The organism is Halopiger djelfimassiliensis, from assembly GCF_000455365.1.
In the GTDB taxonomy this organism is placed as follows: domain Archaea; phylum Halobacteriota; class Halobacteria; order Halobacteriales; family Natrialbaceae; genus Halopiger_B; species Halopiger_B djelfimassiliensis.
The window spans coordinates 854,684-905,406 of the sequence record NZ_HG315684.1 but is presented as its reverse complement, the minus strand read 5'-3'; the positions used below and the strand labels follow the sequence as shown (position 1 = coordinate 905,406).

Below are 50,723 nucleotides of genomic sequence, written 5' to 3'. Positions count from 1 at the left end.
CACACGATCGCCAGGTGAGAATGGGTTCTCCGGTTTCTGGTTGAGATGAGCTGTGTTCGGACCCAAGTCGTGCAACTCGTTCATCGGACGAGCGGCTAAATGTGCCAGTTTCTCGGGTTCCTCACCGGAGTATGACTCCTGAGTCTTTACCTTCGATTTGAGCGTTTCAGTCCGTTCCCAGCCGAGGAGGATGAGTGCGTCTTCGTTGTCTCGATGCCAGACCATCACGATGATGTCGTCGTCCGGGTCATTCTCGAGGATGTTCGCGGGCCGGAAAGCAGAGACATCACGAGAGGTCTTCACGTCGATTTCGTATCCGAACACCTCGAAGTCGTGACCGGAGAAACTCTCGGGATTACACCGACGGATGGCCGCTTCGTTTTGCCAGTCCCACATCTCCACGGGGAGATATTCGCGGCAAAACTGCTCGAACGCGAGTTCACCGAGATTTCCGATGCGTTTGACATCAAGATCGTCCGATCCTTGAATAACTGCCTGATGATGTGCCCGCTTTCGATCGATTTCGTCCGGCGTGTAGAGATACATTACACTTTAGTTATTTGTTGATCTAATGTATCTTACGCACTGGCCGATCTAGAAGGATCTTGGTCGAATTTTCGGTCAAACGGAGAGTTGCACATGTAAACCGAAGGCCTCGGCACTCATAGGGCTCGTCACCGCCGGGTGCCGAGTCCGGCTCGGAGCGGGTGCGTCGTCATCGGCCACGCGGGACTATGGGACTCGAGTCCAAGACGGTTTGGATCGCGACGACGAGGGAGGAACCGCCGAACGAGGGCGGCGTTGCACTCGTCGATGAGGTTATTGTGGTGGACTGTATGCCGGCGGGAGAATATCGCCGGCGCGCGGTCGGTGCCGGGCGTCCGATCCGCCGTCGAATCGTTCGCGGCGCTCGAGTCGGTTGTCTCGAGGACGGCGGAGTCGATCGCTCGGTAGCGGGTGCGGGCGTCGATTCGGTGTCGGCTCGAGTCCGTGGACGGGTTACCAGTTCGTGTGTTCGGTCCGTCAAGAGGTTGCCATCGTCGTTACGACTGGTCCCGGGTCGAGTCGGACCGGGCGGATCTTCGAGACGACCTCGGGACGGCAGAGCGGGACGACATCTGCAACGGGTCGAATCGCGGGTGTCACTCGGGTTTTGGCTGATACGTCCTCGATTTAGTGTCGGGGATGACCTGCGGAACCGATCGGGCGGTCGCGGCGTCGGTGATCGGCCTGCCGAACGCCCGACTACTTGCTCTCGTTCCCGTGGTTCCGGCGGCCGCCGGTTGTTCCGTTGAAGAAGAGCTTCACCGTTTCGTCCTCGTGGGCGGGGACGTGCACGAAAACGGCGTCCTCCTCTTCGCTGTAGGCGAACGTCTCGGGGGTGTCTTCCACCGTCTCCGCGTCGTCGACGGCCTCGTATTTCGTCGAAGCTGCCTGCACTTTCCGCGGGGATTCCGCTCGATTCAGTTTCAAGACGTACGACGAAAGCTGCGACCCGTCGTAGTTCCGGGCGACCGACTCGTGTTCGAACGTGACTACGCCGCCGGGAGTAGTCGAGACGGAGAAGTCGGTCACGTTGTACTCGCCGTCCTCGTAGGCGCGACTCTCGCCGTCGTCTTCGTAGAAGGAGTACGTCGCTTCCCCATCCACGTACGCGTCAAGGACGAGCGTCGTCAACGGCTGTTCGTCGGTGTACTGTTGGACTTCCCGCATCGGGATGATGGAGTCGGTCCGAACGAAAATCGGCAGGTGGTCGAGCGGCGCATCGACCGTGAGGGTTCGTCCGCCGTCGTACTCCTCGCCGGTCCAATAGTCGATCCACTGCTCGCCTTCGGGCAGGTAGACCTCGCGGGCGGTCGCGCCTTCCTCGAGGACCGGCGCGATCAGCAGGTCGTCGCCGAACATGAACTGATCGTCGACGTCGCGGGCACGCTCGTCGTTCTGGAAGTGGAACACTAGCGGCTGCTGAACGGGCTTGCCGGTTTCGCTGGCCTCGCGGAACTCGTTGTAGAGGTAGGGGAGTAGCCGGTAACGCAGCCGGAGGTACGTCTTGCTGATCGTTTCGACCTCGTCGCCGAACGTCCAGGGGTGTTGGTTGCGCGGCTCCCCGTCGTCGACCTTGGTGTGGCTGTCCGCGTGGTTTCGACAGTAGGGGACGAACGCGCCCAGTTCGATCCACCGGGCGAACAGTTCCGGACTGGGCCGACCGACGAAGCCGCCGATGTCGTGGCCGACGAAGGCAAGTCCCGACAGTCCCAGATTCAGCTGCATCGGGATCGACTTGCGCAGGTGCGCCCACGAGCTCACGTTGTCGCCGGTCCAGAGCGCCGCGTAGCGCTGTCCGCCCGCGTACAGGTTCCGGTTCAACAGGAACGGCCGCTCGTCGGGTTTGTAGACATCGTAGGCTTCGTGAGCAGCTCTAGCCATGTCGAAGCCGTACATGTTGTGGTACTCCGCGTGGGACATCGCATCCTCGCCGGTCCCGTGGACGTTGTCGACCGGCATCGTCCAGTCGTACTTCTCATTCTCCTGGAACACTGCCGGTTCGGCCATGTCGTTTTTGATTCCGTCGATCCCAGCCTCGAACAGCGCGTCGTGTTGCTCGGCCCACCATGAACGGACCTCCGGCCGAGCGAAGTCGGGCCAGACCGTTTCGTCCGGCCAGACCCTCCCGACGAAGGTCTCGCCGTCGGCGTTTTTCACCCAGTAGTCGTTTTTCGTCCCCTCGATGTAGACGTCGTACGGGGTGTGGTCGTCGGGGATATCGCTAGTGGTGACGGAGACGCCGTCCTCCCGCGGGCTGGCGTCTGGCGTACCGTCGTAGGGCGTGTCACCGGACGGGTCGTCGCCGGACCGGTCGCCGTCAGACGCGTCACCGTCGAACTCTCCGTCGTACGGGTTCTCGTCCTTGGACGGGTCGTCGGGCGTGTTGTCGTACGATTCCACGGCGGCGACACCGGGATCGTTAACGGCAACCGTTCTGATCCCCGGAACCGACTCGACGCGCCGGAGCGCCTCGCGGTACTCGTCGGTCCAGGTGAAGACGCGATACTCGTTCATGTAGTCGATGTCGAAGTGCATCGCGTCCAGCGGAATCCCCTTTTCGCGGTAGGTCTCGGCGGTTTCGACGATCTCCTTCGGGGTGTACTCCCACTTGCTCTGGTGGAGGCCGAGTCCCCACTTCGGCGGGAGCTCCATTGTCCCGGTCAGCTCCGTGTACCGCTCGAGCACCCCCTCGATGTCGGGGCCGTAGGTGAAGTAGTAGGTCAACTGGCCGCCATCGGAAAAGAAGGAGTAGTAGTCGTCTGACTCGGTCGCCATCTCGAACACGGAGTGACAGGGATCGTCGAAGAGGATCCCGTAAGCGCCGACGTCCTTCAGGCCGACGAAGAACGGAATCGACGTGTAGACGTAGTCGTTGTCCGCGCTGTACGCGTACTGGTCCGTGTTCCAGTGCTCGAGTTTCTCGCCCCGTTTGTTGAGTTCGTTTCCTGGCTGTTCGCCGAATCCGTAAAACGCCTCGTCCTCGTCAGTTTTCTTGTATGCGTACGGTTTGCCGTCCTCGTAGCCCGGCGTCCCCTTCTCCAGATAGTCTTCGTTAATGACGTTTCCGTCGTCGTCACGGAACCTGACGCCGAAGAGACCGTTGTTGATCTCGATCGTGATCGTCGCCGTCTCGAGCGCGATCCGCTCGTCGGTTGTATCGACAGTAAACTCGGGCGCGTCCCACTCGGTTCGCCCCTTCGCGATCCCCCGGGACTCGTACTCTTCCTCGCCGCGTTCGACGATCGAAACGCGGGCCATATCGTCGGCGAACAGCCGAACGTACCCCTCGTACTCGCCGAGATCGACTTTCACCCCGTCTTCGAGGATCTCGTAGCCCCGAACGGACAGCGTCTGGAGATTATCCTCGTCGAGTTCCGGCTCGTAGTGTATCTTCGAGTCGTAGTGATCCGCCCGCGCCGATGTCGATGCGAGCGTCCCGCCCGCCAGCAGCGCAGCCGATGCTTGTAGGACAGTTCGTCGCGTCGCAAACGGGGATAACCGACCTCCCATCGCTTGGAGAATTAACTATAGTTGTATTAAAATTTTCTATCGAATCAATACTAATAGGAGTTGTGGGTAATCGTGCAAATTAGCTTCGGACTGCTCTTCGTTCAGGTGGTACTCACAAACGGCATCGACGGGAGAACTCACCTCGTTCGGAGTAGTCGCAGTACGAACTTCTGCGCCGAAATCGATGAGCGCATGGAGAGAATCGCTGCGCCGCCCCCGGAGGAAGTATTCCTTCGAGCGTTCGCTTCCGGTTCGTTTACTGGTTGGGTTTCCGAACGAACACGGCCGTCAACTGACGCTTACGAACGGCGGCCGCTTCCGTGGTTCGCAAACGCCGCGTTCCACTCGTCGATCAGGTTCTCGAGCCGGGTTCGATCCCGACGGGCAAACGTTTGCGGGGCGCGATCGGTAGCTGACTGCGGATCTCGTGGGGACTGAACCGGGAGTGTGGTCTTCGAAGGCGTTCGGCCGCGAGTTTCGGGTCGATTCGGTGTCGGTTCGGCGTCGGCGTGGGGTGGTGTTCGTGTGCTCATGTCGGTCGGGTGATGGGATCGTCGAAAAGCGGTACTCGTCGGTGGAAACGGGCTCAGGCTACTACGCGTACGACCGACATCTGTACCCCCTCCTACTGACTCCACCCTCATAAAAGTTAATGATCGATAATGCGACAAAGCCCACAGCATCGAACACGGATCGCGTCCGTCTCTGGTGTGTTCGGGGAATCGAGTCCGACACCTTGAGAACCCGCGCCCGCGACCGCTCGAGTAGGACGATGACGGGCGACGATAGGAAGAGTGGTGCAGACGTCAGTTTCGTCGTGCCCGCGAGAAACGAGGCCGAGTACCTTCGGGGGGCGCTCGCGAGTATTGCCGCGCTGGATACGGCCTACGAGTACGAGGTTCTCGTCGTCGACGGGGACTCGAGCGACGACACGCCCGCCATCGCCCGCGAGTACGGCGCGACCGTCGTCTCGGGACCGGGAACGAGCATCGCGAGAGCACGGAACCTCGGTGCCGAGCGCGCGACCGGCGAGTGGCTCGCGTTCGTCGACGCCGATACGGAAGTTCGTGCGAGCTACCTGACCGACATGCTCGGGTTCGTCGAGGCAAACGGGCTCGCAGCCGCGAGTTCGTCCTGTCGGATCACCGGTCCGCGACGGGCCAAACTGATGGAAGCGACGATCAACTACGTCTTCCCGCGGCTCGAGAGACCGGTTTTGCCGGGTTTCAACTGTTTTGTCCATCGGCGAGCGTTCGCCGCAGTCGGCGGGTTTCCGGACGTCCCAAACGAGGACACGGCGTTCAGCCGGCGGCTCGCGGGTCGGTATCCGACGGCGTACTGTCCGTCGGTGCTGGTCGAGAGTTCGGGTCGGCGGATCGCCGACCACGGACTGACGGGGACGCTGTGGCACTATCTGCGGCTGGACGTCGATCGCCTCCGATCGAAGGGGTGACGTGCCATCGGCCCGGCTCGAGCGGGACGGGACGTCACGTTCGGTGGGCGGGTGGGGCCGTCCGTTCGCGGCTGTCGACGCCTCCACTGCCGAAGGTCACGCGAAGACTGGCACCGATACCGAGCATTGCGACGAGGACGCCAAGGGCCGTCCCGAGGTACGGGATCGGAACGAACAGCGCGCTCAGGAGCGCACCAATGAAGATGCCGAGCCACGCGTTGTCCGTCCCGAAACGCGCTCCGAGAACGGTGCCGACGGCAACGTAGCCGACGGTCCCCCACACGATTTCGAAGACGATAGCGAACACCGCGAGCGGGATACCGATAAGCATCCCGATGACGGTTGCGATCAGGACGAGCGACAACAACCACAGGGTCACGAAGACGAATAGCCCCGGTAGTCCGACAGCCATCGAGAGCAGCGTGCTGTGTCTGGCGGTTCGAACTGCTTGCTGGCCCCAGTCCGGAAAGAGACCGAGAAGCGAGATACCGACAAACGCCGTCACGGCGAACTCGGCACCCATCCGATAGTGGATCGGATACCCCTCACTGAGCCAGTTGAACGCGGATTGTGCCGCGACGGTGGAGGGAAGCAACAGCAAAAGCAATGCGGAGACGGGAACGATGATCCGATATCTCATACATCGTGTTAGAACATATATAATAAAACCCCTCCGATACTAAGGTGTTCGATCCGGCCGCCGTATCGAATGGGGTGTTTCCGGCCGGCGCGGACGGCACCCTCATGGCGGCCGTTTTTTACCGATCGGAACGGGGGACACACCGTGTCGAACGTCCCAGCGGAAGCGGAACGGTTGCTCGAGAGCGAGCCGTTGATGGCCCACCTCGGTACCTGTACCGAGGGACGACCGCACGTCGCCCCGGTCTGGTATCGGTACGAGGACGGCATCGTCGAGATCGTGACGACGGGCCGAAAGCTGGCTAACATCCGCTCGAATCCTCGCGTTGCCCTCTCGGTTCAGGCCGATGACGGAGGCAAGACCGAGTGGATGGTAACGCTGCTCGGGACGGCGACGATCGTCGAGGACGAGTCGGAGACGACCGCAGCTCGCCGACGGATCAACGAGAAGTACGGCGCGGAGCCGGGGGCGTACGCCGAGAACACGCTGGTCCGAATCGAGGTCGGATCGACGACCTCCCGAACCTACTGACGTCGAGGGTGACGGGCCGCTCTCGATCGGGCGGGTCGTTTCGGCCCGCGCTGCTCAGCGTTCGCCGATCGCTTCGGGAAGTTCCCCGAACCCGCCCCCGTCGTACCGGTACGCGGCCCAGCCTGCGTTTCTCGCCCCCTCGATGTCGGCGTCGCTGTCGCCGATCATCGCGTACCGGTCGGCCGGCAGCCGTTCCTCGAGCTCCCGATACGGCGCGAGAGCGGGCTTGTGTGCCGATACGTCGTAGGAGGCGACGATCGCGTCGACGTACGGCTCGAGATCGTGCGCTCGCAACTTCTCGAGTTGCCAGTCGCGAACGCCGTCGGTGAGGACGCCGAGTTCGAACGACTCGGCCAGCCGCTCGAGATCGGCGTGGACGTTCGCTGGCGGGGCGAGCGACTCGAGTTCCCGCTCGAGGAGGGCTGCCGCGTACGGTTCGGGATCGGAACAGCCGTCGATTCGGTCGAACGCCCGCCGGACGGGAGCGGGTTCGAACGCGTCAAAACCCGCGAAGAACGCGTCGTCGTACGCCGCGAGCCAGCCGTCCGGGGCGTCGCCTCGAACGTCCGCGATCGCGTCGGCCAGGACATCGCGGTACGCCCGCTCGAGTCGAAGCAACGTCCCATCCAGATCGAAGACGAGCGCGTCCATTGACGGCGATTCGTATTCGGGATGCAAAAGAATACGGGACGGCCGGTCACTCACGACCGGGCGACGGCTCGCGAAGTCCCGGATGCGTCCGCCGGGCGCGAACGCGTCGCATTCGCGCCCGCAGATCCGGCTTGCTTCCGGGGGCCTCGAGATCGGGGTCGACCTCCTCGTCCTCGAGTTCCGCGAGCGCTTTCGGGAACCGACGCAGGTCCTTGTGGATCGCGAGTCCGGCGGCGGCCCCATCGCCGATCGCGATCGTGGTCTGGTTCTGGCCGTGAGTCACGTCGCCGGCGGCGTAGACGCCGTCGACGCTCGTATTCCCGTCGTCGTCGACGGCGATCGCGCCGTCGTCGGTGCGTTCACAGCCGAGTGCCGCAGCGAGGTCGGCGTTGTACGCCGTCCCGTACATGGCGAAGCCGCCGATGTAGTCCCGTTCGGTCCCGTCCCCGAACGAGAGGCCGCCGAGCCACGGCTGTTCGTCCGCGTCGGTCCGTTCGCCTTCGTACGCGGAGACGACCGCCGTCTCGATCCGATCGACCGGGTGGGCTCGTAACTGGGCGTCGGTTTCGTCGTCCCACTCGGGCTCGCGGGCGTCCAGCAGGAGGTCGACGTCGTCGGTGAAGTTGAGCATCGTCATCGCGACGTGGGCTGCGCTTTCGGTGTGGCCGAGCACGAAGACGGGAGCGTCCCCGAGCGTGTACGCATCACAGTGCAGACAGTAGTGGAGGCCGCGACCCGTAAACCGCTCGAGCTCCGGCACGTCCGGGCTCCGATCGCGGAATCCGGTCGCGAAGACGACCCGTTCGGCTTCGACGGCCCCGTGGGCGGCCTCGAGTCGGAATCGGGGGTCGTCGGTCCCGTCGCGGTCGTCGACCCGTCCGACGGACTCGACCGCGTCGGGGAAGAAGTCGCCGCCGTAGTGTTCGAACTGATCGACGGCGTGAGCCGCCAGCTGCTGGCCGGAGACGGTCTCCGAGACCCCGAGCAGGTTGTGGACGTGGGTGACCGCCGCGTGCCGACCGCCTTCCTTCTCGAAGACCGCCGTTCGGTGGCCGAGTCTGGTCGTGTACAGCGCCGTCGTCATGCCGGCGGGGCCGCCGCCGACGACCGCGACCTCGTACGCGAGTGGATCGGGCATAGTCGTGGGAGGACGCCAAGCGGGTTGAGGTTGGGCCGTGCATATGCGGCCGTCCCGGCCCACTGCCGGAGCCGTTTGAACTCCCCACCAACACCGTGTCCCGCGTCATCTGGCGTGATCGTCCCGCCGCTTCCGGACGAGGGCACTCGAGGTGGCGGCGGACCGCTTCCCGGCGAGACGCCCAACGTTCAATGCGGGGCCATTCGAACGTCGACCGTGGCTCGAGAATACGTTGACATCCTCCTCCGGCTGAAGGCGGAGGAATCCCGAGTCAAGCGAATCGAAGATTCGCTCAGCGTTGGGATATTAGGGTTTGCAGTCTCCCCGTTCTCTCGGTGTGAACCGTCCGCTCTCGCGGTCGAACAGCAAGACTCCAGGCTGTGCCACCCAGCCGTTACTCATATCCCCGGTCGGGGGACTCTGAGTTATCTTTCTGCGAATGTTCACCGCACCGTTCACGTCCGCGTTCATCGACGTCTCACACGACGAACAGACGTATAGACCACGCTCCACGCGGTTCCCATCTCGAATCTGCCCGCAACACGAACACGTCTTCGAGGTGTTCTCTTCGTCCACGCGGTCAACGAGAATTCCGTGTTCCTCGGCCTTGTATTCGAGCAGACGGGCGAATCGGTCGAACTCCCATCCGTGGAGTTTCTTGTTCCCCGACACACCCCAGTTACGCGAGTCGCCGTTCTCGTCTTCGCGAATGTCGCTGAGATCGCCAACTGCGATCTCTCCTATGCCTTCTTCGACACACCGCTCGACGATGTGTTTCGAGAGCGTATGGAGAAAGTGGTCTTTGCGCCGGGAGAGTTTTCGGCGAGCCTTGAGCGCACGCTTCGACGGGCCGTTCTCGCCTTCGGTCTGGTACTCCTCGCGAGTGAAGTAGTGCTTGTCCTCTTTCAGCACGTTCCCCGGATACAGCTCCGAGGGGCCGTCCTCGTAGTCGATGGCAAGGTAGTTGCTGATACCGAGGTCGATACCAGCAGTGTTGTCGCCGGGTGCATCCTCGACAGGAATCTCTTTCTTGCAGACGAGGTGGAGTTCCCAGCGGTCGTCGTTCCAGACGGCACGCACTTGCTGGATGTTCTCGACTTCTACGTCAGGGCGGGTTTCGTACTCCGCGAGGATGAAGTCCGATCGTCCATCTTTCAGGTTCCAACCTTTCGAGAGCCGAACACGGTTGTGCTTAGCATCATGCTTGATGCCTTTCTGTTTCCACGTCACGGTGGAGCGTGGGTGTCGATCGCTACGTTTCCGATAGCCCGGTGGGTTATTGCCGTCGTCGGAGTTGTACCAGCCGGTGAACGCCTCAGCAAGCTCTTCGAGAACTCGCTGTGCTCAATGAGCAAAGCTCATTGGCATCACGAGACGGCTTCGCCGTCTCGAACGAACTTGACTGAGAATGCAGGTCACTGTAGCGTTCGTGGTCTTTCAGCTCCGATTTCAGCTCGGATTCGTCGGGTATCTCGCCGTCTTCATCCCACCGTTGTTGGATGTAGTAGCGGCCGACGTTCCACAGTTTGGATGCGGAGAACCCGCACTGGTCAAGGTCGTCACGAACCTGTGAGTGGTTCGTGATGCGTGCGACGTAGGTGCGGGTCGTCTTCAACATCCGTACTGCCTTCATAACCAATTACGAGTGCTACTTTATTAAAGACGATGGGTGTCGTAGAATATCCATCCGATCGTTCGAGCATGGTGAGTCCCCCAGTTGTCGGCTTCATCCCACGACTAAAGCCGTGGGCTTTCGCGCTGTTCCCGCTGTAATCTCTATAACGGCGACGTACCGGTCGTTCGAACCGCAAACGACGACGGCGAGTACGAGGCGTACCTCGTCGAGAAACTCCGGGAGGAAGTCGAGGAGTACGCCACGGATCGAACCCCCGAGGAGTTGGCCGATATCCTCGAGGTCGTTCACGCGATACGGGCGTTCGAGGGCCTCTCCGAGGCGGAACTCGAGGACCGTCGATCACGGAAGGCCGACGAACGGGGCGGGTTCGGCGACCGGCTCGTCCTCGAGCGCGTCGAAACCGAGGCCTGACGCGGCCCACGAGCAGTTCCGACCCCGTTAGTCGGCGTTCTCGACTCGTTCTCGCGCGGCTGCGACCACCAGCGGGAGCGTGATCGTCGCGTCGCCGTAGACCGAGACGTTCTCGGCGTCCTTCTCGAGTTTGCCCCACGAGCGGGCTTCGTCGAGGGTCGCGCCGGAGAGGCCGCCGGTCTGTTTGGGGTCCATCGTGAGTTGAACGGCGTAATCGTACGCGCCGGGCGTGACGAGCATCGTCTGGAGCGTGAAGTTCTTGGGGACGCCGCCGCCGACGACGAACGCGCCAGCTTCCTCGGCGTCGAAGGCGATGTCTGTCAGCGGCGTCATGTCCGCCAGCGCATCGAGGGAGAACGGCGAGGTCTGGGAGTACATCCAGGCCTGCAGGCCGAGCACCGAATCCTGGACGGCCGGACAGTAGATCGGCACGTCCGACTCGGAGGCCGCGGCGGCGATGCCGGGGTCCTCGTCGACGTCGTCGCGCTCGTTGACCGCCGCGTTGGCCCGCCCGAGCTCCTCGGTGAGCCGCTGGATCGAAACCGACCCGTCCGTTTCGGATTCGGCTTCGAGCACCGGAAAGACCTCCTCGCGGAGGTGCGACTCGAAGGTCGCGAAGTACTCCTGCGGGAGGTAGACGTTGTAGATCCGGTCGACGCCCTCGTCGCGCAGCGTTTCGTCGTGTTCGCGTTCGGTTTTCCCCTCGGCGTGGACCTCGCCGTGGTGGTGTTTGCCGCCGATGGCCTCGATGGCGTCGTGGGTGAGGTTCGCCCCCGTCGTGACAAGAACGTCGATGTAGCCGTCCCGGATCAGGTCAACGACGAGTTGTCGCATCCCAGCCGGCACCATCGCACCTGCCAGACTGAAGAAGACGGTCACGTCGTCGTCGAACATCGCTTCGGCGACGCCGACGGCCTCGTGGAGATCGGCCGCGCCGACGCCGGCGTGTCCGTATTCGTCGGCGAGTTCGCCGACGGTCATGCCGGCACGGGCTTCGGCGTGGCCGACGGGATCGTGCGAGAACGCCTCCCTGTCGGGGTCGTGGTGACCGTGTTCCGTCCCGCCGTTACCGTCGCTCTCGGTGTCGTCCTCGTCGCTCATATCCTCGTCTCCGGGTGCCAGCGGTTTGAACGTCGCGATTCGGTCCGTCTCGAGGATCCCACAGCGACCGACGCCCGACCGACGGTTCCGTCTTGTTACGCCCCTACGCCCGGACCCGATGCCAGTATTCCACGGTCCGGTACAGCAGATAGCAGACGGCGTTGAGCAGTCCCGTCAGCGCAACGAGGGTCCCGAGTGCTGGCTCGACCGCCCCGAGGATGCGTCCACGAGGGACGTGGATAACGGGCGAGGCGGTGGAACCGTCGATTCGGAAGACACGAGCGATCTTTTCGGTGGTCCCGCGATGTCGACTACAGCCCGGTCGGAACTTCGAGGTAGGTCGTCTCGAGACCCCACTCCTCGACCAGCTCCTGCAGCGCCCGGACGCCGAACGTTTCGGTCGCGTAGTGGCCAGCGAGGAAGACGTTGATGCCCGCTTCCCGGGCCTCGTGGTAGACTTTCTGTTTCCCCTCGCCGGTTACGAGGGCATCGGCCTCGGCCGCGACGGCTTCGTCGAGCCAGTCGGTGCCGCTGCCGGTAACGATAGCGACATCTTCGATCTCGTCGGGACCGAACTCGAGCAGCTGGACCGGCTGGCCGCCGGTCTCGAGGTCGCGCTCGAGACGCTCGCGGAGTTGCGCGGTCGTGAACGGCTCGGCAGCGGTGCCGCGCTGGCCGACGTGTTCGGGGCCGAGTTCGCCGAACGGTGCCCGGTCCTCGAGTTCGAGGACGTCGGCGACGCCGGCGGCGTTGCCCAGTTCCTGGTGGCCGTCCAGCGGGAGGTGCGAGACGTACAGCGCGAGGTCGTTCTCGATTAGGGGAGCGATCCGGTCGTAGGTACGGCCCGTCACGCGGTCGAAGCCGCCCCACGAGATGCCGTGGTGGGTGACCAGCACGTCCGCGCCGGCGTCGATCGCCGCCTCGAACGTCTCCCGGACGCCGTCGACGGCGAAGGCGACGCGCTCGATTTCGCCGTCGTCGGAGCCGACCTGCAATCCGTTCGCACTGGCGTCGAGATCGGCGTAGTCGTCGGTGCGCAACCGCTCGTCGAGGCGATCGACGAATTCCGTGCGATCCATACGCGTCCGTTTCGTCGCCGGGGGCTTGTATCCGGCTGGTTTCTTGCCGACAGCCGGGCGATCGAACGACGGGTCGGTGAAAGGCCGATTTAAGAGCTCGCTCCGCGAAGCGCCGCGTATGTCACGACGGACGGTCTCGCACGAGGACGGAGCGATCTACGAGTTTACGCCCGATCTCGAGGGGATCGCGACGGTCGAGCCGGGAACGGAACTGACGATCGAGACGAGGGACAGCCTCGACGGGGCGGTACAGGCGGAGACGGACGTGCTCGAATCGGTCCCCGAGGAGGTCAATGCCGCGACGGGACCGATCGAGATCGACGGAGCCGACCCCGGCGACGTCTTGCGCGTCGAGATAGCGGAAATCCGGATCGCAGAGCCACAGGGGCGCGTGATCACGACCGACGGCTTCGGATTGCTGGACGGCCACGACGGGATCGAAGCGCCGCGGACGCGACTGACGCCCGTCGATGGCGACGCGGGAACGATCGCGTTCGGCGATCTCGAGGTGCCGATCGAGCCCGTCATCGGGACGATCGGGGTCGCACCCGACTCCGAGTCGTACACGACGCTCGTCCCACACGACCACGGCGGGAACCTCGACACGACGGATATGACGGCGGGCAACGTCGCGTACTTCCCGGTCTTCCGTGAGGGAGCGATGCTCGCGATGGGCGATTGCAAGGCCGCCATGGCCGACGGCGAGATGTGCGGGACTGGCTCGGAGATCGCCACCGAAATCGACGTCACCGTCGACGTGATCGAGACGCCCGAACTCGCCCTCCAGCGGCCGCTCGTGGAGACGCCCGACGCCTGGAAAACGATCGCGAGTGCGGAGACGCTCGAGGCCGCGTGTGAACTCGCGAACGGCGACGCCATCGACCTGCTCGCGGCCGAACACGGGTTCGACCGAACCGAGGCCTACATGGTCTCGAGCCTCGTCGGCGGCCTCGAGATCAGTCAGGTGGTCGATCCGCTGGTGACGGTGCGCAACGCCGTGCCGAAGGCGTACCTCTCGTCGCCGTTCTGAGCGGCTCCCGACCGAGTGGCGAGTCGGTAGGCCGTTCCCGTTACGCGTCGGCGTGTGAGAACACGAACTCCCGGACCAGTTTGCCCGCAAGCGCCGCGGTTTGTCCGTCGTCGCGGTCGTTGACCTCGACCACGTCGAACCCGCTTGCGTGGGGGCCGACCTCGCGAACGACGTCGCGCAGTTCACGGGGCTCGAGGCCGAACGGTTCCATCGTGCCCGTTCCCGGCGCGTACGCGGGATCGGCGGCGTCGATGTCGACGCTCAGATAGACGTCCCGGTCCGCCAACCGCTCGTCGAACGACCACTCGGCGACGGCCTCGGGCGGCACGACCGTCACGTCGCTTTCGCTCGCCCGCTCCCACTCGGCTTCGCTTCCCGTTCGCGCGCCGAGGACGACGAGTTCGTCGACCGAGTCGACGTCCTCGAGGACGCGCCGCATCACGCAGGCGTGGTTGCGCGGATTCCCGTCGTACTCGTCGCGGAGATCGAGGTGGGCGTCCAGCGAGACGACCACCTCGGGCTCGACGGCCCGGACCCCCGCCAGCGAGACGGTGTGTTCGCCGCCGAGCAACAGGGGGACGGCGTCGTCCCAGACGACATCGCGAAGCGTCCCTGCGAGGAACTCGAGGTACTCCGTGGCGTCGTCCCACGCGCGGACGTCGCCGTGGTCGGCGACGCCGAGCTCGGAAAAGTATCGGTTCGTTCGACGATCATAGTCGTCGAACGGTTCTGCAAACGTCCGTATCCGCTGGGGACCGAATCTGGTCCCCGGCTGAAAGGTCGTCGAGGCGTCCAGGGGCGCACCGACGACCACGAAGTTCGCGCCTCCACGGTCGGACTCCCGCCCTCGCGCGTCGGTCCCCTCGCGTTCGTCAGTCGCCCCGGGAAACATCAGACGATCTTTCGCTGGTCTTCCATCTCGAGGTACTCGATGTTCTCGTCGGGGGAAACGTCAGCGTCGTCGGGGATGCGCATCGTGATGGTCTCGTAGGTCTCCAGATCCATGACCTGCATGTCGTCGCCGTCGACGGAGACGACCTGCCCCTGTTTGCGCTCGATGATCGGGACCCAGATCTTCGCGTCGACCGGCTGGGAGAGCGATCGCTTCTTGCCGTCGAAGACGCCCTCGGCCTCGATGCGGGCCTTGGCGCTGCCGTGTTTCCCCGGCTTGGCCGTCGAGTACGAGTTGATCTTACATGCCGCGTCGTCGATCATTACGTAGCTCCCTTCCTGGAGGTCGCGAACTTCGGTCTGTTGTTTCGCCATGTCGCGGCGTAATCAACCGACGGCCATAAACCGTTTGGAATGCTCGCTGCAGCGAGTTCAGTCCGGCAACGGATCGCTCACGACTCGAGTACCGCTTCGATCCGTTCGAGCCCCGCCTCGAGTTCCGGGGTCGGCAGCCCGAACCCGATCCGGAACCGGTCGGGGTGATCGAAGAACTCGCCGGGCGCGAGGACGACGCTCGCTTCCTCGACGACCGTTCGACAGAATGCGCGACCGTTCTCGAACTCGTCCGGGATCGTCACGAACCCGTTGACGCCGACCGGGTCGTACCACTCGAGGCCGTGGCGTTCGAGGAACGCCTGTGTGCGATCGTGGTTCCGCGAGACGAGGTCGCGGTTCTCAGCGATGATCTCCGCTTCGGTATCGTCCTCGAGAGCCTGTTTCGCGACGTGCTGACCGAAGGTGCCCGGCGAGATCGTCGTGTAGTCCTTCCAGCGACAGGCCGCGTCGACGACCGCCCGATCGCCGGCCAGCCAGCCAAAGCGCAGTCCGGCGAGACCGTAGGCCTTCGAGAGGCTCGCCGTCGAGAGGCCGTGTGGCCCCATGCTCGCGACCGGCGGGATCGGGTCTTCGGCCAGCAGGCGGTAGACTTCGTCACATAGCAGGTACGCGTCGTTGTCCGCGGCAAGGTCGTACAGCGCCTCGATGCGCTCGAGCGGGTGGTATCGTCCGGTGGGGTTGTTCGGGTTGTTCACCACGAGTAGCCGGGTGTCGGACCGGATCGCGTCGGCGACGGCGTCGATGTCGAGTTCCCAGTTCGGCGGCTCGAGCGGCACACGCGTCACCTCGCCGACGGCTTCGGGGACGGCGTGGAGCGCCTGATAGGTCGGCGTGACGACGACGGCGTGTGCGGTCCCGGACGACGAGCGGGCGGTCCGCTGGCCGTCGAGCGGATGCGCCCCGCCGAGGACGGCGAGAACCGCGAGGAAGTTCGCCTCCTGTGTGCCGCAGGTACAGACCACCTCATCGGCGTCGCGGTCGTACCGGTCCGCGACGGCCGCCCGAACCTCGGGGTCGCCGTCGGTCGGAATCACGTACCCCAGCTCGCCGGGATCGGTATCGAACCGCCCGGAACCGAGGCTCCGGACGCCGCTCTCGGCGAGCATGATCTCCGCCCCGTGTTCGTACTCGGCGAACCACCGCTCGAGACCGAAGGGTTCGATCTGCATAGTCTCCGGTTGGAGCGATCGGCATATGCACGTTCGGGTCCGCGGTCGCCGACTCCCCGAGCGGACCGAACGGTTTACCCTCTGAGGGCCTCGACGGGGCGATCGTTCGCCGCCTTCCACGCCGGGTACAGGCCGCTCAGTACGCTCGCGACGACGGCGAATCCGAACCCGTACACCAGGTATTTGGCGCTGTGCCACTTGAAGACCAGCGTCGCGTCGCCGACGAGCAGGTCAAATAGCGCGAGTCCGACCAGCAGCGAACCGGCTGCACCGATTACGCCGCCGACCACGCCGATGAGCGCCGCCTCGGTGAGGATCATGCGGAGGACTTCGCCGCGACGGATCCCGACCGCGCGAAGGACGCCGATTTCGCCGCGGCGCTCGATCGTACTCATGAGCATGACGTTGAGGATGGCCACGCTCGCGACGATCAGCGATATGGAGCCGATCCCGAGCAACGCGAGGTTGAGCGTGGACATGAACTCGCTGACTCGCTCTTGGGCATCCGCGTTGCTGCGGACGCGTACCTCCTCGTCGTCGCCGTCGTTGAACCGCTCCTCGATCGCGTCGGCGGTCCGCTGGGCGTGCTTGCCGTCGTCGGCGATGACCGTCACCGTATCGTAGTGTTGCCGGTCGGAGAACGCCGACGGCGGAACCACGAGGCTCCCACGGACGGAGTATCCGCGCTCGGACTCGATGAGCCCCTTGATGCGGTAGAGCGACCCGTCGAACTTGACGGGATCACCGATCTCGAGACCGAGCTTGGTGGCCGTGCTGGCACTGATCAACGCGCCGGACCGGAGCCGGTCGGGAGCCTCGCCCTCGGAGACGTCGTACAGTGTGCTCGCCTGTGTCACGCCGGTTACGCCGACGGTTACCTCCCGGCCGTTTCTCGCCGACAGCGTCGTGAAGTTCGATCGCTGTGGAACGACCTCGGCACCGCTGGAGAGGCGGCGGATCTCGTCGATCTGATTGGTGGTGACGCCGTCGGTGGGACTGTCCTCGCCGGACGAGACCGTCACCTGGGTCGTGAGGCTCTCGAGGTCCGCCGTCGCTTGGTGGTGGATCGCCGCGCCGGCGATTCCGAGCGACGCGATCGCTATCACGCCGATGACGATCCCGAGCGTCGCCAATCCCGTCCGGACCCGGCTCCGGCCGAGGTTGCGCCAGGCCATCAGGGCGCTCGGGAACCGCCGCAGGATGCCCCTGCGTCCCATCACTGCATCACCCCGTCGACGATCCGGACGACGCGATCGGCGTACTCGACCATCTGCTCGTCGTGGGTCACCGAGACGATCGCGACGTCCTCCGCTTCTTTGAGCCGAGTGAGTTCGTCGAGGATCGTCCGTCCCGTCTCCTGGTCGAGATTCCCGGTCGGCTCGTCCGCGAGAACGATATCCGGTTCGTTGATCAACGCCCGCGCGATGGCGACGCGCTGGCACTGTCCGCCCGACAGCTGGTCGGGTGTGTGCTCGAGTCGGTCGCCGAGTCCGACCCGGTGAAGCAACTCGATCGCGCGCTCGCGGCGATCGGTCGACGGCTCCCACATTGACGGGAGTTCGACGTTCTCGATCGCGGTGAGCATCGGCAGCAGGTGAAAGTCCTGAAACACGAAACCGATCACCGATCGGCGTTCCTCCGTGAGTTGGTCCGCCGTGAAGTCGGTCACGTCCCGGCCGTCGAGTCGAACCGTCCCCTGCGTCGGCGTATCGAGCAATCCGATCATGTTGAGCATGGTGCTCTTGCCGGACCCCGAGGGACCGATCACCGTGACCATCTCACCCCGGTCGGCGTGGAAATCGACGCCTTTCAGCGCCTCGACCGTCTCGGTACCGCTCTCGTACCGCTTGACCACGGTGTCCAGTTCGATGACGCTCATTCGCGGTTCCAGGCGTAGTAGAGGCCGCCGACAACGACGACGAGGACGCCGATCAGCACCCAGCTAACTCCGCCGAAGAATCCGGAGGACTCCCCTCCCGGAGCGTCGGGTGCCTGCCCCTCGACGCTTGCGACGGACGCGCCCGCAGCATTGACGTCGATCCGTTGTGTCGTCGTAATCCGGTCGCCGTCGACGATGTACGCGATTTCGACGGGTACCGACGACGTCCCGTTCTCGAGTGCCGCCGTGAGTTCGAAGGTCGCGAACTCGCTGGCGTCGACCGGTCCGATGAAGTACTCGCCCGACGGCGAGACCGGCCTCACGCCGTCGCCGTTCTGGACGCTGACGATCACGGATTCGGTATCGGTGCTCCCGATGTTCGCGGCGTCGCCACTGATCGTTACGTCCGTGCCGGTCACGGTCGCTTCGATGCCGGTTAGTCTGATCTCCCCCTCGACCGGCTCGTCCACGGTTTCGGTGGTAACGGTCTCGTGCGCGTCGCCCGCAGCCGTGTAGGTTGCGGTGAACGTGACCGCTTTTCCGGACAGCGCTTCGGTATCGAACCGAACGGTACGGCTAGACTCGGGTTCGAGGTCGTGCATCGGGTGTCGAGCGACGACGTCACCGTCGACGGCCGCAGCCACCTCGACGTCGGAGACGTTCACGTTGCCGTAGTTGGTGAGTTCGACCTCGGTGACGTCGGATCGATTGGCCGGCGACTGGACCGAGAGGTCCGTTTTGACGGTCGGATCGGCGACGTCGATCGAGACGGGATACTCGTAGGTCTGGCGGTCCCCGGACTCGTCTTCGATGACGGCCCGAACGGTCAGCGTTTTTTCGCCCGGGCTATCGAACGTCGCCGACAGCGGCACCGTGATCGAACCGCCCGGACCGACGGAGCCGACGTTTTGCAGTCGGCCGTGCGATTGTGCGCTTCCGGACGCCCGAACGTAGATGTCCGCTACCTCGATCGTTTCGCTGCTGCTCTCGAGGTTCGAGATTTTGGTTTCGAGAGTGACACGGTCCCCGGTCGTCGGATCGTCCGGTGTCACCGAAACCGACGAAATCTGGACGTTCGTCCCGGATCCGTCGGTCGCAACGACCGGCGTTCCGACACTGGCCAGAAACAGGACGCCAACGACGAACGAAACGCCCAACCATGAACGGCTCACGTACTGATCCCCCCGCGAGTACGACGGCTCGAACGTACGGCTCTCATCGTGTAATTCTACGGATGCTATCGCACCGACATTAATCTTTCTCGTCGGCGAGCATTCCTCAGCGAGCACGAGCGGCGGCGATCGGTTGCGCTCGAACTACCGAAAGCCGACCCGGGTTGCCGACGGCTCGAGCGGACTTGCCGGCAGCTCGCTTTCGACGCCGGGATCGTTGTACGCGCGTGGAGCCACGTCGTTCGGCGAATCGGGATAGTACAGGGACGCGAGGGTCTGGATCTGGTCGCGGCCGACGCCGAGTTCGAACTGGCCGCCGCCGTAACACCGGATCCCGCGGTCGGTACAGTGGCCGAGCGTCTCGAACAGCGACTCGAGCGAGCCGAACCGCGAGGGTTTGACGTTGAGCCAGTCGGGCTCCCAGGGCAGCGCCTCCACGTCCTCGAGTCCGTGGATCGGCGCGTCCCACGAGACGCGCGACCGGACGGCGGAGTCCTCGAACAGCGGGCGCGTTTCGTCAGTCAGCGCGGGGTCCTCGACGACGGCGCTCGGAAACGCATCGAGCACCAGTTCGTACAGCTCCGGATCGGCGGGCACGTCGACCTCCGTCCCCTCGTATCGGCCCTTGAGATCCAGAATGCGGACTGCGTCCGTTCCGACGGTCCCGACGACGTTTTCGACGAGGGTCGCGTCCCACGCCGGCGTCGGATCGAGTTTGAATTCCAGCTCCGGTACCCGTTCGCGAAGCCGCTCGAGCCGCTCGACGGTCGGCGGCTCGCCGAGGCGGGTGCTGGCGACGAACCGGACCGGCTCGTCGGACCGCTCGAGGACACTCGCGAGGTCGGTCTCGGCTTGCCGGAGCGCGAGATCGAGCGCCGCGCTCTCGAGGCCCCACCGCCGGTAGTTCCGAAACTCCTCGCGGTCGGGCGGACTGCCGGGAAAGAGATCGATTTCGTCCAGCCGATCGGCAAACGAGTCGACGGTGTACTCGCCAGTCAGGTCCGGCAGACCCGCCTCGGCCAGCCGGTCGTGGGCGTCGGTCTCGTAGGTAACGTCCTCGCCGCGCCCGGTAGCCGTTCCGTCGCCGTCCGGTCCCGTAAGCGAAATCGCCGTCGTGACGCGGGTAAACTCGCTCGAGGTCTCGCGCTCCAGTCGCGTGCTCTCGAGGCCGTCGATCGTCAGCGGCAGGTCGGCGATCCGGTCGTAGTCCATACCGGATCCACGAGGACCAGCGGAAAGAGGGTTGCCGGCGGCCGGGAACGAACGGGTCCGTTCACTCCTCGCCGCGGCGCTTTCGGAGGTTCTGTCGCGTGAACTGCGGTTTCGCCCTGATCGCGTGTGGCTTGCGGAACGACCGGTAAAGCTGGATCGTCACGACGACCGAGAAGACGGCGGCGACGATCGATGCCTCGGGTGCCTCGAGCGCGTACAGCACGCCCATCGAGAACAGCGACATCGTCAGGAGCATGCCGTAGACGAGCCGCTTTGCGAGGGTTTCGAAAACGTCCTCGGAGTCCTCGACGCCGATGCGGACGTAGAGATCGTCCCGATCGAGTCGGTCGAGGGCCCGTTCGGCCTTCGGCGCGAGTCGCGTCAGCGACTCCCCGGTTTCCCGGAGTTGCTGGCCCGTCTCCTCGAGATAGCGCCGGACCGACTCCTCGCGGTAGCCCTGCTCGGTCAGGTAGGCCGTCGCGGTCGAGATGAAATCGAAGTCCGGATCGAGGGTGACACAGACCCCCTCGACGACGGTCGCGACCCGAAGCACCAGCGCGAGGTTCTTGGGCAGCCGAAACGGGAACGCGTAGATCGAGTCCTCGATCTGTCCGACGATCTGATTGACCCGGTACTGTTCGACGTCCTCGCCGCGGGCGTCCTGGATGGCGATCTCCATCACCTCCGCCATCACCCCGCGGTCGGCGTCGGGCGAGAGAGTCCCGATCTCGATCAGGGCGTCGAGAATGCCGTCGATGTCCTGATTGGCGACGGCCACGTAGAAGTCGACGATCTTCTCCTGAACGAACGGATCGACCCGGCCCGACATCCCGAAGTCGTAGAAGACGATCCGTCCGTCGTCGGTCACCGCGAGGTTTCCCGGATGGGGGTCGGCGTGAAAGACCCCGTCGTCGATGATCATCTGTAGGTACGACCGCTGGAGGTTCTCCGCGACTTGTGTCCGGTCGATTCCCTTTCGCTCGAGCGTTTCGACGTCGTTGATCTTCGTTCCCTCGACGTACTCCATGGTGAGCACCCGCGGGCCGGAGTGGCTCTCGACGACCGCGGGGATGAGAAACCGGTCGTCGGCCGCGAAGTTCGCGCGGATCTCCGTCAACATCTCGGCTTCGCGCTCGTAATCCATCTCCTCGCGGATCGTCTTGGAGAACTCGTCGGCGAGGTTTTCAAGCGAGAACGCGCGGGATTCGTCGACGAAGTACAGCAGGATCGGCAACGACCAGTGGATGACCCGCAGGTCGGCCGCGACCAGTTCCTCGATGTTCGGTCGCCGGACCTTCACCGCGACCTCCTGTGTCGTGTCGTCCCGTTCGATCCGCGCCCGGTACACCTGCCCGAGGCTCGCCCCGCTTATCGCGTCGGTATCGAACGATGCGAAGCGCTCGTCGACGGGACCCAGCTCGTCCTCGAGCACCCGTTTCGCCTCGCCCCACTCGGCCGGCGGTACGTCGTCTTGCAGCGCCGAGAGGACGTCGATGTACGCCGGCGGTAATACGTCGGGTCGGGTCGACAGCAGTTGGCCGAGTTTGATGAAGGTCGGTCCGAGCGTCAACAGCGACTCGAGTAACACCTCGGCGCGATGACGGTGCGTGTCGGCATCGACCGTTCTGGGGCTGCCGAACAGGAAGAACCGACGCCGGTCACGAGCGTACGCCAGCAACAGCGGGAGGAACTGCCACGCGACGAGGACGAACCGCTTGTACGCGCGGAGAAACGCCAGCCTCGGTCACCTCGGTTCCGCGTCCTCGTCCGTCCCCTCGGTTTTCGTCCCGTCTTGCGTCCGGGATCGATCGTCACTGCCCTCTTCGTGGTCGACGACGTCGATCGTCGTCTCCTCGGCGGTCGATTTGGGGATCGTCAACTCGAGTACGCCCCGTTCGACGGCTGCCTCCGCTTTGTCCCCGCTGGCGTCGGCCGGGAGCGGAAGCTCGAGGTCGAAAAACAGCGACCTGTTTTCCTCGAGATAGCGGTAGTCGTCGGGGAGGGACTTCTCTCGCTGGGCCTCGATGGAGAGTCGGCCGTCCTCGACGGAGAGATCGACCGACTCGGCGGTGATACCCGGCAGGTCGATCACGAGCAGGTATGCCCCCTCGTTCTCGAGGAGATCGAAGAAGACGTCCTCGGAGAGATCCCGCAACGCATCGCGGAGCGCTGACATGGCTACAGGTTCGAACGCCGATACGAAAAAGCCCGCGGTAGCGGTGGATACGTGGGCGGCCGGCGACCGTGTCTCGCCCGGCCGTTTCGGGCAGCGAACAGCAACCGACCGTCTCGCGAGTGCGAACCGGGGACTCCCGGCTTACGAGATGAACCTCGGTCCGTGCTGATCGGGTCGTCGAGTCCCTACGCTTTTAGCGTCCGGCGATCCGAGTCCGGGTATGGAAGGTGCCGACCGCGAGCGCACGGAGGCCGGGTTCAAGGAACGCACGCCGGTCGACGAGGCGCGCCGGATCCTCAGGGAGGCCGTCGGGCGACGTGGCGACGACGACTGGACGACGGGAACGGAAACCGTCGACGTCGAGCGGGCGGACGGCCGCGTGCTGGCGGCACCCGTCGAGTCCGCTCGAGACGTCCCCCACTACCGCCGGGCGGCGATGGACGGCTACGCCGTCCGGGCCGCGGACACGTTCGGGGCGAGCGAGCGATCGCCGGCAGTCCTCCGGATCGCCGACGGGACCGGCGACGACGCCACCGTCACCCCCGGGACGGCAGCCCGCGTTCACACCGGGAGCGCCCTCCCCGATGGAGCAACCGCCGTCGTGATGATCGAACACGTCACCGAACTCGAGTCGGCGGGGGAACTCGAGATCGCAGACGCCGTGGCCGAAGGCGAGAACGTCGCGCCGATCGGCGAGGACATCGAGGCGGGACAGTGCCTCTACGACGCGGGCCATCGGCTTCGGCCGTCCGATCTCGGGCTCTTGCGATCCGCGGGGTACGGGCGCGTCGAGGTCGCCCAGCGCCCGACGGTCGGGGTGATCCCCACCGGCGAGGAACTCGTCGAGGGCGATCCCGGGCCGGGCGAGGTCGTCGAGACGAACGGGCTCACCGTCTCGCGGCTGGTCGACCGCTGGGGTGGCCGGGCGACCTATCGGGACGTCGTCACCGACGATCCGGAATCGCTCCGGGTCGCCATCCAGCGCGACCTGACGAAGGACGCGGTCGTCACGACCGGCGGCTCCTCGGTCGGCGAACGTGACCACCTGCCGGAAGTCATCGACGACCTCGGGGAGGTGCTCGTCCACGGCGTCGGCCTCAAACCCGGCCACCCCGTCTGTCTCGGCGTCGTCGAGGGGACGCCGGTCCTCGCACTCCCCGGCTACCCGGTCGCCTGCATCGTCAACGCCGTCCAGTTCCTCCGGCCGACCCTGCGGTGGCTCGAGGGGACGACGCCCGACCCGCACCCGACCGTCCGTGCCGAACTCGAGCGCAAGGTCGCCAGCGAACCGGGCACCCGGACGTTCGTCCGGGTCCAACTCGAACCGCGGGACGGGACCACGGTCGAGTCCGACGAGCCGCGGTATACCGCCACGCCGACCAGAGCGAGCGGCTCCGGCGTGCTCTCGAGCGTTGCGCTCGCCGACGGCTGGGTGGTCGTCGACGACGACCGCGAGGGGATTCCGGCCGGCGAGACCGTTCCCGTCGAAAACTGGGAGCTTACCCCGTAACTACCGGATCGCCCGTCGGACCGCGTCCGCGAGCGCGTTCGAGCGAACGACGTGTTCGTAGGTGCCGTCCCGAACTCCGTTGGTCACGTACGAGAAGCCGACGGTATCGTCGGGATCGGCCCAGCCGACGCTGCTCCCGAGGCCGGCGTGGCCGAACACGCGCGGCGGCGACAGCGAGCCGTACGGGTCCGCCTTCGTGCCGCCCTTCCAGAACCCGAGTGCGAACCGCGCCGGCCGGGAGAGCGTCCCGTCGGCGTCGGTCGCCGCCTCGAGCGCCGTCGCCTCGTCGACGATCGACTCGGAGAGGACGCGGGTCCCCTCGAACTCGCCGTCGTTGGCCAGACAGGCGTAGAACCGTGCCATATCGCGGGCTGTGCCGATGCCGCTGGAAGCGGGGATGACCGCCCGATGGTACGCCTCCTCGTTGAACAGGGCCGCGAGTTCGACGTGGTCCGCCCCGAGCCCTTCACCGGGGTCCCGACACCGGTCGAACGTCTCGAAGCCGACGAGCGTCGCCACGTCGTCCCGTTCGTCGGCCCGGAGACCGATGCCGGTGTTCGTCATTCCCAGCGGTTCGAACACCCGATCGGCCGCGACCTCCTCGATCGGGGACCCCGAAACCCGCCTGACGAGTTCGCCGACCAGCCAGCCGAAGGTCAGCGCGTGATAGGCCGGTCGCTCGCCGGGATCGAAGACGAGGTCCATCGCTTCGACGTGCTCGACGGCGGTCTCCCAGTCGGTCCACGCTTCGGGCCGGTCGTTGATCTCGCCGTACGGGAGACCGGCGGTATGGGAGAGTACTTGTCGCACCGTCACCTCGGCTTTCGTCGTTCCCGAGTCGGCGAACTCGGGCCAGTGGTCGACGATCCGATCGTCGTAGGCGAGGTCGCCCTCGTCGACGAGGGCGTGTAACGCGACGGCCGCGTACGGTTTCGTACAGGAAAACAGCACGTGGCGCGTTTCCGGCGTCGTCGTCTCGCCGTCGGGTCCGGTGACCCCGCCCGCCAGATCCAGCACGCACTCCTCGTCGGCGTAGACGGCCAGTTGTGCGCCGTGGTGGACGCCGAGTTCGAGGTGGCGGTCGAACAGATCGGCGATGCGCTCGCGATCGGTCGCCGTGAGACGCGGCATACCTCCGTCGTCTCCGGGCGGACGGTTAACGGTTGGCGTCTGCGAACACGCCACACTATCGTCGGATCGACCGACGTTTTTGACCCCGGGCTCCGAAGGACCGGTATGAACCGCAAGGAGTTTCGCGACCTCGCGTCCCCCGAGGCGGCTCACGAGGCGATCGACTCGCTGTCGATCGAGGGCGGCGTCGAACGCGTACCCCTCGAGAACGCCCGCGACCGGGTGCTCGTGGCGCGGCTGGACGCCGAACTCGACGTCCCGGGATTCGACCGGGCGAGCCTCGACGGCTACGCCCTCCGGGCCGCGGACACGTTCGGTGCCGACGAGGCCGATCCCGCCCGACTCGAGGTGGTCGGCGAGGTCCACGCCGGCGAGAACCCCGCCGTCGAACTCGAGGGGGGTCAGGCCGTCGAGATTTCGACCGGCGCGGTGATGCCGTCGGGCGCGGACGCGATGGTGCCCGTCGAGCGGACGGAGCGGGATGGGGCCGACGTGGTGGTCCGTACCGCGGTCGCGCCCGGCGATAACGTCATGTTCGCCGGTGCGGATGTCGCTGCGGGCGAACGCGCGCTCGGTCCCGGGACCCGGATCACCCCGCGGGATATCGGACTCTTGTCCGCGCTGGGGATCGACGAGGTGCCGGTCCGGAAACGCCCCCGCGTCGGCATCGTCTCGACGGGAGACGAACTCGTCCGGCCGAGCGAGGACCTCGAAAGCGACCGCGGCGAGATCTACGACGTCAACAGCTACACCATCGCCGCGGGCGTCGAAGACGCGGGCGGGGAACCCGTCCTTTACCCACACGCGGGCGACGAGCAAGACGAGATGGAACGGCTCCTCCGGCAGGCCGCCGACGAATGCGATCTCGTCCTCTCGTCCGGTTCGACGAGCGCGAGCGCGGTCGACGTCATCTACCGCGTCATCGAAGCGCAAGGCGAGTTGCTCCTCCATGGCGTCCGCATCAAACCCGGCAAGCCGATGCTCGTCGGGCAACTGGACGGATCCGCGTACGTCGGTCTGCCGGGGTACCCCGTCTCCGCGATGATGGTCTTTCGGACGTTCGTCGCGCCGGCGATCCGGGACGCGGCCGGCGTGCCCGAACCCGAGACGGCGACGATCGACGGGACGATGGCCGTCCGGGAGCGCTACGCGGAGGGGCGGCATCGCCTGCTGCCCGTTGGACTTGTCGAGGACGCCGACGGCGAGTCGCTCGTCTACCCCGTCGACAAGGGCAGCGGCGCGACGACCAGCCTCGCCGAAGCCGACGGCGTCGTCGAGGTCGACCCCGAAACCGACTACCTCGAGGCGGGTGAATCCGTCACGGTCACCCTGTTTTCGCCGTCCGTCCGGCCGCCGACCCTGCTCGGCGTCGGCGAGGATGACCCGACCCTGAACCGACTGCTCGACGGCCTCGAGAACCCCCGCTATCTCGCCGTCGGGTCCCGGCCCGGGCTGCGGCGGCTCCGCAATGGCGTCCCGGACGTAGCGGTCGTCGCGGGGCCGACCGAGCGATCCGTCGAGGCGACCGCGCTCGGCGGTTGGGAGCGCGAGTGGGGGCTGATCGTCCGGCCCGGTAACCCCGACGAGATCGAGGGGCTCGCCGACCTCGTCGATCGCGAGCTTCGGTTCGTCAACCGGACGACCGACTCCGGCCTGCGTTCGAGCCTCGAGGCCGTCCTCGCGGACCTCGCGGCCGATCGCGAGGTCGACCGGGCCGACCTGCGCGCGTCGATCGACGGCTTCGATCTCGGACTGCGTGCCCACGAGAGCCCTCCTCGGAAGGTCATCGCGGGCGACGCCGACGCCGCCCTCGGCCTTCGCGACACCGCCACCCGACTCGATCTGGAGTTCGTTCCGATCGGCACGCAGTCGGTCCGGGTGCTCGCAAACCCCGACCGAACGGACAAACCCGGCGTCCGCGACCTCGAGCGAGCGCTCGAGGGGAGCTGAAACCGGTCGCCGATCGAGACAGTCACCGTCCGCTGAACAGCGATTTTTAGGCCGTGCTGGTGTACAAATCCTGATGTCGACCATAGCGGAGCTCCGGCTTCCGGCCACCGAAACGACCCTGGCGACGACGTTCGAGTACGTACCCGACGCGACCGTCGAACTCGAGTCGTCCGTATCGAAGACGCGTCCCTGTCTCTGGGTATCCGGAGTCGACTGCGAGCGAGTCGAAACGGCCTTCGAAGCGGACCCGTCCGTGGCGGAGTACGAACTGCTCGTCGAAACCGGCCCCCGACAGCTGTTCGACGTTACGTTCGCCGACGACGCGGGAACGGATCGACTCTGTGACCGATTGCTCGCCGACGGCGGATCGCTGCTCGAGATGTGGGGCACCGACGGCTGGTGGCAGGCCAGAGTGCGGTTTCGTGACCGCCAGACGCTTACCGAGGCCTACGATCGCCTCGCCGACTCCGGACTCAACGTCGATCTCCGTCGCGTGACCGACGTTACCCAGCCCGCGGGATGCGAGACGCGACTGACCCCCGAGCAACAGGAGGCCCTCGAAGCCGCCCTCGAGTACGGCTACTTCGAGATTCCCCGGAATATCTCGATGGAGGAGTTAGCCGACGAACTCGGCATCTCCCATCAGGCCCTCTCCGAGCGGTTTCGGCGAGCCTACGAAACGCTGGTCGACGACGAACTGCAACCGGCGAACGAACGCGCCCGATCGCAGTAACGCCTCGCCGCCACGGAGGCCGGACCGCGGTCGACCCGTCGATCGCCCTCGCGACCGTTCGGTGGTTATCGGAGACCGTCGAGTTCGTCGAACGTCCGGACGCGGTAGTCGCCGAGGACACACCGCCCGCGCCGGTCGTGGCCGACCCGTTCGACATGGATCGCGTCGAGTCCGGCGTTCCAGGCCGCGCCGACGTCGTTAGCGCCGTCACCCGCCAGCACGCCTCTGTGGCCGTTGTTTCCGACGCCGAGGTCGGCCATCACGGACTGAACCGGTTCGGGATCGGGCTTCCAGCCGGTTTCCTCGGTACAACAGAGCCGTGCATCGAACCAGTCGCGGATCCCGACGTGGTCGAGGACGGGTTCACAGAGGAACTCCTGGCAGTGGGTGACCAGCCCGACCGGTTTCTCGAGGTCGGCGACGAACGCGGCGTCCTCGTGGAGGTACGTCTGTTCGGCCCTGACGAGCGGATCCTCCTCGGCGTGGAACGCCTCCCAGAACTCGCCGGGCTCGAGCCCCCACTCCCGGAGCTGACGGTCTCGAGATCCCGTCAGTCCGTTCCAGAGGATGTCGGCCTCCCGGTCGGAGAACTCGTAACCGAGCCGGTCGCCGACCCGATCGAACACCTCGCGGGTGTACGACCACTCCACGTCGACGAGCGTGCCATCGAGATCGAGCAACCAAAAGTCGTACTCGGAGACCATCGGGACACAACGCTACGGGAGTCGTGAATAAATGGGTATCGACCGATGACAACGAGACGCTCACTCGTCGGTCTCGAGGACGCGGATGCTCGAGCCGAGGTACTTCGAGAGCACCTCGTCGACGTCGTCGGCCTTGAACGCCGCGAGATCGTCGGCGATCGCGTCCTTCAGCGACGCGAAGTAGGTCCCGTCGACCTGCAGTTCGCGGAACGAAACCGATTCGACGGGTTCGTCGAGCCACTCCTCGGCGAGGCGACGGGCATGGGCCTCGTCGCCGATCTCGCCGCGCCAGAGGGTATCCCGGAAGAACAGCCAGCCCTCCGTCCCCGGTTCCGGTGCCTCGCGAAAGAGGGTGACGCTCGTCTCGGCCGTCGACGGCTCGAGGAAAACCGCGTTCGTCGCGGGCTCGAGGCGGACCCGGACCTGGAAGACGTACCGGCCGTCCATCGCGAGGTTACGCGTTTCGCTCGGATTCGATCAGTTCCGCCATCTCGACGTCGTCGTCCGTGATCCCGCCCGCCTCGTGGGATGTCAGACGGATTTCGACCTCCTTGTACCGGATAACGATCTCCGGGTGGTGGAACTGCGATTCGGCGATTTCGCCGACCATCTGGGCGAAGTTGACGCCCCGAAGGTAGTCGTCGAACTCGTAGGTCCGAACGATCTCGTCGCCCTCGCGGGTCCACTCGGCTGGGAGTTGGGCCTCGATTTCGTCGTCGGAAAGTAGATCGGCCATGTGCTGTCGAACGAAGGCCAATCAAATAATGATTGTGCCACGTCCACACCGGATACAACCGGACGGTTCGTGGGCCGAGCCGCCGATAACAGCCGCCACGGTCGTGGATCGCTCGACGGCCCGCGTTAGCGCCGCCGCTTGCGGTCGGAACCACAGTCAAGCGGCGACCCGTGGCTCAATCGTCGTCGGCTGCGCCGATCTGGACGTCGGCCCCGGTTCCGTCGACGGCATCCAGCAGTGACGGTGCCGTCGTCTCCCGGCCGCCGAAGTCGGGGTCGAACAACTGTAACGCGGTATTGATCGTACTCCAGTCGTCTTCGGCGGCCGCCTCGCGCAGGCTCTTGGTCGGCGGCGCGAGGAGTTGACTGACCAGTGCGTCAGCCATCGATTCGACGATCTCGCGCTGTTCCGGGGTGAACGTATCGTCCTCGAGTTGCGAAAGCGCCGTCTCGAGTTCGCGCTCTTTCATCCGCTCGGCGGACTCGTACATCGCGGCGATGACTTCGTCGGCCCGGGCGCGTTTGTACTGCTCACACAGCAGGTCGAACTCGCGGTCGATCATCGATTCGACCTCGCGGGCGGCGTCGGCGCGCCGGTCGCGTGTCTCTCGCGTGATCGACTCCAGATCGTCGAGATCGTAGACGGTCACCGTCGACAGCGTGTCCGCGTCCGGAGCGACGTCACGCGGTTGGCCGAGATCGACGACGACGCGGTCGGCAGCCCCCTCGTCCGCGAAGTGGTGAGGGTCGAGTACCGGTTCGTCGCTTCCGGTCGCCGTGACGACGGCGTCGACCTCGGTCGTAACCGTCGCGAGCGACTCGAGTGGAACGGCCGTTGTGTCGGCCACGTCGGCCAGTTCCGTGGCGAGATGGTCGGCGTGAGAGAGCGTTCGGTTCGCGATGACGAGTTCGTCGACGCCGGCATCCGCGAGGCTGCGGGCGGCGAGTCGCCCCATCTCCCCCGCCCCGACGACGAGTGCGGTCGCACCCGCGAGTGTGACTTCCTCGGCGACCAGTTTCGTCGCGGCCGAGCCAAGCGAGACGACGCCCTCGTTGATCGACGTTTCCGTCCGGGCGCGTTCGCCGACGTGAATCGCCTTCGTGACGGCGGCTTCGAGCATCGAGCCGATGCCGCCGGCGTCGCGGGCGTCCTCGTAGGCCGTCCGGACCTGCCCGATGATCTGGTCCTCGCCGAGCACGACCGACTCGAGCCCCGATGCGACACGAAGCAGGTGTCGAAGGCTCTCATCGTGGCCCGTCCATGCGACGGCGTCGTCGTCGACTGCGGCGAAAAACTCCTCGAGGGCGGCCCGGCCGACGGCGGCGTCGGTCCCGACGACGTAGGCCTCGACCCGATTACACGTCGAGAGCACGTACGCTTCCTCGACGTCGGGAACGGAGCGGAGATCGGCGACGGCGGCCCGCTGGCTCTCGGGACTGGCGGCTGCGAGGTCGTCGACGGTGCCGCTCTCGTGGGTCACCCGCGCGGCAGTGACGACTCCCGTCGGAATCACGTCCGTTCACCCCCCGTAGATAGTTCCTCGCCGAGCACGTCCTCGATCACTTGACGTGTGTTCGAAGTACCGCTACGTAAAGCTGTCCAAACCTCCGGAGAATTGACGACGCCGGTGACGATCTCGCGTCGCCGTGCCGGCGATACGTCCCGGGACTTGAGTTCGGTTCGCAACGCCCCACAGAGGTCGGCCATGGGACCGGCCCCCGCGAGCGTCTCCTCGAGTTCCTGCCGGAGGTGTTTGCTCAACGCGGGAGCGGTGCCGCCGGTTGCGATCGCGACGACGACGGGGTCTTCCCGGACCGTCGCGGGCACGACGACGCTGCCGGGATCGCGCTCGCCGGACCGATCAGCGCGGTTGACGAGGCTGCCCCGTTCGCGGGCCGCCTCGACCGCGGCTTCGTTTACGGCGTCGTCGTCGGTCGCGGCGACGACGAGCGCGGGCGCGACGCGATCGATCCACGCCCCGATGTCCGCCGGTCCGGGGGCCGCCCGGATCAGCTCGGCCGAGCCGAACGCTTCGTCGGCGAACGTGGGGCTGATCACGAGAACGTCGGCTTCGCGGGCGAACCGGCGCGCCTTCCGCGCGCCGACGGGACCGCCGCCGAAGACAAGCACCGTCGCGTTCGTGAAGTCGTGATAGAGCGGGATCATTGGTGGGAACGGTATCGCCGCCGGTCGTTAGTCGGAGACGGTATTCGAGTTGGCCCGTGCCTCCAGCCTGATGCCGGTCTTTTTCAGGATCCGCGTGGAGAACAACGAGTCCCAGTCGTCGTCGGTCACGTCCCAGTGGTCGGCCATCGTCTCGCGGACCTGCCGGATGCGGCGTCGACTCTCGGCCTCGGTGCGGCCGTGTGTCATCGCGAAGAAGTTGTACGGCCAGACGCCCTCGTGGCGCGGGCGCTCGTAACAGTGGGTGACGAAGGGTAAAGCGGCGACCTCGGGGCCGACATCGGCGACGACGTCGTCCGGAACGTTCCAGACCGTCATCCCGTTTTCCGTGTACCCGAGCGCGTAGTGGTTTGGCACGACGCCGATCCGCCGGATTTTCCCTTCGCGATCGAACCGTACGAGCGTCTCGAGCACCCACTCGCGGTCCCGCCCGATCGCGTCGGCGACGTCGGCGTAGGGCGTTTCGGTCACGGGAAGGCCGTCCTGTACCTCGAGGACGAGGTCCCGTTCGGCGGGGGAAAGCGCCGCCTCGTCGGTCGGTTCGACGTCGGGACCGAGAGCGGAGAGATCGATGCCGGCGGGTTCGTCGCCGGCTCCGTCGAGCGGGCCGTCGACGTAGAACTTGGCCTCGACGCGAAACTCCCGCTGTTTGGGCAGGTTGTAGGTCTCCTGTCCCGTCTGGCCTTCGATCTCCGAAAGGACCTCCTCGACGCGGTCCTCGTTCGCGACGGAGACGACGAACCAGACGTTCAGATGCGGGTGTTCGCGTTCGTAGTTGTGGGCCACCTCGCGGTGGTCGTTGACGTGTTTGACGATCTCGTCGAACCGATCGTCGGGGGCGTGCATGGCGACCAGCGTCGCCGCGCCGCCGATCTCTTGAGCGTTTACCAGTGGCCCGAACCGCGAGAGCACGCCGTCGGCGTCCAGTTCGCGGATCGTCTCGAGCAGCGCGGTCGCGTCGATGTCGACCCCGCGGTCGCGCATGGCCGCCGCTGCGGGCTCGAAGGGCCGGTCGACGACGGGAAAGCCGCCCTGAAAAGCGTTGACGACCGCCCGTTCGCGTTCCGTCAGGTCGCCGTCCGTGTCCATACGAGGCTCTCGGGACTGCCAAAGGATAAGGAAACCGGAGGCAGTCAACTCACTCGCCTTCGACGCCGGTCACCTCGTACCCGAGTTCCCGGATGTCCTCGAGGATCGCCTCGTGGTCGGCGCTGGCCCGGTAGTAGATGACGATATCGAAGCTGCCGTTTCGCAGGAGTTGCTGGCACTCCCAGACGAACTCCTCGTCCTCGAGCGTGAGGCCCTGATGCTGGTTCGAGGAGAAGTCGGGATCGTCGTTGCCCGAGTAGACGTAACAGTCGTTGGGCTCGTAGCCCGATCGTTCGGCGATGCTGTCGCCGATGTCGATCGTCGCCTGCATCATCTGGACGTCCTCGCTTCCCGCGTAGTCGGTGTGGACGATCGCGCCGTTGAGTTCGATGTCGCCGGGTTCGAGCAGTGCTTTGGTCCGCTGGTAGAGGTCCTCGTCGATCGCGTCCGTCATTGCCCGAACCGAGAACCGCCGGACTGATAGCCGTCACGATTCGACGGAGCCGTCCTCACGCCATTCGACGGGTCTTTTTCCTTGGCTGCGTTGCGTGGACCGCCGTTTCATTGACCCGGAATACCACACAAGACACATAATCCTCGATAACGTTTCATCGGTCGATGAAGCGCTGGTTTCGGCGGCGCGTCGATGCAATTTACGAGCGGGTCCTCTCGAGGGAAATCTCCGGCGCCCCAACGCACGTCGCGGTGATTCAGGACGGGAACCGGCGGTACGCCCGACAGAACGGCGGTAGCGCCCACGACGGTCACCGGGCGGGTGCCGAGACGGCCGAGCGCGTCCTCGAGTGGTGTCAGGAGATCGGCGTCGAGGAGTTGACGCTGTATACGTTCTCGACGGAGAACTTCGAACGACCGGCCGACGAGCGGGAAGCGCTGTTCGATCTCCTCCGTGAGAAACTCCACGAGTTCGCGGACGCCGAGCGCGTCCACGACAACGAGGTTTCCATCCGCGCGATCGGCGACATCGATCGGCTCCCCGAACGGGTACAGGAGGCTATCGAGTACGCCGAACAGCGGACGCGCACCTACGATCGGTTCGTCCTCAACATCGCGGTGGCATACGGCGGTCGCTCACAGCTGCTCGAGGCCGCACGCGGGGTCGCCACGGAGGTCGATACCGGCGAGATCGATCCCGACGAGATCGACGTCGAGACGATCGAGGACCGTCTGTACGACCGTCCGGTTCGGGACGTCGATCTGATCATCCGGCCCGGCGGCGACGAACGAACGTCGAATTTCCTCCCCTGGCATGCCAACGGGAACGAAGCGGCCGTCTACTTCTGTACGCCCTACTGGCCGGAGTTTTCGAAAACCGACTTCCTCCGCGGGATTCGGACCTACGAACACCGTGAGGAGTCGTGGCGACGAACCCGGGCACGGCGGGCGCGTGCCCTACTCGGGGCCGTCAGCGAGGCGGAACTCACCGAAGCCAAGTCGGTCCTCGATCGCTTCCGGGACTCGCTGCCGACCGGAGAACGACCCGACGTCGACGAGCTCGAGGCGAAAAACGATCCGGACGCGAACGACCAGTCGGTCGATGGCATCGATTCGGGCGGTCAGGTCGCCGACTGATCGGTGCCGCGTTCTCGAAGTACCGCGGAAACTGCTGGATCAGACGGGAAACCGTTCGCTACGCCACCAGAAGAATTTTATTAACGATTATTTCAATACTAGGCGAATGTCGCGCAGTGCTCCCGTCGACGTCGAGCGGTTCGTTCGGGTGACGGACGTTCCGGTCGACGACGCCTACACGCTCCTCGCAGACGCCCGGACACGGATCACACTCCACGTGCTTTCGGCGTGTGAAACACCGCTGTCGGTCGATCGGTTGACGAACGTGATCGCCAGATGGGACGACGCCGCGATCGATCGGGTACGGATTACGCTCGTTCACGACGTCTTGCCGACGCTCGAGGCCTACGACATCGTCGAGTACGACGGCGGGACGGTCAGAATGGAGTCCCCGGTCGTCGCGCTCGAGGAGCCGCCGGCGGAGATCGAGCGGGGGTTCGTCGGGGGTTCGGGTGAGTCGACCCCGTCGTCCGGGCCGCGGACCGAAACCGGCTCCGGGTGATCGAACGCGCTAGCGGCCGAACCGCCGCGATCGGTTACAGTACTCCCGGACCGCTCGCAGGAAGTCCCGCTTGCGGAAATCCCGCCAGTTGACGTCGGTGAAGTACAGCTCCGAGTAGACCGACTGCCAGATCATAAAGTCCGAGAGCCGCTCCGCGCCGGTTTTGATGACCAGATCCGGCTCCGACGGGAACACGAGATGTTGCTCGACGCGTTCGTCATCGATCCCTTCGGGCTCGAGTTCGCCTGCTTCGACGCTTTCGGCGAGCGTTTGGACGGCGCTTGTGAACTCGTGTTTTCCACCGAGACCGATCCCGATCTGGATCGGAGCGTCGGCACGCGATCGGTCGTCCGGATCCCGAACGGCCACCTCCCGCGGGGCGTTCATCGTCTCGAGTTCGCGTCGCAACGCGGGAATAGCTGCGGTATCGAGGACGCTCACGTAGACGGTCACGCGCGACGCGTACTCGAACGCCCACTCGAAGAAATCGGTGAGCGTCTCGTATGCACCCCGCTCGAGCAGATCCCGCTCGGTAATGACCAGCGCGATGTGTTCGGGCAGGTCGACGTCGTGGCGGCGGATTCGGAGGGCCAGATACTGTTCGTACAGTCCCACGAAATTACGTTCTCAGGGCAATACCATACAGGTTACGGGTCCGAGCCGCGAACGGGGACGGAACGGCGAGGACCACCATCTCGCTCGAGAGCCGCGCAGGACGCCGATATCGGGCGCGATTCGGGTTCGGGAACCTTCAAGTGAACGCCACAGAAAGACACCGATATCGTGACAGCACCCGTTCGGCGAGCCGGCGTCTTCGCGGCTCTCAGTACGCTCTCGCTCGCCGTTCCGCTCGTCGGCCCACAGGGGGGAGCCGTACTGGCTGCGATCGTCCTGCTCGGGGCGGTCGTCGTCACCGACGGTCCCCTGTTCGATCTCCTCGCGTATCCCGGCGATTACGAGGACGGCCGCCTCTACGGACTGATCACGTTCGTCCTCGCGGCCGTCGCACTCGGACTCGTCGCCGTCTCCTCGTCGATGTCGCTTGCGGTTTTCGTCGGCACCGTGTTCCTCATCGGATACGGGAACCTCGCCGAACGCGTTACGCGGACGTACGTCGGTGACGACGACGTTCTCGTCGTCGCCGCCTTCTGTCTCGTGGCGACGGTCGCCGCTGTTGGCGGCCAGATAGCTGCGCTTGCAGCGTCGGGTCTTGCCATCGGGCCGACGCTTCCGACGGTCGTCTTCCTCGCAGCAAGCGGCGCGTTGCTCGCTGCGCTCTTGCGCGATATGCTCCTGCTTTACGACGACCCGATCGTCATGCTCTCTGTCGGCCTCCTGTTGTGGCTGCTCGCGGAACTCGAGCCAGCACTCGGTGCCGCAGAGGTCGCCGCCGCGCTCGCGGTCACCGTCGCGCTCGGGTACGTCTCCTACGCCCTCGAGACGGCCTCGGTCGCGGGCATGCTCACCGGCGTCTTTCTCGGCCTGCTGACCATCGTCCTCGGCGGCTACGGCTGGTTCGTCGTCCTCATCGCGTTCTTCGCGATCGGCGGTCTCGCCACGAAGTTCCGCTACGAGCGCAAAGCGGAACTCGGCGTCGCCGAGGACAACGACGGCGCACGCGGGAGCGGGAACGTCCTCGGTAACGCCGCCGTCGCGCTCGCTGCGGTACTCGGCTATGCCGCAAGCTCTACCACCGTGCTTGCGGTCGATCCGATCCTGTTTCTCTTCGCGTTCACCGGTTCCGTCGCGACCGCGATGAGCGACACCCTCTCGAGCGAAATCGGCAGCGTCTTCGAGACGCCACGGCTGATTACGACGCTGGAACCGGTCGAGCCCGGAACCGACGGCGGCGTCACCTGGCAGGGCGAACTCGCCGGTCTCGTCGGTGCAGCCCTCGTCGCCGGCATCTCCTACGGACTCTTCCCCGAGGTCGACCCCATCGGCGCGGCGATCATCGTCGCCGCCGGCTTCGTCGGGATGACCGTCGATAGCGTTCTGGGTGCGACCCTCGAGGGATCGCTCCTCGGGAATCAGGGCGTAAACTTCCTCGCGACGTTGTCCGGCGCGCTCGTCTGTGCGCTGCTGGTGCTTTCGTTTGCGACGCTCGGCTGAAGGGGAGCCGACGGTTTCTCGGTCAGAAGACGCCGACCCTCGTTTTTATATCCGTCACTCGAATCGATGGATATGAACTCGAGGCGATCGATCCTCCACAATGCAGCAGCGATTGCGACCGGCGGTTTGGCGCTGCTCGGCCGGACCGCGGCCGGGTCCGTCAGTTCTCGACGAAACCGATCCACAGCGGAGTCGGCATCACGGAGCCGGAGCGGGACCGGTACTGCCGTCGGTTCCCGACCACCGACGACGATCACCGCGAGGGCAAACCGGAGTGCGATCCGGACCGCTCGCGTCCCGGAACACCTCGCTCCGTTCGTGGCGGCCCTCGAGGAGCGGATCGACCCCGTTTCCCTCGATGCGGTCCATGCCGTCACCGGCACCGCCGGCGTCGTCGACGGGACCCCGGTCACCGGTTCGGCAGTCGCGACCGGCTCGTTCCCGGCCGATACCGTCCGCTCGACGCTTCGGCAAGAGGGCTTCACTGCCGTCGAGAGCCGAGACGGTGTCGAGCGGTTCGTCGACGGTGAATTCGCCATAGCTCCGACGCGCTCGGCCGTTGCTATCGGATACAGTACCCGAGCGGGGGGCCGGCAGTCGAAGTCGGCCGCGGAACCGCAGACGAACCCGGAAACACACCCCGCTGTCGGCCACGCCGACGCCGCACTCGGCATCCGTGCTCGCGGTTCGGCAGGACGCCCCGGACCAGCGACCGCCGGTCACCTCGAGTCCGTGCCCGACGGCGACGTCAGTGCCGTCGCCGACCTCGGATCCGGAACGCGGACGCGACTTCGACGGGCACTCGCGGATGCACCCGACCCGCTGGCCGCAACCGTCGGCGTCGCCGAACGGATCGGGGCGTCGGCATCCGTCCGATCGGCCGGCCGAACCGACGTAACCTACGGGTTCGTCGTCGATCCGGATCGGGTCACGATCGATTCCCTCGAGTCCGTGCTCGAGGATGCCGACGCGAACTCCGATCGGATTCGGAACGTCCGCGTCGAACGGGACGGCCGAACGGTCGTCGTCGATGCCGACGTTTCGACGGAGGGCTTGTTGCAGGCACACGCCGACGTGCTCGACTGCTGTGCGCTATAGTGACACACCGATCGCACAGCCGTCGTGCGATCGGGTGTGCAGTGACTTGCAGTGGCTACTATAGACTGCGTCGGGTCAGTCCTCCGAGCGAGATCGAACGCCGGGAGCCGATTCGTCTCGCTCCCGCCGGGCGAGCTGTTCGACGGTGTCGAGCACGTCGTCCGAACGCCGCTGTGTGCGCGCGGTTGCTCCCGTAACCGCGAGCGTCAGGAGGATCCACGTACCGAGCAGGGCGAGTGCGGCCGTTAGCGATGGGGTCATCGGTTGCACTCGTGACCATCCCCATATCAACTCCTCGGACCGGCTCCCTTCCTGAAACGCGTGGGCATCCCTCACGAACCGCTCCCGTCGGCTCGGTGCCGTACGGCGTCGTTACTCGCCGTCCGGCGGTTCGGTCGCGATGTCGTCGATCGCGTGGATCCGGACGCTCGTCGGCCGTTTGGTGAACTGCCCGAGCGATCCGGCGACGATCCGATCGACGCCGCGATCGGCCGCGAGATCGAGCAACTGCTGTCCCAGAATCCCGTCGAAGACGACCGTCGTCGGGACCGGCTCGAGATCCGCGAGACGCTCGTAGGCCTCGCTCGCGTCGGCTTCGTCGATGACTTCGGTCTCCGCATCGAGAAACCGGACGCGATCGGTTCCCGAACGGATCACCGCCGCCGCGTGGCCGTAGACCGTCTCGGGCTCGTCGGGCTTCGTTTCGGCGTCTGTGACGTCGTCGCCCGCCGCGGCCGGCTGCTCGGCGGGACTCGAATCGGGACCGGCGGGTTCGGTCGTCGGGGAGTCACTCGAGTCGGGTGTGGAACCCGACCGGCTCGTCGCCTCCCGGTCATCGGATCCGGGATCGGCCGGCTCGTCGATCGACGGTGATACGGCGTCGGGATCGGTCGGTGCCGGCGACGGGACCGGTGCCGGGCTCGTGCTGCCGTCGGTCGCGGCCACGGCCTCGCGGGGCTCGTTTAACCCCGAAACGGTGTCGTACGCGACCTTGTTCCGGAGGGCGGCGAACAGTTCGTGGTGGTCGAGCTCCTCTACGGAACTCCCGGAGGGGGCGAAGGCGACGTAGTCGACATCGCCGACCTGCGTGAGCTCCTCGAGGATGAGATCGCCCCCGCGGTCGCCGTCGAGAAAGGCCGTAACCGTGCGGTGGCGGGTTAACTCGGCGACCGCGTCGGGGACGTTCGTTCCCTCGACCGCGATCGCGTTCTTGACGCCGTATTTCAGCAGGGTGAGCACGTCCGACCGCCCCTCGACGACGATGATGGCGTCGCTGTCGGTGACGCGGGGGCCGGCGGGCAGTCCTTCGTACTCGGTGATGTCCTCGACGCGGACGTGCTGGCGAACCTCCGCGAGGATCTCGTCCGAAGACATGACGCTATCGTCGAACCCCGTCCTGAGGAGTTCTTTCGCCCGATCGACGACCGCCTTTCGTTTGGCCGCTCGGACGTCCTCGATCTCGGTGACCTCGAGATCGGCCCGACAGGGACCGACCCGGGAGATCGTCTCGAGCGAGGCGGCGAGGGTCGCCGTTTCGACCTTGTCGAGGCTCGTCGCGATGGTGAGATGGCCGTGTGACTGTCCCTGCGTGCTTGCGATTTCGACGTCGATACGCCCGACTTTCTGTGACTGACGGAGGTCGCGGAGATCGAGTTCGTCGCCGAGCAGCCCTTCGGTCTGCCCGAAGATCGCGCCGACGACGTCGCTCCGCTCGACGACCCCGTCAGCCGTAACATCCGCGTGAATGAGGTATTTCGAGGTGTCTTCCATGGGAGATCTGCCCCGGGAGGGGGCGATGACGCGGGAGCCGCGTACTGAGATCGGTTTACGTCGAATGTGGGCCGTGATGGGCAAATAGCTGTTGACCTGTGAAGAAACACACGCGATCAGTACGTCGGTCGGTACCAGTACCAGTAGATCGTGACGGCGAGTAACACGGCCAGTCCGCCGAGGAAAAAGAGCAGCCCCGGCGGGACGGTCTGAAAGACGGCGTCGGCCCCGTCGGCGACCCCATCGCCGAGACTGTCGGCGGTCCCGTTGTCGCCGTCGAGCAGGGACCCGTTGCCGGAGATGTTTTCGGCCATCTCCTCGGAGACGTCTCCCGACGCGTCGTCGGCACCGTTCTCGTACCCGTTTTCGGCTCCGCTTTCGTATCCGTTTTCGGCACCGTTCTCCATCCCCTCCCCTGTCTCTTCGGTATCCTGTACTCCGACATCTGCGTCCGATTCGGTGCCGTCTCTGGTGTCGGCTCCGGGATCGTCGCCGCCGCTTGCATCCCCGCCTGCGTCGTCCTGGGTCGTCACCATCCCACCGTCGGTTCCCCCCGTTTGACTCCCGGAGAACCACCGCGTGAGCCCGTACTGAACGAGCAGGCTGCCTCCTGCCAGCGCGCCGACCCCGCCGATCAACCGGGAGAGCGCACGCTTTAGCTGGGCCGCCTTCGACTCGTCGCTCGTGACGATCAGCGGCCCGTCGGTGGTCGCATAGACGCTCATCTCGTTGCCACGCGAGGAGTACCAGGTGTCGACGACCTCGACGAGGCCGGCGTCCTCGAGTTTCTCCAGGTGATACCGGACGTTCTGGATCGAGGAGTCGATCGCGTCGGCGAGGTCGCTCGGCGTCGCGGGTTCGTCGTCGAGTCGGGCGTAGATCCGACGGGCCGTCGTCGAAGAGAGCGCGCTGAACACCGCGTCGGCGTCTTCTCCCTCGAGGTCGACGACCCGTGGCTGCCCGTCCTGTGTGGACGTTTCGGAACGGAACGGGAACAGACGGGCCATAGCGATCTGATTCTCATTCGCTGTCCGACACGTATACGCTTTTTCCTCCGTGAAAGAGCGATTTTACCTACGGAAAATCCCGCGCAGAAGCCGTCACGACGGACCGAAGAACGATACTCTTCGATACGGGTTGTCGAAGGAAAGGGTTACCAACGTCGGCTCCGGAGAGTCGCCCATGGGTCGTCTCGAGTCCGGTGGCTGGATCGCGGTCGCGCTCGTCCTCTGTGCGCTTGCGATCCCGTGGTTCCTGTGGGGGAACGGGCGGGTCGTCGCCGGCTTCCCGCTGTGGCTGTGGTGGCACGTCGGCTGGATGGGACTTGCATCACTCGTCTTCTGGCTGTTCACACAGCGGGCGTGGGGGATCGGCATCGAAACCGACTCGAGCGGAACGGACCCCCGGTCCGGGGGTGAGCCGCCGTGACCGTGACTCAGCAACTCGGGATCATCGTCGGCTATCTGCTGGTGGCGCTTTTCGTCGGTGTGGTCGCGTACCGGTTGACCGATCGCACGGCCGAGGACTACTACCTCGCGAGCCGGACGCTCGGAACCGTCGTGTTACTCTTTACGACGTTCGCGACGCTCCTGTCGGCCTTTACGTTCTTTGCCGGGCCGAACATCGCCTACCACGAGGGGCCCGAGTGGGTGCTGGTTATGGGGCTGATGGACGGGATCGTTTTCGCGGTCCTCTGGTACGTGATCGGCTACAAACAGTGGCTGCTCGGCCGCCGCTACGAGTACGTCACGCTCGGGGAGATGCTCGGCGACCGGTTCGCCTCACCGTGGCTTCGCGGGCTGGTCGCGGGCATCAGCCTGCTGTGGCTGTTCCCGTACGTGATGCTCCAGCAGGTCGGTGCGGGCACCGCACTCCAGGCGCTGACCGACGGGGCAGTTCCCTACGCCGTCGGCGCGGGGCTCGTGACGGCGTTTATGATCCTCTACGTCGTCGTCGCCGGAATGCGCGGTATCGCCTGGACCGATACCCTCCAGGGCGCGTTCATGCTCGTCACCACCTGGGTCGCGATGGGGTGGGTGCTCGCGGTCGTCGGCGGCCCCGGGAGTGCGACCGCCGCGCTCGAGGCCGAAGCGCCACAGTACCTCGTCCTCGGAAGCGACCACTACACGCCCCAGTGGATGCTCTCGACGGCGATCGTGATCGGGTTCGGCGTCACGATGTTCCCGCAGGTGAACCAGCGCTTTTTCGCGGCGGGCTCACGGACCGTTCTCAAGCGATCGTTCGCGCTGTGGCCGGTCCTCTGTGTGTTGCTGTTCGTCCCGTCGTTCATGCTCGGCGCGTGGGCTCGCGGCCTCGACGTCGCGGTTCCCGAGGGCGGAAACGTCCTTCCCGCGGTGCTTGCGGCGTTTACCCCCGGCTGGTTCGCCGCGCTCGTGATCGCCGGCGCGATGGCTGCGATGATGTCTTCCTCGGACTCGATGCTGCTCTCGGGGTCGTCGTACTTCACACGGGACCTCTACCGGCCGGTCCTCGAGACCCTCGGTCGCCGCCTTTCCCAGCGACGGGAGGACCTGATCGCCCGCGTCGTCGTCGTCGTCTTCGCGACCGCGGCGTTTCTCGTCAGCCTGCACCAGCCCGCGACGCTGTTCGAACTCGGGGACGCGGCTTTCAGCGGGTTCGCCCAGCTGGCGTTGCCCGTACTCGTCGCGCTGTACTGGCGGGAAACGACCCGGGCCGGGATCACCATGGGCCTCCTCGTCAGTCAGGGGTTTTACCTGACGACTCTGTTCGTCGAGCCGATCGTCGGGGGAATCGACGCCGCCGCGACGGTACTCGAGGCCATCGCGCCCGCCGTCGTGGCCGCGGCGATCGACGGCTTCGCGGCTGCACTCGGGTCCGGACTGGTGACCGTCTTCCAGGGGTCGTACGCGGGCTGGTCGGCCGGCCTCGTGGGGATGGGGATCGGCCTCGTCGTCACCGTCGGCGTCTCGCTCGTCACGACACCGGCGGCCGACGAACGGCGGGCGATCTACTTCGACGGGCTCGGTGCCGACTAACGGACAGTGCGGAGTCGGTTACGCTTCCGAGCGGCAACACCGTGAGTAGCATACCGGACTGATCTGTGGCTCACGGCCACGGGGATTAATTTCGGTCAGACTCGTGTAGAACGCATGGGTCGAGTCGATGGCCGAACGGGACGACTTCACCACCTCGAGTTGTACACGACGGAGTTCGATCGATCGAAGCGGTTTTGGGGATGGTTGTTGCCCGAACTGGGATACGAACCGTATCAGGAGTGGGACGGTGGAACGTCGTGGAAACGAGGGGAGACGTACCTCGTTCTCGCCCACGCCGACGCGAGCGATGGCGTCCCGTTCGATCGTCGGCGGCCCGGTCTGAATCACGTCGCCTTTCACGCGGCGTCCCGGGACCACGTCGATGAAATGACCCGGAAATTCCGTGAGCGGGGTGTTCCGATCCTCTATGAGGACCAGCATCCGTATGCGGGCGGCGACGACCACTACGCGGTATACGCCGAAGATCCGGATGGAATCAAGGTCGAACTCGTTGCACCACAGGCGTGAGTGGGTATCCTGTCGCTCCGGTCCCAGTGCAAAGCGGCGGGCGACACCATCGATCGAAGCTTGCGGTATCGGCAGACCGAAAAGTGACGATAGCCTATGGTCGGTCGATGACGACCGACCTGCCGGACTCGTTAGCGGAGACGTGGCAGCCGCTGGGAACGCGAACCGGAGAGACGAGCGTGCTGGTCGCCTCGATCACCGCCGAGACGACCCTGTACGGGCCGACCGAACCGGAGATCCGGGCCGACCGCGGCGAGAGCGCGATCCCACCTCGTTCACTGTTCGCGGTCGATCTGGACGTCTCCCCGTCGCTTTCGTCGATCGGTATCTCGCCCGATTCGGTCCTCTCGAAAGCCGCACCCGAAGCGAAATCTCAGTTCGTCGAGACGATCGAGGGCGAAGGGCTGGCCGTCGAGAACACCCGCGAAACCCACGAGTTCGAGGCCCAAAACGGCACCGCAGGGATCTGGTACGTCCTCGAGGCGTCGTACCCGATCGATTCCGGCGACGGAACCCCCCGAATCGCGACCGAGGCTCACGTCGCCGTCTGGCCGACCGAGACGAGTTACGGGGTGGCGGGCGGAACGGTGCCACTCGAGACGCCGGACGCGGCGGGCGGGTCGAACGAGGACGGTCTCGCGGTCGATCCGGAGCGTGATCGCGAAACGATCGCGACGCTGGTTCGAACGGTCGACCTCGGTACGTGACGCGACGAAAGTCGCCGGATTTTCCCTGAACTCCGGGACCGTAGCACACGCTCGCAGCGACGTGCTGGGATTGATTACGACGCCGCCCCACGTCTCGGACATGCAAACGCACATCGTTCCGGTCGGGTTCGACTACGACCGGCTGATCGCGCCGCTGGTGCGCGATCAGATCGACGTCGACAGCGTCATCCTGCTCGAGGGGGCCGTCGGCAGCGAGGCGAACGTCGAGTACTCCCGGCACCTCTCGGAAAAGCTCGAGACCGACTTCCGGAGCCTGCTCGGTGCCGAAACCGAACGGTTCGTGCTCGAAGACGTCTACGACTACGACGCCGCCTTCGAACAGGCCTACGAACTCATCACCGCGGAACTCGACCGGGGCAACGAGGTCTGGGTCAACGTCGCCGCGATGCCCCGGACGGTTAGCTTCGCGTTCGCCAACGCCGCCCACTCGCTGATGGTCGAACGACAGGAGGATCGCGAGCACATCCACACCTACTACACCGCCCCGGAGAAGTACCTCGAGACGGAACTCGCCGAGGAACTGCGCGAACAGATCGCGCTGCTCGAGGATCTCGCGGACCGCGAGCGACGAGCCGCCCGGACGGACGGGGCCGAGGGGGACGCGGAGGGAATCGCCGCCGACCGGATCGCCGACCGGCTCGAGAGCGCCCGGGACCTCCTCGACGAGTTCGACGAACGTGGGACGACGATCGGCGCGAAGGAGATCGGCGGAGACCACATCGTCGAACTACCGGTTGCGACCTTCTCGAACGTCAAACCCTTCGAGGAACTCATCCTCTATAAACTCGGGGAGGACGGGGAGTTCGATTCGGTCTCGGAACTCGCCGAATCGCTCGCCCGCGAGCTAAACGAAGAGTACACCGACAGCTTCCGATCGAAGGTCATCTACAACGTCGACCGACTCGGTCCCGGCGGGAAAGGCTACATCGAACGCGAAGAGCACGGGAAGTCCTACCGAACGCGGCTCTCCCGGATCGGCGAACTGTGGGTCAGAGCACACTCGGACGACGGGACCGATGACTGACGAGCGCCGGCGAACACGGCCGCAGGCGGCGCTGCGTCAGATGATGCCGACGGCGGAGGTGATGACATACAGGTTGAGGGCAGCGAATCCAGTGGTAAACACCACGACTGCGAGCGCGTACGCGGCCGGACCGGACGGGGTTGCTCGTTTGAGATCCCGGAAGCCCCTGCTTCGGAGGTTGTGCAGCCCGAACGCGTCCACGACGACCCAGTAACCGTCTCCCTCGATGAGCGGGTTGAGGACGAACAGCATCCGCGCGCCGATCAACAGCGCCAGAAACCCGAGCACGTGCCGATCGGGAGCGGCGACGAACGCCGCCGCGAAGGTCGCCGCGACGAGGGCGTCGACGAACGGGCCGGCGAGACTGATCCAGATCCGGGCGTTGCGCGGACATGCCCACGCGTCGGTGGTGCGCGTAATGACGGCCGGAATGATCTTGTTCAGCCATCCGAACCTGATCGTCGGCGTGAAGTACCGCCGGCTCGCGGTGTAGTGTCCGAGTTCGTGGATCGCCGTCGAGGCGAGTAAAATCGGCAACACGAGTACTGCAAACTCCAGCCCGAACGGGAGTTCGGACGGCAGGCGCCGGAGTTCGGCCCGCCGGATCGCGAGACACGCCAGCCAGAGCGCGACCATCGCCGCGAACGCTCCGACTCGAGGCCACAGTCTGATGTCGGACGGCGTCTCGTGGTGCGTGATCTCGCCGCCACGTCGCAGGTAGCCTTCGTCGGCGAGGAGTGCGATCGTTTGTCGGACCCGCGGGTCGACCGACGCCGGTTCACACTCGGAGTGAGCCAGCTCGCGCAACCGGTCGAAAAACGACGGGTCGAGCCGCTTGTAGTCGCCGTCGTCGTTGCGAAGCCACGTCGTTCCGTCGGTTTCACCCCAGGTGAAGCCGAACTCGCCACGGAGCAGTTCGTCGACGCCGGACTCGTCGGCCGTCGATGCGTTGGTCATGCTCGGTCGCCGGTGTCAGGTGTCGCCAGAAATTCCGCAAGCGCACCCGCAACATCGGTTCCGGCGAGGTCGTCGAACGCCGCGAACATCGGCGACGGGTTGGCCTCGAGGACGCAGAACCGATCCGCGCCGGCGACGATGTCGACGCCGGCAAACGACAGGTCGAGCGCGGCCGCCGTCTCGACCGCGGCCCGTTCGAGGTCGGTCTCGAGGGACGCGGGATCGATCCGTTCGACGTCGTGGTCTTCCGTCCGGTAGTCCAGTTCGTCGGAGACGATCCGTGCGGCGGCGACGACCTCTCCGCCGACGACGAACAGGCGGATATCCTCGCCCTCGATCCGTTCCTGAAACTGGACCGGGGAGTTCGAGAGCAACTCGAGTCGGTCGTCGGTCAGGTCGTCGTCGGTCAGGAGGCTGGCGTAGCCGCCACCGCCGACCGGTTTGTAGACGACCTCGTCGACGCGATCCGCGAACGCACGAACTGCATCCGGATCGGTCGTCGTAAGGGTGTTCGGGATCGGGATCCCGGCCCCCCCGAGGACCGACAGCTGCCACGGTTTTTGTCGGTGAATATCCAGCGTGTCCAGCGGGTTGACCAGCCTGACGCCGCGGTCGGCAAGGTGTGCGAGCATCGACTCGACGACGGCCTGATACTCCCGGAGCTGGTTTATGAGCGCGAACGGTCGTTCCTCGAGTCGATCCCGGTAGTCGGGCAGTCGGGGGTTGAGCGCGAAGTTCCGCAGATAGACGGTGTGAATCGAGGACGGATCGACCGCGGTGTCGCCGACGGCCAGCCGCGTCGTCGCACCGTCCTGTCGAACGGTGAGCGAGCCGTCGTCGGGCCACTCGTCCGCATCCCAGACCGTTGTCTCGACGCTTCGCTGCTCGAGTTCGTTCTCGACGGCGGTGAGTTGCGGATCCGAACCGGGGCCGAGTAACAGGACACCCATAGTTACCAGTGTGTTATATTAGGTAATAAAACTGTGTTGTGTATGGACACGTTCGGCGTCTCGGACCGTCATGCCGGTTCGATCGCGTGGACCGTCGCGAACGGGTTCCGAACCGGATAGTGACATCCATGTACACACATAGTAGTGATAGCCATTTACATGCATGCCCATCAAATTCTATATGGATCTTTTGTACATAACCTATGATTTGAGTGTGAAAGCTTACTGTTTATTGCCCCCATAGTATCGCTTGCAATGTCCGACAAAACCGACGATCCGGTCCACTTCGTGGAGGACCTCGAAGAACGGTCGAACGCGGCAACGCTCGACTCGATCACGACCCTGGCAACCGGCGAGTGTCCTGAAAAGTGCTCCTAATCTCGCCCGCGTAACTCGGTCCCTTTTTTCGTGCCGTCGACGTGCGTTCGGGTAGTCCCGGTGATCCGTGTATCGTCTCGGACGCGAAACATCTAACACGATCCCCATCCGAACTTCAGGGTATGAGCCAGTCCGTCGCGGTCCCGGCTGCAGCCGTTTTCGTAGGGGCCTCGTAGCCCCGCATTTCCCGCCCCGTTTCGACGGATGTATTGTCGCCGACCAGCATTCACAGCACAACGACGACTATGGATCAGCGCCAACTGCACGTTTCGACGACGTATCGACGACGCCCGCGGCGGGCGGTGAGAGCATGAGTATGGACGCGCCCGAACAGACCGACGAACCGAGCCTCGAGGGCGACTACGAGCCGGAGACGGTCGAATCCCGCTGGCAACAGCGGTGGGTCGACGAGGACGTCTACGCCTACGAAAGCGATCCGGAACGCGACCCGAACACCGTCTACGCTATCGATACGCCGCCGCCGACGGTCTCGGGGAGTCTGCACATGGGCCATCTCTACGGCCACACGCTACAGGACTTCGCCGCGCGGTTCCAGCGAATGCACGACGGTGCGGTCCTCTTTCCGTTCGGCTACGACGACAACGGGATCGCAAGCGAACGACTGACCGAAAAGGAGCTGGATATCCGCCACCAGGACTACGAGCGCCGCGAGTTCCAACAGCTCTGTCGCGAGGTCTGTCAGGAGTACGAGGCCGAGTTCACGGAGAAGATGCAGGGGCTTGGGTGTTCGATCGACTGGAACAACACCTACAAGACGATCGAACCCCGCGTCCAGCGCATCTCCCAGCTTTCGTTCCTCGATCTCTACGAGAAGGGCCGGGAGTACCGAAAGAAAGCGCCGGCGATCTGGTGTCCCGACTGCGAAACGGCCATCTCGCAGGTCGAGATGGAGGACGACGAGCGCGGTTCGCATTTCAACGACATCGCGTTCGAACTGGTCGGTGACGACACACCCCGCGACGAGTTCGTCATCTCAACGACGCGCCCCGAACTCATCCCCGCCTGCGTCTCGGTCTTCGTCCACCCCGACGACGAGGCGAATCAGGATCTCGTCGGCGAAACCGCTCGCATCCCGATCTTCGGCCACGAGGTGCCGATCATCGCGGACGAGCGCGTCGACATGGAGAAAGGCAGCGGGATCGTCATGTGCTGTACCTTCGGCGACCAGAAGGACATCGAGTGGTATCAGGCTCACGACCTGCCGCTGCGCGTCGCCATCGACGAGTCCGCGACGATGACCGACCTCGCCGGCGACTACGAAGGGCTGTCTACCGAGGACGCCCGCGAGGCCATCGTCGAGGATCTGGACGCTGAAGGGTACCTGCGGGACCGCTGGGAGATCTCCCACACGGTGCAGGTCCACGAGCGCTGCGAGACGCCCGTCGAGTTCCGGGTCTCCAAGCAGTGGTACGTCGAGATGCTCGACCACAAAGACGAGTATCTCGAGGCCGGCCGCGAGATGGACTGGTACCCCGAGAAGATGTTTACTCGCTATAAGCACTGGATCGAGGGCCTCGAGTGGGACTGGCTGATCTCCCGCCAGCGCGACTCGGGCATTCCGTTCCCGGTCTGGTACTGTGGGGACTGCGATCACGAAATCGTGGCCGCAAAGGAGGACCTGCCGGTCGACCCCCTGAGCGACGATCCGCCGGTCGATAGCTGTCCCGAGTGTGGCGGCGACGAGTTCGTCCCCGAGGACGACGTCTTCGATACGTGGGCGACCTCCTCGCTGACGCCGCTGATCAACGCCGGCTGGGACTGGGACGCCGACGCCGAGACGTTCCGGATGGAGAAGCCGGAACTGTATCCTTTCGACCTGCGTCCGCAGGGCCACGACATCATCTCGTTCTGGCTGTTCCACACCGTCGTCAAGTGTTACGAACACACCGGCGAGGTGCCGTTCGACGCGACGATGATCAACGGCCACGTGCTGGACGAGAACCGGGAGAAGATGTCCAAATCGAAGGGCAACATCGTCGCCCCCGACGAGGTGCTCGCGGACTACCCCGTCGACGCGGTTCGATTCTGGGCCGCAAGCGCCGCCGTCGGCGACGACTTCCCGTATCAGGAGAAGGATCTCCGGGCCGGCGAGAAGCTCCTGCGCAAACTCTGGAACGCCTCGAAACTCGTCGATACGCTCGCACCGCGCGATCCCGAGAAGCCCGACGAGCTCGAGGCGATCGACCGCTGGCTGCTGGCCGAACTCGACGACGCCATCGAGGAGTTGACCGCCCAACTCGAGGACTACGAGTTCGCGAAGGCCCGCGACCGCCTGCGAACCTTCTTCTGGAACACCTTCTGCGACGACTACCTCGAGATCGCGAAGGGACGCGAGGACAACCCCTCGACACAGTACGCCTTGCGGACCGCCCACCGAACCTTCCTCGAGTTGTGGGCCCCGTTCCTGCCCCACGCGACGGAGGAAATCTGGCAGGCCGTCTACACTGACGACGGTGCCGATCTCGAGGACAGCAGTATCCACACCCGCGACTGGCCCACTCCGCAGGGGTACGAGGCCGATCTCGAGGCCGGCGAAACCGCCATGGAGGTCATCTCGGCGCTGCGACGCTACAAGAGCGAGAACCAGTTGCCGCTGAACGCTGACCTCGAGTCGGTGTCGGTCTACGGCCCCATCGAGGGCTTCGAAGGGGCGATCCGGAACGTGATGCACGTTCAGGAGCTGACGGTGCTCGAGGACGAGCCCGAGGTGACGACCGAAATCGCCTCGATCGATCTCGATTACTCGACGCTCGGACCGAAGTTCGGCTCGAAAGTCGGCGATATCGACGCGGGCATCGAAAGCGGTGACTACGAACTCGACCGCGACGCCGGGGTTCTCCGGGTCGCCGGCGAGGAACTCGCGGCCGACCTCTTCGAGGTCGAGTACGAGCGAACCTACTCCGGCGAGGGCGAGATGATCGAAACCGAGTCGGCGGTCGTCATCCTCGAGTGAGCGCGAACTGACTCGACCCGGTCGCGTTTCGGCCCGGTCGGAACCGACGTCGACGGAAACCGTGGATATCGGCGCTGTGCCTGATTTTATCGACCAGCGCTTCAGCAGGACGACCTGTCACAGAACGTCGGAGCCGTGTCCGTCGACGAACTCACCGCGCAGGTCGCCTTCGGGGCGGCGAGCCGTCACGTCCACGGCTCGAGTCGGCCGTGATCGGGTTCCGCCACGCTCCCCTTCCGAAACTGGTCGAAGCGGGCGTCGTGCGGTACGATTCCGCTGTCGGAACGATCGAACGGCGGTCCACAGCGGCCGCGCTCGATCCGTACCCGAACTCGCACGCCGTCAGGGCGTGGAGTCGGACTCAGGAGCCGTTACAGGAGGAACAGCACAATGTCACGGCCTTCAGGCCGTGGATACGTGCGTAAGCATGATCGGGC

The 50,723-nt window shown here is 65.3% G+C and carries 46 protein-coding genes and 3 pseudogenes; 18 read left to right on the top strand and 31 right to left on the bottom strand.

What is annotated here, in order from left to right:
- A pseudogene (locus TX80_RS04450) lies at positions 1 to 546 on the bottom strand (hypothetical protein); the annotation flags it as partial.
- 699 nt (positions 547 to 1,245) lie between these two features.
- Entirely contained in the window at positions 1,246 to 4,056 is a 2,811-nt protein-coding gene (locus tag TX80_RS04445) for a glycoside hydrolase family 31 protein (RefSeq protein WP_049921724.1), read from the bottom strand.
- A gap of 772 nt (positions 4,057 to 4,828) precedes the next feature.
- Here TX80_RS04445 and TX80_RS04435 point away from each other — a divergent pair.
- Positions 4,829 to 5,509, top strand: a complete 681-nt coding sequence (locus tag TX80_RS04435; protein WP_049921721.1) for a glycosyltransferase — start codon at positions 4,829 to 4,831, stop codon at positions 5,507 to 5,509.
- 34 nt (positions 5,510 to 5,543) lie between these two features.
- Here the strand turns inward: TX80_RS04435 and TX80_RS04430 are convergent, their stop codons facing one another.
- Positions 5,544 to 6,149, bottom strand: coding sequence for a hypothetical protein (locus TX80_RS04430; protein WP_049921719.1), 606 nt, complete (start codon positions 6,147 to 6,149; stop codon positions 5,544 to 5,546).
- 144 nt (positions 6,150 to 6,293) lie between these two features.
- Here TX80_RS04430 and TX80_RS04425 point away from each other — a divergent pair, with 144 nt between their 5' ends.
- Positions 6,294 to 6,680, top strand: coding sequence for a pyridoxamine 5'-phosphate oxidase family protein (locus TX80_RS04425; RefSeq protein WP_049922202.1), 387 nt, complete (start codon positions 6,294 to 6,296; stop codon positions 6,678 to 6,680).
- Positions 6,681 to 6,734: 54 nt separating this feature from the next.
- Here the strand turns inward: TX80_RS04425 and TX80_RS04420 are convergent, their stop codons facing one another.
- The 3 genes and pseudogenes from TX80_RS04420 to TX80_RS04410 all read right to left on the bottom strand — a co-directional run bounded on the left by TX80_RS04420 (position 6,735) and on the right by TX80_RS04410 (position 10,087).
- A complete protein-coding gene (locus TX80_RS04420) occupies positions 6,735 to 7,331 on the bottom strand; it encodes an HAD family hydrolase (RefSeq protein ID WP_049921717.1) in 597 nt (198 codons plus the stop codon).
- A gap of 46 nt (positions 7,332 to 7,377) precedes the next feature.
- Positions 7,378 to 8,469 (bottom strand): NAD(P)/FAD-dependent oxidoreductase, encoded by a 1,092-nt coding sequence (locus TX80_RS04415; protein ID WP_049921716.1) that lies wholly within the window; start codon positions 8,467 to 8,469, stop codon positions 7,378 to 7,380.
- Between the two features lie 306 nt (positions 8,470 to 8,775).
- Positions 8,776 to 10,087 (bottom strand): annotated as a pseudogene (locus TX80_RS04410) (RNA-guided endonuclease InsQ/TnpB family protein).
- 127 nt (positions 10,088 to 10,214) lie between these two features.
- On the opposite strand from TX80_RS04410, the pseudogene TX80_RS04405 reads away from it, so the two are divergent.
- Positions 10,215 to 10,516, top strand: a pseudogene (locus TX80_RS04405) (nucleoside triphosphate pyrophosphohydrolase).
- 27 nt (positions 10,517 to 10,543) lie between these two features.
- Here the strand turns inward: TX80_RS04405 and TX80_RS04400 are convergent.
- Positions 10,544 to 11,617, bottom strand: a complete 1,074-nt coding sequence (locus TX80_RS04400) for a deoxyhypusine synthase (protein ID WP_049921715.1) — start codon at positions 11,615 to 11,617, stop codon at positions 10,544 to 10,546.
- 311 nt (positions 11,618 to 11,928) lie between these two features.
- A complete protein-coding gene (locus tag TX80_RS04395; RefSeq protein WP_049921713.1) occupies positions 11,929 to 12,696 on the bottom strand; it encodes a Nif3-like dinuclear metal center hexameric protein in 768 nt (255 codons plus the stop codon).
- Positions 12,697 to 12,814: 118 nt separating this feature from the next.
- Here TX80_RS04395 and TX80_RS04390 point away from each other — a divergent pair, with 118 nt between their 5' ends.
- On the top strand, positions 12,815 to 13,726 hold the full coding sequence (locus tag TX80_RS04390; RefSeq protein WP_049921711.1) for an acetamidase/formamidase family protein: 912 nt from the start codon (positions 12,815 to 12,817) through the stop codon (positions 13,724 to 13,726).
- A 40-nt stretch (positions 13,727 to 13,766) separates the two neighbouring features.
- Here the strand turns inward: TX80_RS04390 and speB are convergent, their stop codons facing one another.
- From speB to TX80_RS04345, 9 genes are all read right to left on the bottom strand, one after another.
- A complete protein-coding gene (gene speB, locus TX80_RS04385) occupies positions 13,767 to 14,618 on the bottom strand; it encodes an agmatinase (RefSeq protein ID WP_049921709.1) in 852 nt (283 codons plus the stop codon).
- Positions 14,618 to 14,992, bottom strand: a complete 375-nt coding sequence (locus tag TX80_RS04380; protein WP_049921706.1) for a translation initiation factor IF-5A — start codon at positions 14,990 to 14,992, stop codon at positions 14,618 to 14,620. The genes speB and TX80_RS04380 overlap by 1 nt, the downstream gene beginning before the upstream one ends.
- A gap of 77 nt (positions 14,993 to 15,069) precedes the next feature.
- A complete protein-coding gene (locus tag TX80_RS04375) occupies positions 15,070 to 16,182 on the bottom strand; it encodes an aminotransferase class I/II-fold pyridoxal phosphate-dependent enzyme (RefSeq protein ID WP_049921703.1) in 1,113 nt (370 codons plus the stop codon).
- A gap of 74 nt (positions 16,183 to 16,256) precedes the next feature.
- Positions 16,257 to 17,399 carry an ABC transporter permease gene (locus TX80_RS04370; protein ID WP_049921701.1) on the bottom strand — a complete coding sequence of 381 codons (1,143 nt, stop codon included), beginning with the start codon at positions 17,397 to 17,399 and terminating at the stop codon, positions 16,257 to 16,259.
- Positions 17,399 to 18,061, bottom strand: a complete 663-nt coding sequence (locus TX80_RS04365; RefSeq protein ID WP_049921699.1) for an ABC transporter ATP-binding protein — start codon at positions 18,059 to 18,061, stop codon at positions 17,399 to 17,401. The genes TX80_RS04370 and TX80_RS04365 overlap by 1 nt, the downstream gene beginning before the upstream one ends.
- Entirely contained in the window at positions 18,058 to 19,233 is a 1,176-nt protein-coding gene (locus TX80_RS04360) for a hypothetical protein (RefSeq protein ID WP_230198665.1), read from the bottom strand. Before TX80_RS04360 ends, TX80_RS04365 begins: the two co-directional genes overlap by 4 nt.
- A 144-nt stretch (positions 19,234 to 19,377) precedes the next feature.
- Positions 19,378 to 20,445 carry an enolase gene (locus tag TX80_RS04355; RefSeq protein ID WP_049921697.1) on the bottom strand — a complete coding sequence of 356 codons (1,068 nt, stop codon included), beginning with the start codon at positions 20,443 to 20,445 and terminating at the stop codon, positions 19,378 to 19,380.
- Positions 20,446 to 20,506: 61 nt separating this feature from the next.
- Positions 20,507 to 22,123, bottom strand: coding sequence for an ABC1 kinase family protein (locus TX80_RS04350; protein WP_049921696.1), 1,617 nt, complete (start codon positions 22,121 to 22,123; stop codon positions 20,507 to 20,509).
- Between the two features lie 66 nt (positions 22,124 to 22,189).
- Positions 22,190 to 22,621 carry an Hsp20/alpha crystallin family protein gene (locus TX80_RS04345; RefSeq protein ID WP_081661434.1) on the bottom strand — a complete coding sequence of 144 codons (432 nt, stop codon included), beginning with the start codon at positions 22,619 to 22,621 and terminating at the stop codon, positions 22,190 to 22,192.
- A gap of 220 nt (positions 22,622 to 22,841) precedes the next feature.
- On the opposite strand from TX80_RS04345, the gene TX80_RS04340 reads away from it, so the two are divergent.
- Positions 22,842 to 24,131, top strand: a complete 1,290-nt coding sequence (locus TX80_RS04340) for a molybdopterin molybdotransferase MoeA (RefSeq protein ID WP_049921695.1) — start codon at positions 22,842 to 22,844, stop codon at positions 24,129 to 24,131.
- On the opposite strand, the gene TX80_RS04335 is transcribed toward TX80_RS04340, so the two are convergent.
- Positions 24,132 to 25,262, bottom strand: coding sequence for a serine hydrolase domain-containing protein (locus TX80_RS04335; RefSeq protein ID WP_049921693.1), 1,131 nt, complete (start codon positions 25,260 to 25,262; stop codon positions 24,132 to 24,134).
- Between the two features lie 105 nt (positions 25,263 to 25,367).
- On the opposite strand from TX80_RS04335, the gene TX80_RS04330 reads away from it, so the two are divergent.
- Positions 25,368 to 27,212: a molybdopterin biosynthesis protein gene (locus tag TX80_RS04330; protein WP_049921692.1), complete on the top strand. Its 1,845-nt coding sequence runs from the start codon at positions 25,368 to 25,370 to the stop codon at positions 27,210 to 27,212.
- 73 nt (positions 27,213 to 27,285) lie between these two features.
- On the top strand, positions 27,286 to 27,945 hold the full coding sequence (locus TX80_RS04325; protein ID WP_049921691.1) for a helix-turn-helix domain-containing protein: 660 nt from the start codon (positions 27,286 to 27,288) through the stop codon (positions 27,943 to 27,945).
- A gap of 65 nt (positions 27,946 to 28,010) precedes the next feature.
- Here the strand turns inward: TX80_RS04325 and TX80_RS04320 are convergent, their stop codons facing one another.
- From TX80_RS04320 to TX80_RS04290, 7 genes are all read right to left on the bottom strand, one after another.
- Positions 28,011 to 28,649, bottom strand: a complete 639-nt coding sequence (locus TX80_RS04320) for an HAD family hydrolase (protein ID WP_049921690.1) — start codon at positions 28,647 to 28,649, stop codon at positions 28,011 to 28,013.
- A 60-nt stretch (positions 28,650 to 28,709) separates the two neighbouring features.
- Positions 28,710 to 29,096 carry an LWR-salt protein gene (lwrS, locus tag TX80_RS04315; RefSeq protein WP_049921689.1) on the bottom strand — a complete coding sequence of 129 codons (387 nt, stop codon included), beginning with the start codon at positions 29,094 to 29,096 and terminating at the stop codon, positions 28,710 to 28,712.
- Positions 29,097 to 29,103: 7 nt separating this feature from the next.
- Entirely contained in the window at positions 29,104 to 29,385 is a 282-nt protein-coding gene (locus TX80_RS04310) for a 4a-hydroxytetrahydrobiopterin dehydratase (protein ID WP_049921688.1), read from the bottom strand.
- 175 nt (positions 29,386 to 29,560) lie between these two features.
- Entirely contained in the window at positions 29,561 to 30,898 is a 1,338-nt protein-coding gene (gene hemA, locus TX80_RS04305) for a glutamyl-tRNA reductase (RefSeq protein WP_049921687.1), read from the bottom strand.
- Complete coding sequence (locus TX80_RS04300) at positions 30,895 to 31,551, bottom strand: precorrin-2 dehydrogenase/sirohydrochlorin ferrochelatase family protein (RefSeq protein ID WP_049921686.1); 657 nt, start codon at positions 31,549 to 31,551, stop codon at positions 30,895 to 30,897. Before TX80_RS04300 ends, hemA begins: the two co-directional genes overlap by 4 nt.
- A 27-nt stretch (positions 31,552 to 31,578) precedes the next feature.
- Positions 31,579 to 32,658 (bottom strand): siroheme decarboxylase subunit beta, encoded by a 1,080-nt coding sequence (gene ahbB, locus TX80_RS04295; protein ID WP_049921685.1) that lies wholly within the window; start codon positions 32,656 to 32,658, stop codon positions 31,579 to 31,581.
- A gap of 49 nt (positions 32,659 to 32,707) precedes the next feature.
- Positions 32,708 to 33,112, bottom strand: coding sequence for a DUF5778 family protein (locus TX80_RS04290; protein ID WP_049921683.1), 405 nt, complete (start codon positions 33,110 to 33,112; stop codon positions 32,708 to 32,710).
- A 164-nt stretch (positions 33,113 to 33,276) separates the two neighbouring features.
- Here TX80_RS04290 and uppS point away from each other — a divergent pair, with 164 nt between their 5' ends.
- Together uppS and TX80_RS04280 are read left to right on the top strand one after the other, a co-directional pair.
- Entirely contained in the window at positions 33,277 to 34,248 is a 972-nt protein-coding gene (gene uppS / locus TX80_RS04285) for a polyprenyl diphosphate synthase (protein ID WP_049921682.1), read from the top strand.
- A 106-nt stretch (positions 34,249 to 34,354) separates the two neighbouring features.
- Positions 34,355 to 34,750, top strand: a complete 396-nt coding sequence (locus TX80_RS04280; RefSeq protein WP_049921680.1) for a DUF7344 domain-containing protein — start codon at positions 34,355 to 34,357, stop codon at positions 34,748 to 34,750.
- Positions 34,751 to 34,759: 9 nt separating this feature from the next.
- On the opposite strand, the gene TX80_RS04275 is transcribed toward TX80_RS04280, so the two are convergent.
- Complete coding sequence (locus TX80_RS04275; RefSeq protein ID WP_049921677.1) at positions 34,760 to 35,365, bottom strand: undecaprenyl diphosphate synthase family protein; 606 nt, start codon at positions 35,363 to 35,365, stop codon at positions 34,760 to 34,762.
- Between the two features lie 168 nt (positions 35,366 to 35,533).
- Between TX80_RS04275 and TX80_RS04270 the strand changes: the two genes are divergently transcribed.
- Positions 35,534 to 36,862 (top strand): DUF92 domain-containing protein, encoded by a 1,329-nt coding sequence (locus TX80_RS04270; RefSeq protein ID WP_049921676.1) that lies wholly within the window; start codon positions 35,534 to 35,536, stop codon positions 36,860 to 36,862.
- Between the two features lie 72 nt (positions 36,863 to 36,934).
- Positions 36,935 to 37,960 (top strand): hypothetical protein, encoded by a 1,026-nt coding sequence (locus tag TX80_RS04265; protein WP_049921675.1) that lies wholly within the window; start codon positions 36,935 to 36,937, stop codon positions 37,958 to 37,960.
- A gap of 75 nt (positions 37,961 to 38,035) precedes the next feature.
- Here the strand turns inward: TX80_RS04265 and TX80_RS04260 are convergent, their stop codons facing one another.
- The 3 genes from TX80_RS04260 to TX80_RS04250 form a co-directional block, all read right to left on the bottom strand.
- Positions 38,036 to 38,221: a hypothetical protein gene (locus TX80_RS04260; RefSeq protein ID WP_049921673.1), complete on the bottom strand. Its 186-nt coding sequence runs from the start codon at positions 38,219 to 38,221 to the stop codon at positions 38,036 to 38,038.
- Positions 38,222 to 38,332: 111 nt separating this feature from the next.
- A complete protein-coding gene (gene dnaG / locus TX80_RS04255; RefSeq protein ID WP_049921672.1) occupies positions 38,333 to 39,730 on the bottom strand; it encodes a DNA primase DnaG in 1,398 nt (465 codons plus the stop codon).
- A 116-nt stretch (positions 39,731 to 39,846) separates the two neighbouring features.
- Positions 39,847 to 40,737 carry an ArsR/SmtB family transcription factor gene (locus tag TX80_RS04250; RefSeq protein WP_049921671.1) on the bottom strand — a complete coding sequence of 297 codons (891 nt, stop codon included), beginning with the start codon at positions 40,735 to 40,737 and terminating at the stop codon, positions 39,847 to 39,849.
- 175 nt (positions 40,738 to 40,912) lie between these two features.
- Here TX80_RS04250 and TX80_RS04245 point away from each other — a divergent pair, with 175 nt between their 5' ends.
- From TX80_RS04245 to TX80_RS04225, 5 genes are all read left to right on the top strand, one after another.
- Entirely contained in the window at positions 40,913 to 41,158 is a 246-nt protein-coding gene (locus tag TX80_RS04245; RefSeq protein WP_049921669.1) for a DUF3311 domain-containing protein, read from the top strand.
- A complete protein-coding gene (locus tag TX80_RS04240) occupies positions 41,155 to 42,747 on the top strand; it encodes a sodium:solute symporter family protein (RefSeq protein ID WP_049921668.1) in 1,593 nt (530 codons plus the stop codon). The genes TX80_RS04245 and TX80_RS04240 overlap by 4 nt, the downstream gene beginning before the upstream one ends.
- A 114-nt stretch (positions 42,748 to 42,861) precedes the next feature.
- Positions 42,862 to 43,275 (top strand): VOC family protein, encoded by a 414-nt coding sequence (locus TX80_RS04235; RefSeq protein WP_049921666.1) that lies wholly within the window; start codon positions 42,862 to 42,864, stop codon positions 43,273 to 43,275.
- A gap of 107 nt (positions 43,276 to 43,382) precedes the next feature.
- Positions 43,383 to 43,982: a hypothetical protein gene (locus TX80_RS04230; RefSeq protein WP_049921665.1), complete on the top strand. Its 600-nt coding sequence runs from the start codon at positions 43,383 to 43,385 to the stop codon at positions 43,980 to 43,982.
- A 100-nt stretch (positions 43,983 to 44,082) separates the two neighbouring features.
- On the top strand, positions 44,083 to 45,027 hold the full coding sequence (locus TX80_RS04225; RefSeq protein ID WP_049922198.1) for an HFX_2341 family transcriptional regulator: 945 nt from the start codon (positions 44,083 to 44,085) through the stop codon (positions 45,025 to 45,027).
- A 36-nt stretch (positions 45,028 to 45,063) separates the two neighbouring features.
- Here the strand turns inward: TX80_RS04225 and TX80_RS04220 are convergent, their stop codons facing one another.
- Positions 45,064 to 45,984, bottom strand: coding sequence for a hypothetical protein (locus TX80_RS04220; protein WP_049921662.1), 921 nt, complete (start codon positions 45,982 to 45,984; stop codon positions 45,064 to 45,066).
- Entirely contained in the window at positions 45,981 to 46,934 is a 954-nt protein-coding gene (locus TX80_RS04215; protein ID WP_049921661.1) for an ATP-grasp domain-containing protein, read from the bottom strand. Before TX80_RS04215 ends, TX80_RS04220 begins: the two co-directional genes overlap by 4 nt.
- A 255-nt stretch (positions 46,935 to 47,189) precedes the next feature.
- On the opposite strand from TX80_RS04215, the gene TX80_RS19925 reads away from it, so the two are divergent.
- Both TX80_RS19925 and TX80_RS04210 read left to right on the top strand, forming a co-directional pair.
- On the top strand, positions 47,190 to 47,312 hold the full coding sequence (locus TX80_RS19925; protein ID WP_268258129.1) for a hypothetical protein: 123 nt from the start codon (positions 47,190 to 47,192) through the stop codon (positions 47,310 to 47,312).
- Positions 47,313 to 47,622: 310 nt separating this feature from the next.
- A complete protein-coding gene (locus tag TX80_RS04210; RefSeq protein ID WP_049921660.1) occupies positions 47,623 to 50,286 on the top strand; it encodes a valine--tRNA ligase in 2,664 nt (887 codons plus the stop codon).
- Positions 50,287 to 50,723: the final 437 nt, after the last annotated feature.

Bases quoted from the DNA above. Each gene is read 5' to 3' on its own strand.
- TX80_RS04340 (WP_049921695.1), top strand. From the start codon at position 22,842: ATGGAAGGTGCCGACCGCGAGCGCACGGAGGCCGGGTTCAAGGAACGC.
- TX80_RS04420 (WP_049921717.1), bottom strand. From the start codon at position 7,331: ATGGACGCGCTCGTCTTCGATCTGGATGGGACGTTGCTTCGACTCGAG.
- TX80_RS04260 (WP_049921673.1), bottom strand. From the start codon at position 38,221: ATGACCCCATCGCTAACGGCCGCACTCGCCCTGCTCGGTACGTGGATC.
- TX80_RS04220 (WP_049921662.1), bottom strand. From the start codon at position 45,984: ATGACCAACGCATCGACGGCCGACGAGTCCGGCGTCGACGAACTGCTC.
- TX80_RS04290 (WP_049921683.1), bottom strand. From the start codon at position 33,112: ATGACGGACGCGATCGACGAGGACCTCTACCAGCGGACCAAAGCACTG.
- dnaG (WP_049921672.1), bottom strand. From the start codon at position 39,730: ATGGAAGACACCTCGAAATACCTCATTCACGCGGATGTTACGGCTGAC.
- TX80_RS04235 (WP_049921666.1), top strand. From the start codon at position 42,862: ATGGGTCGAGTCGATGGCCGAACGGGACGACTTCACCACCTCGAGTTG.
- TX80_RS04280 (WP_049921680.1), top strand. From the start codon at position 34,355: ATGTCGCGCAGTGCTCCCGTCGACGTCGAGCGGTTCGTTCGGGTGACG.
- TX80_RS04225 (WP_049922198.1), top strand. From the start codon at position 44,083: ATGCAAACGCACATCGTTCCGGTCGGGTTCGACTACGACCGGCTGATC.
- speB (WP_049921709.1), bottom strand. From the start codon at position 14,618: ATGTTTCCCGGGGCGACTGACGAACGCGAGGGGACCGACGCGCGAGGG.
- TX80_RS04430 (WP_049921719.1), bottom strand. From the start codon at position 6,149: ATGAGATATCGGATCATCGTTCCCGTCTCCGCATTGCTTTTGCTGTTG.
- TX80_RS04230 (WP_049921665.1), top strand. From the start codon at position 43,383: ATGACGACCGACCTGCCGGACTCGTTAGCGGAGACGTGGCAGCCGCTG.
- TX80_RS04390 (WP_049921711.1), top strand. From the start codon at position 12,815: ATGTCACGACGGACGGTCTCGCACGAGGACGGAGCGATCTACGAGTTT.
- TX80_RS04245 (WP_049921669.1), top strand. From the start codon at position 40,913: ATGGGTCGTCTCGAGTCCGGTGGCTGGATCGCGGTCGCGCTCGTCCTC.
- TX80_RS04215 (WP_049921661.1), bottom strand. From the start codon at position 46,934: ATGGGTGTCCTGTTACTCGGCCCCGGTTCGGATCCGCAACTCACCGCC.
- TX80_RS04330 (WP_049921692.1), top strand. From the start codon at position 25,368: ATGAACCGCAAGGAGTTTCGCGACCTCGCGTCCCCCGAGGCGGCTCAC.
- TX80_RS04335 (WP_049921693.1), bottom strand. From the start codon at position 25,262: ATGCCGCGTCTCACGGCGACCGATCGCGAGCGCATCGCCGATCTGTTC.
- TX80_RS04415 (WP_049921716.1), bottom strand. From the start codon at position 8,469: ATGCCCGATCCACTCGCGTACGAGGTCGCGGTCGTCGGCGGCGGCCCC.
- TX80_RS04365 (WP_049921699.1), bottom strand. From the start codon at position 18,061: ATGAGCGTCATCGAACTGGACACCGTGGTCAAGCGGTACGAGAGCGGT.
- TX80_RS19925 (WP_268258129.1), top strand. From the start codon at position 47,190: ATGTCCGACAAAACCGACGATCCGGTCCACTTCGTGGAGGACCTCGAA.
- TX80_RS04400 (WP_049921715.1), bottom strand. From the start codon at position 11,617: ATGAGCGACGAGGACGACACCGAGAGCGACGGTAACGGCGGGACGGAA.
- TX80_RS04380 (WP_049921706.1), bottom strand. From the start codon at position 14,992: ATGGCGAAACAACAGACCGAAGTTCGCGACCTCCAGGAAGGGAGCTAC.
- TX80_RS04435 (WP_049921721.1), top strand. From the start codon at position 4,829: ATGACGGGCGACGATAGGAAGAGTGGTGCAGACGTCAGTTTCGTCGTG.
- TX80_RS04375 (WP_049921703.1), bottom strand. From the start codon at position 16,182: ATGCAGATCGAACCCTTCGGTCTCGAGCGGTGGTTCGCCGAGTACGAA.
- TX80_RS04325 (WP_049921691.1), top strand. From the start codon at position 27,286: ATGTCGACCATAGCGGAGCTCCGGCTTCCGGCCACCGAAACGACCCTG.
- TX80_RS04355 (WP_049921697.1), bottom strand. From the start codon at position 20,445: ATGGACTACGACCGGATCGCCGACCTGCCGCTGACGATCGACGGCCTC.
- TX80_RS04345 (WP_081661434.1), bottom strand. From the start codon at position 22,621: ATGTCAGCGCTCCGCGATGCGTTGCGGGATCTCTCCGAGGACGTCTTC.
- ahbB (WP_049921685.1), bottom strand. From the start codon at position 32,658: ATGGACACGGACGGCGACCTGACGGAACGCGAACGGGCGGTCGTCAAC.
- TX80_RS04445 (WP_049921724.1), bottom strand. From the start codon at position 4,056: ATGGGAGGTCGGTTATCCCCGTTTGCGACGCGACGAACTGTCCTACAA.
- uppS (WP_049921682.1), top strand. From the start codon at position 33,277: ATGAAGCGCTGGTTTCGGCGGCGCGTCGATGCAATTTACGAGCGGGTC.
- TX80_RS04250 (WP_049921671.1), bottom strand. From the start codon at position 40,737: ATGGCCCGTCTGTTCCCGTTCCGTTCCGAAACGTCCACACAGGACGGG.
- TX80_RS04395 (WP_049921713.1), bottom strand. From the start codon at position 12,696: ATGGATCGCACGGAATTCGTCGATCGCCTCGACGAGCGGTTGCGCACC.
- TX80_RS04370 (WP_049921701.1), bottom strand. From the start codon at position 17,399: ATGGGACGCAGGGGCATCCTGCGGCGGTTCCCGAGCGCCCTGATGGCC.
- TX80_RS04320 (WP_049921690.1), bottom strand. From the start codon at position 28,649: ATGGTCTCCGAGTACGACTTTTGGTTGCTCGATCTCGATGGCACGCTC.
- TX80_RS04265 (WP_049921675.1), top strand. From the start codon at position 36,935: ATGAACTCGAGGCGATCGATCCTCCACAATGCAGCAGCGATTGCGACC.
- TX80_RS04300 (WP_049921686.1), bottom strand. From the start codon at position 31,551: ATGATCCCGCTCTATCACGACTTCACGAACGCGACGGTGCTTGTCTTC.
- TX80_RS04210 (WP_049921660.1), top strand. From the start codon at position 47,623: ATGAGTATGGACGCGCCCGAACAGACCGACGAACCGAGCCTCGAGGGC.
- TX80_RS04310 (WP_049921688.1), bottom strand. From the start codon at position 29,385: ATGGCCGATCTACTTTCCGACGACGAAATCGAGGCCCAACTCCCAGCC.
- lwrS (WP_049921689.1), bottom strand. From the start codon at position 29,096: ATGGACGGCCGGTACGTCTTCCAGGTCCGGGTCCGCCTCGAGCCCGCG.